At 65.7% G+C, this 57,671-nt stretch carries 39 protein-coding genes and 5 pseudogenes (1 of these 44 running past the window's edge); 19 read left to right on the forward strand and 25 right to left on the reverse strand.

The features are described 5' to 3' along the window. Positions 1 to 1,166: 1,166 nt before the first annotated feature. Genes ADT71_RS08920 through ADT71_RS08930 form a run of 3 tightly spaced genes read right to left on the reverse strand, consistent with a single transcriptional unit; the run spans position 1,167 to position 4,087 of the window. On the reverse strand, positions 1,167 to 1,850 hold the full coding sequence (locus ADT71_RS08920) for a PIG-L deacetylase family protein (RefSeq protein ID WP_054436306.1): 684 nt from the start codon (positions 1,848 to 1,850) through the stop codon (positions 1,167 to 1,169). A gap of 3 nt (positions 1,851 to 1,853) precedes the next feature. Beyond that, positions 1,854 to 2,759 carry a methionyl-tRNA formyltransferase gene (locus ADT71_RS08925; RefSeq protein WP_165913254.1) on the reverse strand — a complete coding sequence of 302 codons (906 nt, stop codon included), beginning with the start codon at positions 2,757 to 2,759 and terminating at the stop codon, positions 1,854 to 1,856. Between the two features lie 2 nt (positions 2,760 to 2,761). Next, on the reverse strand, positions 2,762 to 4,087 hold the full coding sequence (locus ADT71_RS08930) for a glycosyltransferase family 4 protein (protein ID WP_156336531.1): 1,326 nt from the start codon (positions 4,085 to 4,087) through the stop codon (positions 2,762 to 2,764). A gap of 370 nt (positions 4,088 to 4,457) precedes the next feature. Here ADT71_RS08930 and ADT71_RS08940 point away from each other — a divergent pair, with 370 nt between their 5' ends. Genes ADT71_RS08940 through ADT71_RS08950 form a run of 3 tightly spaced genes read left to right on the forward strand, consistent with a single transcriptional unit; the run spans position 4,458 to position 8,681 of the window. Next, positions 4,458 to 6,557 (forward strand): nucleoside-diphosphate sugar epimerase/dehydratase, encoded by a 2,100-nt coding sequence (locus ADT71_RS08940; protein ID WP_132469294.1) that lies wholly within the window; start codon positions 4,458 to 4,460, stop codon positions 6,555 to 6,557. 13 nt (positions 6,558 to 6,570) lie between these two features. Continuing rightward, the gene (locus ADT71_RS08945) at positions 6,571 to 7,836 is read left to right on the forward strand and encodes a DegT/DnrJ/EryC1/StrS aminotransferase family protein (protein ID WP_231635746.1); all 1,266 of its coding nucleotides are present in this window, start codon (positions 6,571 to 6,573) and stop codon (positions 7,834 to 7,836) included. Then, positions 7,833 to 8,681 carry a sulfotransferase gene (locus ADT71_RS08950; protein ID WP_054436311.1) on the forward strand — a complete coding sequence of 283 codons (849 nt, stop codon included), beginning with the start codon at positions 7,833 to 7,835 and terminating at the stop codon, positions 8,679 to 8,681. Before ADT71_RS08945 ends, ADT71_RS08950 begins: the two co-directional genes overlap by 4 nt. A 4-nt stretch (positions 8,682 to 8,685) precedes the next feature. Here ADT71_RS08950 and ADT71_RS08955 read toward each other — a convergent pair whose 3' ends face one another. The 4 genes and pseudogenes from ADT71_RS08955 to ADT71_RS08970 all read right to left on the reverse strand — a co-directional run bounded on the left by ADT71_RS08955 (position 8,686) and on the right by ADT71_RS08970 (position 15,789). Then, positions 8,686 to 8,982 carry a DUF1294 domain-containing protein gene (locus ADT71_RS08955; RefSeq protein ID WP_054436312.1) on the reverse strand — a complete coding sequence of 99 codons (297 nt, stop codon included), beginning with the start codon at positions 8,980 to 8,982 and terminating at the stop codon, positions 8,686 to 8,688. A gap of 13 nt (positions 8,983 to 8,995) precedes the next feature. Next, positions 8,996 to 9,876: pseudogene (locus ADT71_RS08960) on the reverse strand (transglutaminase domain-containing protein). Beyond that, positions 9,876 to 12,386: a circularly permuted type 2 ATP-grasp protein gene (locus ADT71_RS08965; protein WP_054436313.1), complete on the reverse strand. Its 2,511-nt coding sequence runs from the start codon at positions 12,384 to 12,386 to the stop codon at positions 9,876 to 9,878. The pseudogene ADT71_RS08960 and the gene ADT71_RS08965 overlap by 1 nt, the downstream one beginning before the upstream one ends. 4 nt (positions 12,387 to 12,390) lie before the next feature. Then, a complete protein-coding gene (locus tag ADT71_RS08970) occupies positions 12,391 to 15,789 on the reverse strand; it encodes a DUF2126 domain-containing protein (protein WP_054436314.1) in 3,399 nt (1,132 codons plus the stop codon). Positions 15,790 to 15,971: 182 nt separating this feature from the next. Between ADT71_RS08970 and ADT71_RS08975 the strand changes: the two are divergent. Next, positions 15,972 to 18,138: pseudogene (locus ADT71_RS08975) on the forward strand (RNA degradosome polyphosphate kinase). Positions 18,139 to 18,192: 54 nt separating this feature from the next. Further along, on the forward strand, positions 18,193 to 19,674 hold the full coding sequence (locus ADT71_RS08980; protein WP_054436315.1) for a Ppx/GppA family phosphatase: 1,482 nt from the start codon (positions 18,193 to 18,195) through the stop codon (positions 19,672 to 19,674). A gap of 111 nt (positions 19,675 to 19,785) precedes the next feature. On the opposite strand, the pseudogene ADT71_RS30215 reads toward ADT71_RS08980, so the two are convergent. Further along, positions 19,786 to 20,607 (reverse strand): annotated as a pseudogene (locus ADT71_RS30215) (LysR family transcriptional regulator); the annotation flags it as partial. A 91-nt stretch (positions 20,608 to 20,698) separates the two neighbouring features. Here ADT71_RS30215 and ADT71_RS08990 point away from each other — a divergent pair. Together ADT71_RS08990 and ADT71_RS08995 are read left to right on the forward strand one after the other, a co-directional pair. After that, entirely contained in the window at positions 20,699 to 21,118 is a 420-nt protein-coding gene (locus ADT71_RS08990) for a DoxX family protein (protein ID WP_054436317.1), read from the forward strand. Between the two features lie 14 nt (positions 21,119 to 21,132). Then, a complete protein-coding gene (locus ADT71_RS08995; RefSeq protein ID WP_054436318.1) occupies positions 21,133 to 21,921 on the forward strand; it encodes a class III extradiol ring-cleavage dioxygenase in 789 nt (262 codons plus the stop codon). Positions 21,922 to 21,961: 40 nt separating this feature from the next. Here the strand turns inward: ADT71_RS08995 and ADT71_RS09000 are convergent, their stop codons facing one another. The 6 genes from ADT71_RS09000 to ADT71_RS09025 form a co-directional block, all read right to left on the reverse strand. Beyond that, positions 21,962 to 22,945: a sensor domain-containing diguanylate cyclase gene (locus ADT71_RS09000; RefSeq protein WP_054436341.1), complete on the reverse strand. Its 984-nt coding sequence runs from the start codon at positions 22,943 to 22,945 to the stop codon at positions 21,962 to 21,964. Between the two features lie 267 nt (positions 22,946 to 23,212). Beyond that, complete coding sequence (locus ADT71_RS09005) at positions 23,213 to 23,713, reverse strand: murein L,D-transpeptidase family protein (RefSeq protein ID WP_054436319.1); 501 nt, start codon at positions 23,711 to 23,713, stop codon at positions 23,213 to 23,215. A gap of 4 nt (positions 23,714 to 23,717) precedes the next feature. After that, on the reverse strand, positions 23,718 to 25,007 hold the full coding sequence (locus ADT71_RS09010; protein ID WP_054436320.1) for an adenylosuccinate synthase: 1,290 nt from the start codon (positions 25,005 to 25,007) through the stop codon (positions 23,718 to 23,720). 143 nt (positions 25,008 to 25,150) lie between these two features. Then, positions 25,151 to 26,293: an ATP phosphoribosyltransferase regulatory subunit gene (locus ADT71_RS09015; protein WP_054436321.1), complete on the reverse strand. Its 1,143-nt coding sequence runs from the start codon at positions 26,291 to 26,293 to the stop codon at positions 25,151 to 25,153. A 141-nt stretch (positions 26,294 to 26,434) separates the two neighbouring features. Further along, a complete protein-coding gene (gene serA, locus ADT71_RS09020) occupies positions 26,435 to 28,021 on the reverse strand; it encodes a phosphoglycerate dehydrogenase (RefSeq protein ID WP_054436322.1) in 1,587 nt (528 codons plus the stop codon). Positions 28,022 to 28,126: 105 nt separating this feature from the next. After that, positions 28,127 to 29,263: a phosphoserine transaminase gene (locus tag ADT71_RS09025; RefSeq protein ID WP_054436323.1), complete on the reverse strand. Its 1,137-nt coding sequence runs from the start codon at positions 29,261 to 29,263 to the stop codon at positions 28,127 to 28,129. Positions 29,264 to 29,536: 273 nt separating this feature from the next. On the opposite strand from ADT71_RS09025, the gene ADT71_RS09030 reads away from it, so the two are divergent. Further along, a complete protein-coding gene (locus tag ADT71_RS09030) occupies positions 29,537 to 30,214 on the forward strand; it encodes an extensin family protein (protein WP_132469291.1) in 678 nt (225 codons plus the stop codon). Positions 30,215 to 30,309: 95 nt separating this feature from the next. On the opposite strand, the gene ADT71_RS09035 is transcribed toward ADT71_RS09030, so the two are convergent. Beyond that, a complete protein-coding gene (locus ADT71_RS09035; RefSeq protein WP_054436325.1) occupies positions 30,310 to 31,578 on the reverse strand; it encodes an amidohydrolase family protein in 1,269 nt (422 codons plus the stop codon). Between the two features lie 182 nt (positions 31,579 to 31,760). On the opposite strand from ADT71_RS09035, the gene ADT71_RS09040 reads away from it, so the two are divergent. Beyond that, positions 31,761 to 33,038, forward strand: a complete 1,278-nt coding sequence (locus ADT71_RS09040) for a cytochrome P450 (RefSeq protein WP_054436326.1) — start codon at positions 31,761 to 31,763, stop codon at positions 33,036 to 33,038. Between the two features lie 48 nt (positions 33,039 to 33,086). On the opposite strand, the gene ADT71_RS09045 is transcribed toward ADT71_RS09040, so the two are convergent. Next, positions 33,087 to 37,829 carry an NAD-glutamate dehydrogenase domain-containing protein gene (locus tag ADT71_RS09045; protein ID WP_054436327.1) on the reverse strand — a complete coding sequence of 1,581 codons (4,743 nt, stop codon included), beginning with the start codon at positions 37,827 to 37,829 and terminating at the stop codon, positions 33,087 to 33,089. Between the two features lie 296 nt (positions 37,830 to 38,125). Further along, complete coding sequence (locus ADT71_RS09050; protein ID WP_054436328.1) at positions 38,126 to 39,244, reverse strand: glycoside hydrolase family 68 protein; 1,119 nt, start codon at positions 39,242 to 39,244, stop codon at positions 38,126 to 38,128. Positions 39,245 to 39,471: 227 nt separating this feature from the next. On the opposite strand from ADT71_RS09050, the pseudogene ADT71_RS09055 reads away from it, so the two are divergent. The 6 genes and pseudogenes from ADT71_RS09055 (at position 39,472) to ADT71_RS09070 (ending at position 45,584) form a co-directional block, all read left to right on the forward strand. Then, a pseudogene (locus tag ADT71_RS09055) lies at positions 39,472 to 40,838 on the forward strand (MFS transporter). Between the two features lie 22 nt (positions 40,839 to 40,860). Then, positions 40,861 to 41,937 carry a LacI family DNA-binding transcriptional regulator gene (locus ADT71_RS09060; RefSeq protein WP_054436329.1) on the forward strand — a complete coding sequence of 359 codons (1,077 nt, stop codon included), beginning with the start codon at positions 40,861 to 40,863 and terminating at the stop codon, positions 41,935 to 41,937. A gap of 164 nt (positions 41,938 to 42,101) precedes the next feature. Continuing rightward, on the forward strand, positions 42,102 to 42,395 hold the full coding sequence (locus ADT71_RS34910) for an Hsp70 family protein (protein ID WP_255351621.1): 294 nt from the start codon (positions 42,102 to 42,104) through the stop codon (positions 42,393 to 42,395). Continuing rightward, on the forward strand, positions 42,374 to 42,829 hold the full coding sequence (locus ADT71_RS34915) for an Hsp70 family protein (protein ID WP_255351623.1): 456 nt from the start codon (positions 42,374 to 42,376) through the stop codon (positions 42,827 to 42,829). The genes ADT71_RS34910 and ADT71_RS34915 overlap by 22 nt, the downstream gene beginning before the upstream one ends. Next, complete coding sequence (locus ADT71_RS34920; protein WP_255351624.1) at positions 42,826 to 43,806, forward strand: Hsp70 family protein; 981 nt, start codon at positions 42,826 to 42,828, stop codon at positions 43,804 to 43,806. The genes ADT71_RS34915 and ADT71_RS34920 overlap by 4 nt, the downstream gene beginning before the upstream one ends. Further along, on the forward strand, positions 43,803 to 45,584 hold the full coding sequence (locus ADT71_RS09070) for a hypothetical protein (RefSeq protein ID WP_054436330.1): 1,782 nt from the start codon (positions 43,803 to 43,805) through the stop codon (positions 45,582 to 45,584). The genes ADT71_RS34920 and ADT71_RS09070 overlap by 4 nt, the downstream gene beginning before the upstream one ends. A 4-nt stretch (positions 45,585 to 45,588) precedes the next feature. On the opposite strand, the gene ADT71_RS09075 is transcribed toward ADT71_RS09070, so the two are convergent. The 6 genes and pseudogenes from ADT71_RS09075 to ADT71_RS09095 all read right to left on the reverse strand — a co-directional run bounded on the left by ADT71_RS09075 (position 45,589) and on the right by ADT71_RS09095 (position 52,878). After that, positions 45,589 to 46,797, reverse strand: coding sequence for an NAD(P)/FAD-dependent oxidoreductase (locus ADT71_RS09075; protein WP_054436331.1), 1,209 nt, complete (start codon positions 46,795 to 46,797; stop codon positions 45,589 to 45,591). After that, positions 46,794 to 48,415 (reverse strand): annotated as a pseudogene (locus tag ADT71_RS09080) (NAD(P)/FAD-dependent oxidoreductase). Before ADT71_RS09080 ends, ADT71_RS09075 begins: the two are co-directional and overlap by 4 nt. A gap of 212 nt (positions 48,416 to 48,627) precedes the next feature. Then, positions 48,628 to 49,581, reverse strand: coding sequence for an alpha/beta hydrolase (locus tag ADT71_RS09085; RefSeq protein ID WP_054436332.1), 954 nt, complete (start codon positions 49,579 to 49,581; stop codon positions 48,628 to 48,630). A gap of 46 nt (positions 49,582 to 49,627) precedes the next feature. Then, the gene (locus tag ADT71_RS34925) at positions 49,628 to 49,888 is read right to left on the reverse strand and encodes an amidohydrolase family protein (protein ID WP_255351622.1); all 261 of its coding nucleotides are present in this window, start codon (positions 49,886 to 49,888) and stop codon (positions 49,628 to 49,630) included. Beyond that, complete coding sequence (locus ADT71_RS09090) at positions 49,818 to 51,113, reverse strand: amidohydrolase (protein ID WP_197282969.1); 1,296 nt, start codon at positions 51,111 to 51,113, stop codon at positions 49,818 to 49,820. The genes ADT71_RS34925 and ADT71_RS09090 overlap by 71 nt, the downstream gene beginning before the upstream one ends. Positions 51,114 to 51,405: 292 nt before the next feature. Further along, on the reverse strand, positions 51,406 to 52,878 hold the full coding sequence (locus ADT71_RS09095; protein ID WP_054436333.1) for a PLP-dependent aminotransferase family protein: 1,473 nt from the start codon (positions 52,876 to 52,878) through the stop codon (positions 51,406 to 51,408). Positions 52,879 to 53,172: 294 nt separating this feature from the next. Between ADT71_RS09095 and ADT71_RS09100 the strand changes: the two genes are divergently transcribed. The 3 genes from ADT71_RS09100 (at position 53,173) to ADT71_RS09110 (ending at position 55,224) form a co-directional block, all read left to right on the forward strand. After that, positions 53,173 to 53,592: a group II truncated hemoglobin gene (locus ADT71_RS09100; RefSeq protein WP_054436334.1), complete on the forward strand. Its 420-nt coding sequence runs from the start codon at positions 53,173 to 53,175 to the stop codon at positions 53,590 to 53,592. Positions 53,593 to 53,681: 89 nt separating this feature from the next. Next, positions 53,682 to 54,356, forward strand: a complete 675-nt coding sequence (gene ligK / locus ADT71_RS09105; RefSeq protein ID WP_054436335.1) for a 4-carboxy-4-hydroxy-2-oxoadipate aldolase/oxaloacetate decarboxylase — start codon at positions 53,682 to 53,684, stop codon at positions 54,354 to 54,356. Continuing rightward, positions 54,349 to 55,224 carry an amidohydrolase family protein gene (locus tag ADT71_RS09110; RefSeq protein WP_054436336.1) on the forward strand — a complete coding sequence of 292 codons (876 nt, stop codon included), beginning with the start codon at positions 54,349 to 54,351 and terminating at the stop codon, positions 55,222 to 55,224. The genes ligK and ADT71_RS09110 overlap by 8 nt, the downstream gene beginning before the upstream one ends. A gap of 190 nt (positions 55,225 to 55,414) precedes the next feature. Here ADT71_RS09110 and fghA read toward each other — a convergent pair whose 3' ends face one another. After that, the gene (fghA, locus tag ADT71_RS09115; RefSeq protein ID WP_054436337.1) at positions 55,415 to 56,245 is read right to left on the reverse strand and encodes an S-formylglutathione hydrolase; all 831 of its coding nucleotides are present in this window, start codon (positions 56,243 to 56,245) and stop codon (positions 55,415 to 55,417) included. Beyond that, positions 56,245 to 57,357 (reverse strand): S-(hydroxymethyl)glutathione dehydrogenase/class III alcohol dehydrogenase, encoded by a 1,113-nt coding sequence (locus tag ADT71_RS09120; RefSeq protein ID WP_054436338.1) that lies wholly within the window; start codon positions 57,355 to 57,357, stop codon positions 56,245 to 56,247. The genes fghA and ADT71_RS09120 overlap by 1 nt, the downstream gene beginning before the upstream one ends. A gap of 109 nt (positions 57,358 to 57,466) precedes the next feature. Here ADT71_RS09120 and ADT71_RS09125 point away from each other — a divergent pair, with 109 nt between their 5' ends. Further along, positions 57,467 to 57,671, forward strand: the start of a protein-coding gene (locus tag ADT71_RS09125) for a LysR substrate-binding domain-containing protein (RefSeq protein WP_369818213.1). 650 nt of this gene lie beyond the right edge of the window; only the first 205 of its 855 coding nucleotides appear in the window; its start codon is at positions 57,467 to 57,469; the stop codon falls past the right edge of the window.

Raw genomic sequence — 57,671 nt, forward strand, 5'->3', positions numbered from 1 at the left:
ATCTGCTCGTCCGTAAGCCAATACAGGTCGCTCATGCTCAGTCTCCTTGGGGAGCCTGAATCACATCATCGCAGGCCTATCAATGGGTCCTGAGCCTAGGTACACCACCTTAGAACATATCCTCGTCTTTAAGTCGAGAGGCCGACAGGCGACCTTACCGCTCCGTAAGGATAAATCGTATATTCTTAAAAGAGGCGTATGTTCAGTATGATAACGCCCCTTTCGGAAAGTTCATTTGGCTAGGTAACACGCGAACCGTATAATTCTGGTACAGCCTACCCCGAAAGAGGTATAAAAGATATAAACTCACCCATTTCAATATGTTAACTTTGCGCGCTGTAAATTGCGCAACCGTCAATCGCCACAAAGGTGAATCACCTTCAAGTTCGATGGGCGCCATCATCCGGGATGGCAGCCGGAAATCGGCAGTTTCAGCACGGCGACTCGGGAATGTCCGGCCTTCTTCCCTCACGAATTTCGGTGCTTGCGCACATTCGGGCCATCCGCCGCAGAGCCACCGATCGATGCGTTTGCACGCACGCAAGGCCCGCCAGGGCCATGAACCTGCCCGCGGCAGCGCTCATCGCCCGAATCCCGTCGATGCCCTGCGGATCGAACAGGCCGTCACCTTACGGGCTGACCGATCGTCAGCTAACGAAGCGCGTCGGAGGTAGCGAAAATCGTTGGCGGGCCACGGTAAATCTCCGTCCCGAAGGCTTCTGGAGGCCCCCATCCCGCAAGCGGACGACAAAGCAGCCGCCCCGGCTACGCTGATTTTTCCAAGTAATGACCGTAATAGATACTCATTACATGACGACTGTCCAAAACGGGTACTTCCGAATACACCGGGATACCTGAAGCGCTGCCTGAAAAGTCCGGTTCTTGCGAAAACCGGGATTGCCGTCTGCATCCGCCCCCGGAAGGCCAGGCGGCGTGTGACAAGAAAACGCAGCCGTGACCGGGCCGTTACGACCCAGGCGGCGTGGACGAATTCGGCCTAGGTCGTAAACTCATAAATGGCACCATCGAGGTTTGAGGCAAAATGGCTCAGCGCAAGAAGGGAAGGCGCCGGAATATGTCCATATTTCAAGCCTTCCCGACGCTGCGCTGAGCCATTTTGATCAAATCCATCCGGGACACTCGCAGGCGTAATTAACAGGTCCTGCCTAGCGCTCGATCGCGCGCACGAGGATGAAGCCTTCCGCCGCTTCGCAGTAGACGGTCGAACCGCGCAGACGGGCCAGCGCCTCGATCGTGATGAGCGAACGCTCGTCGGGAAAGGGGCGGACCTGGCTTTCGAACATCGCAAAGGCATCGAGCTTGCGTTGCAGCGTGCCGGATATGTCGATGTGCACGTTGGGCACGAAAGGCGGCGTCATCGGCGCCGCGTACCAGTTGGTTTCGGACAGCGTCTCGTAGCAGAGCACCCGTGTCGGCACTTGCCGATCCCGCGGCCGCGCCGCCACCATCGAGGCGAGGAAGGCGAGCTGGTGATCCTGGTGGATGTCTCCCAGAAACGGCACGAAGAGCGTGTCGGGCTGCACGTCCCGCACGATCCGGCAGAATGCGGCGTTCAGTTCCGCGGCCGGAACGATGTCGAGCGAGGCGGCCGGGAAATCCAGCATATGCGTGCGGCTCACGCCGATATGAGCATGGGCGCTGCGCATTTCCGCCTGCACTCTCGCCACGCCGTCGGCAGCGAAGGCGGGCGGGCGGCCGCTGGTGATGACCGCCACCTGCACGTCCAGTCCTTCCTCGACCATCCGCGCCATGGTGCCGCCGCAGCCGAGGATTTCGTCATCGGGATGCGGCGCGATGACAAGGACTTTTCCATAGTGCTGCAAAGCCAAGCGCTATCCTTTCAACACGGCGTGAAGCGCAGGCGGCCTGCCCTCCGCCACTTCCCAGTCGACCAGTTCGATCAGGCCCTCGCCGGTCTGTACGGTCAGTACCCCGCCGCCGTTCGCCATGACCTGCCCGGGAAGGGCATGATGCCGCTCCCCGCCCGAAACCGGGCGCGATGACCAGACGGTGATCCTGCGCCCGCCAACATGGGTGAAGGCCCCCGGATAGGGCCGCCCCACCGCGCGGATTAGGCGGTCTATCGCCGAGGCCGGCTGGCGCCAGTCGATCAACCCGTCCGCCTGGGTGCGCTTCGTCGCCCATGTCGCATAGCGCTCGTCCTGAACCTGCCTCGGTTGCTCGCCCGCCGCCAGCACCGGCAGCACCGCGCGCAGCATCGAACGCAGTGCTGCCATGTGCTTGTCGTAAAGCCCCTGCGCGGTCTCGTCCCGCGCGAGATGGAAGTATTGCTGGGCAAGGATGTCGCCGTCGTCCGTGCCTTCGGCGATCCAGAACAGGCTGGAGGCGGAAATCGGCTCGTCGAGCAGGATCGTCCAGGGGATCGCCGCCCGACCGCGCAGACGGGGAAGCGGTGCGGGATGATAGCCGATGGCCCCCTTCGCCGCGATCGAGAGGAATTCCGGCCCGCAGATCTGCGACCAGCCGACCACGAAGACATAGTCCGGCGCCTCCGCGCGCACCATGTCCAGCACTTGCGGATCGTTGGTTCGCGCGATGGGAGCCAGCCGTACCCCGTGCCGCCCGGCCAGCACCGAAAGATCGACGATGTCGGAATGCCGCCCGTGAAGCTCGGGCGGCAGCGTGCCGATCATCGTCAGCTCCCATCCCGGTGCGGCGACCAGTTCCTCCACCAGCACTTCGGTGCTGCCTACTGCGCCGATTACGACTGCCTTCATCGTCATGACCTTGCGCCCCCGCTCGATCCCGGTCGAAAATTAGCTGGCGATCGCCCGTGAAGTCGCCGCATCGTGCATTCCGGCCGGGCTGCGCGGCAGATCGTCCAGCGGATCGGGCGCCTCGTGCAGCGTCGCGGGTTCGTTCCAGGGTTCGCGCAGGAGGTCCATCTCTCGAGCAACTGATGATTGACCTTGCGCACATCATAGATTTTCTCGACGAGATCGCGCGAACGCGCCGCCATTCCCGCCACCAGTTGCGGAGCATCGACGAAGCGCTGCATCGCCGCCCGCAGAGCGCCGGCGTCGCGCGGCTTCACCAGGAAGCCGTTCTCCCCCTCGATCACCGGCTCCCGGCAACCGGGCATGTCGGTGGTGATGATGGGGCGCCCCGTGGCCATCGCTTCGAGGATCGTGCGCGGCAGCCCCTCGCGATAGTAGGACGGCAGCACGAAGACGGAGCACCCGGCGAGATAGGGCCGCACGTCGCTGGTTCCGGGAATGAACTGCACCGGGAACTGCCGCGCGAGGCGGGCGCATTCCACTTCGTCGATCCCGGTCGGATTGTCCCGCTCGTAATGGCCGAGCACGCAGAATTCGACGTCCGGATGGTCCAGCTTGATCTGCCTTGCCGCCTCCGCGAACTCGTAGATGCCCTTGTCGCGCATGAGCCGCCCCACCAGCAGGAAGCGCAGCCGGTTGCGCGGCAGCGGTTCGAGGTGGAACCTTTCGAGGTCGATACCGGAGCCGGGAACCTGGACCACGTTCTGGCGCGGCGTGACGATACCCAGGTGGATCATGTCCTTGCGGTCGTCGGCGTTGAACACGAAGACGCCGCGTGAACGGCGCACGGCCTCGCGGTAGAGCCGCGCCACCGCCCAGCGCAGCGCCTTGCCGGCGCCGCTCCCTTCGCTGAACACATAGCCGAGTCCCGACATCAGCGCGAAGAAGCGCGGGACGCAGAGCATCCGCGCGGCGATGCCGCCGTAGATGATCGGCTTCTGCGTATAGGCCAGGACGAGATCGGGCTTCTCCGCGGTCATCAGCCGCAGGTAAGCCGAAAGGAGGCTCGCGTCCTTCACCGGATTGGTCCCCGTCCGGGCCATCGGCACGATTCGCAGGCCGACCCCCCAGGCCGAAAGGTCCGCCTCGACCGCCGGGTTCCGGTCAGGCGCCACCGCAATCACGTCATGCCCGTTCGCTTTCAGTTCGCGCAGCAGCGCTCCCCTGAAATTCGTGAGCGAATAGGCGAGACTGGACAGGACAAGTACCTTCATTGCGTAATCGAGCCCCAGGCTGACGGACGGTGCCGCTGCGGCGGGTCTGCGCAAGCCCCTCCCCGCGTGACCACCCGTCCTTGTCGACCGAATGATGGCCCCCGGGCCGCTGACCGCAAGCAACCTATCGGCTGATAGCCCATAGAGATGACTGGCGGCGATTAAGGGAGGGGCGGGAACCGGGACTGGCGCTCCATTGGAGGCATAGTTCTGCCCGACAGTCGAAATCGCCCCCTATTCGCAAGAGCCCCGGCAATTACGGCTGATGACTTCATGCACAAGTGCGCGGCCCGGGAATGGTCAATAGATCATGAACGACATGAGGCCCGACTGGGCAGTGGTACGTTTTCTCGCCGGGAAAAACCGCGCGTCACGCCAATACGGCCAAAACAAACGCGGCCGAACAAACGCGAAGGTCGAAACAATGAACCAAACCGCCGCGGGGGCCAACGCCTCGTCGATGTCCTCCGGTTCCGCGAACAAGTTCCTCCGCGTGCGCAAGTTCGGCTCGTCCGAAGCGCGGTCGCGATCGTCGATCACCCAGTTCAGCCTGCGGCGCGCCTTTCGCAACACGGTGCTGATGACGATCGATTTCGTGGTGGTGGCCCTGACCCTGGCCCTCGCGTTCGAACTCATCGGCAAGACCGGCTTTCCCAAGTCCGACGGCCATCTCGGCGCGATCCTGTCGTTCGGGCTCGTGGTGGTGGGGGTGTTCTACACGGCGGGTCTCTACCGGCGGAGCTGGCGCTATTTCAGCTTTGCCCACGCCATCCAGCTGGCGATGCTGACCGCACCGTCCTTCGCGCTGGCCTGGGTGGCGATCCTGCTGGTTCCCGGCGTCCGCGCCGAGCATGGCCAGCTTCTGCAGATCGCACTGGCACAGTGGCTGTTCGCGATGTCCGCGCTGTTCTTCGTGCGCGGCGCCCGGCGCGCCCTGCGCGAGAAGCTGACGCAGGGCGCCAAGGCGCTGCCCGCCTTTTCCGACGGCAAGAACCTGCGCGGCGCGCTGCTGGTCGGCTCTCCCGACTGGGTGCTCTCGATCATCGAGATGCTGAAGCGCGAATCGACGCCCAGCCTGTCGATCTGCGGCATCCTGCTGCCTTCGGTGAACGACACGCTGCTGCAGATCGCCAGCGTTCCCGTACTCGGCAGCCACGACGATCTTGCCCATGCCGTGGAGACGCTGGACCTTCAGGGACGGCGCCCATCGCTGGTGATCGCCTGCGACGACGGCACCGACCTTTCCAACCGCGAAATGGCGCGCCTCACCTCGCGCGCGCGCAATCTCGGCCTCGAACTCTCGCGCATTCGCGATGGCTGGAGCCATATCCTCCAGCGGAACCACGGCACATCGCCGGACGAGCTTTCGGTGAAGGACCTGCTTGGCCGCAGCGAATTCACGCTGGAGGGAGAGCAGATCACCAGCCAGATCACCGGCAAGTGCGTGCTCGTCACCGGCGCGGGCGGCACGATCGGCGGCGAACTGTGCTGGCAGCTCGCCAGCTTCCGCCCCTCGCGCCTCGTGCTGGTCGAGCATAGCGAATACCACCTCTACGCCATCGAGATGAAGCTGCGCGAGCAGTTCCCCGATCTCGATGTCCAGCCAGAGCTCTGCAACATCCGCGAGCGGGACGAAGTGCGCCGGGTGTTCGAGAAGCACAGGCCGGTGATCGTCTATCACGCCGCCGCGCTCAAGCATGTGCCCATCGTCGAGGCCAGTCCCTGCGCCGGGGTGCACACCAATATCCTCGGCACCCGGATCGTGGCCGATGCGGTCTGCGAATTCTCGGCCAAGGCGATGGTGCAGGTTTCCACGGACAAGGCGGTGAACCCGGTCGGCATGATGGGAGCGACCAAGCGCGTGGGCGAGCTTTACAGCCAGGCGCTGGACATGTGCGGGGTGGACGATGCCGATGCGCCGCGCTTCATGACCGTGCGGTTCGGCAACGTGCTGGGATCGAGCGGCTCGATCGTGCCGCTGTTCCACCGCCAGCTGCGCGAGGGGCGGCCGCTCACCGTGACGCACCCCGATATCGAACGCTTCTTCATGACCGTGCGCGAGGCGGTCCAGCTTATCCTGCAGAGCAGTTCCGCCGCGCTCAGCCAGAACTCCCAGCGCGGCACGATCTTCGTGCTCGACATGGGCAAGGCGGTGCGGATCGTGGACCTCGCCTACCGGATGATCCGGCTCTACGGGCTCCAGCCCGAGATCGACGTGCCGGTTGAATTCGTGGGCCTGCGCCCCGGCGAAAAGCTCTACGAGGAGCTGTTCGACATCTGCGAGGAGCAGCTTCCCTCCGGCATCAAGGGCATCTTCGAGGCGCAGTCCAAGCCGATTCCCCTGCCCTTCATCTCCCGCAGCATCGACCGCCTCGCCCGCGCGGTGGAGCTGGGCGACCATACCGAGGCGCGCCGCATCACGCATACCCTGGTCAAGGTGCCGAGCGGAAGCGCGGGGTTCGAGGTGATCGAGAATGAAAGCCTGTCCGCCCCGCGCGGCACCGGCGAACCGCTGAAGGCCTGAGGAGATGAAACCGGTGAACCTTGCGTCCACGCCCGCATTGGCTCCGATCGAGGAACCGTCAGGCGGCCGTGCCGGAAGCGCCGGGGCCGCTATCCGGCCACGGCCGGTGCACAGCCGCTGGCCCCGTCACGAACCCGACGAGATCGAGGCCGTGGCGCAAGTGCTGCGGTCCGGAAGGGTCAACGCCCTTGTCCATGGCACCGAAAATCGCGCGTTCGCAGCGGAATTCGGCCGCTTCGTCGGAATGCCGGAAGGCATGTGCATCGCCAACGGCACGCTCACTCTCGAAGTGGCCCTGCGCGCGCTGGGGATCGGGCCGCGCGACGAGGTGATCGTTCCCGCGCGCAGTTTCTTCGCCACGGCAAGCTGCGTTCTGGCCGTGGGCGCGATCCCCGTCTTCGCCGATGTCGATCCGGTAAGCCAGAACATCGATCCCCGTTCGGCCGCGCGGCTGGTGAATTCCGCCACGAAAGCGATGATCTGTGTCCACCTTGCGGGCTGGCCCTGCGACATGGACGCGCTTGCGGAGCTTTGCGACACGCATGGCCTGCACCTGATCGAGGACTGCGCGCAGGCCCACGGCGCAACCTGGCGCGGGCGTCCGGTCGGCTCCTTCGGGGCGGCGGCGTCCTTCTCGTTCTGCACGGACAAGATCATGTCCACCGGCGGCGAAGGCGGCCTCCTGCTGTTTCGCGATCACCCGACATGGCTGCGCGCCTGGGCCATCAAGGACCATGGCAAGAACTACCTCAAGACCGTGGACGGCGGCGGCACGCCGGGCGCCTTCCGCTACGTTCACGACACGCCGGGCTCGAACTACCGGATGACGGAGATGCAGGCCGCGCTGGGCCGCTGCCAGCTAGCCAAGCTGCCGCGCTGGCTCGAAGCGCGGCGGCGCAATGCGCAGGTCCTGCTCGATCTCCTGGCGCAAGTGCCCGGCATCCTCCTGCCTGCCGTGCCATCCGAAGCCGGCCATGCCTGGTACAAGTTCTATGTCCAACTGACGGACCCCGACGATATCGTGGAGGGACGCCGCCGTCTCGTGCTGGCAGGGCTGCTGGCGCGGGGAATCCCGGCGGGAAGCGGATCGTGCCCCGACATGAGCCGCGAGCACGCCCTTTCCGGCATCCCGATCCGCCGCGACGGCGGGCTGGGGAACGCGATCGGCCTGGGGAGGCGGACGCTGATGTTCCCCGTCGATCACACGCTGGACACGGCAGACATGGAGCGCATCGCCGAAGGGCTGCGCGAAACGATGATGGAGACGAAAGCGCAATGAAGGCTCCCAGCTGGCATCCCGATTTCATCGTCATCGGCGCGGTCAAGGCTGCCACGACCTGGATACAGGCACGCCTTCAGGAAAATCCGCAGATATTCATGCCCGACCCGGAACCCCATTACTTCAGTTCCGGATTCGATCACGGCGAGCAATGGTATCGCAGTTTCTTCAGAGACCGGCCCGAGACCGCGGAAGTGATCGGCGAGAAATCCGCGGACTATCTCGCCCATCCGCTCGCCGCACACCGCATTGCCCAGACGCTCCCCGAGGCGCGGCTGGTGCTGCAGCTTCGCAACCCGGTGGCCCGTGCCTATTCGGACTACAAGATGTTCTTCCGCCGGGGGCAGGCGAAAGGCCCGCCCGAAGATTACCTCCAGGGCGCCGAATCGCCTTATCCGCGGTTTCTGGAAGACGGCCTCTACGCCCGCCACTTGTCCCGCTGGTTCGACCTGTTCCCCCGCGAGCAGATCCTGATCTACCTTTACGAAGACGTGGCCGTTCACCCGCAGCGGATCGTCGAGGCGGTCTCGGCGCATATCGGCGTCGCCCCGGTGTTCCGGAAGGAAGCCGCGGCGGAACGCGAGAACAACAGCCAGGCCGCCATCCTGCCGCTGCCGCTCCGCAAGGCGCTGGCGCCGCTCAAGGACAGCGTGCGCCCACTGCGCGGCAAGCAGGTGTTCGAGAACGTGCGCTCCCTGCTGGCACGCGAGATAACCTATCCGCCGCTCAGCCCGGCCCTGCGCGAACGGCTCACCGATTACTACGCCCGCGACATCGAGACACTGGAGGCGATCTGCGGGCTCGACCTGTCGCGCTGGAAGGCCACGGCCCGGAACACCGCCTGACCGCTCAGAGCCCCGGCAGCAGACCGTTCACGGCAAGCAGTCCGGCGACCAGCGCCGCTACCTGCACGCCCACGATCAGGCGCAGGCGGTTCACGAATGGCTGCTTGCGTGTCTTGTGCCGCAGCATCCGCCGCGCGATCAGGGCCCCGGGGGAGCCACCGATCGCGGCATATGTGAGCAGCTTGGATTCCGGCACCCGGCGACCGCCACGGATCGCCCGCTCCTTGTCGAATGCGAAAGCCACGAAAGCAATGAAGTTCACGGCTCCGAAGTAGAGCCCCGCCAGATCAGCCTTGTCCATCCCCCCGCCCTTCTCAATTCAGCGGTGCCACGTCCACCGAGAAGAACATGTTCTGCTGTGACGAGCCCCTGAAAGTACCGTCCAGCGGTGCCACGTCCGAGTAATCGCGCCCCATGCCGATGAAGATATGGTCGGCATCGACCAGCATGTCGTTCGTGGGATCGAAGCCGACCCAGCCCAGTTCCTCGCCGCACCACAAGTTGACCCAGGCATGCATGGCGTCCGCCCGACCAGCCGGTCCCGGCCCGGCGGCGGCAAGGTGCGCAGGTAGCCGCTGACGTAAGCCGCCGGAATCCCGTGCGCGCGCGCGGCGATGATCATGATGTGGCTGAAGTCCTGGCAGACGCCGTGGCGGGCGTGAAAAGCCTCGATGGGGGGCGTATCGGCGGCGGTCGCCCCGGAATCGTAGGCGAACTGTCCATGGATCGCCGACATCAGCGCCCTGCCGGCTTCCATGACCGGCATCGCATCGTTGAGAAAGCCGCTGGCCCAGAGCGCGATGTCACGCTCCGGCGCGGCGATCGGCGAGGCGAAGATGTAGGACGCGGGGCCGCGCGCCGAGAGATCGGGCTTCTTCATCGCCCGCTCCCGCAAGTCGGCAAGCCCCGGCCCGCTCGATCCGGTGACGAAGAACGGCAGCGGCTCGCGCTCGACGATGAAGCGGCTTTCGATCCGAAGCTGGGCGATGGGCTTGCGCAGCGCGAAGCGCGCCTCGTTGATGTAGTAGCCACCTTCGCCGTCCACCACTTGCGCCGGCTGCGGATCGACGGTGAGCCGGTAGTCACTCACCACCTGCCCGGGCCAGGCGGCGGGGCGCAGGCGGATGTTGAACTGCGCAAGCTGCACCGGCGCTGCATATTTCAGCGTGGTAAGGTGGCTGACCGAATAGCGCATCACAGCAGGGCCGTCCGTTTCTCCGCCTCGTCCGCTTCGAACTGGAGGAAATAGCGCGACGAGATCGCATCCGAGAGGCCGAGCAACTGCCCCTCGATCCCGGCCAGCCACTGCGAACCGGTATCCTGCGCATTCGCCGCCTGGACCTGCCCCAGCAGCGCGCGGGCAAGGCGCATCGGCGGTTCGGGCAGATTATCGTCGCGGACGCTCGGCAAGGCGGCCAGATGCTCGACGATACCGGCGATCTGGAACACCAGCGCACGGGGATTGTCGGGATCAAGCAGGACGAGATCGCGCACCGGCCCGGCCATCGGCCCGGTCAGGTAGCGTGTCCGGTAAATGATCTGGCTGTCGCACAGGTCCAGCAGGACACCGAGAGCGCCGTCTTTCTCCCCGCCCTCTTCCAGCTCGCCAAGTCGGCGCACCATGCGGCAGATGCCCTGCGCCCGCTCGATGCGCTGGCCGATTTCCAGGAACCTCCAGGCCGCGGAGCGCACCATGTTTTCAGAAACGAGACCCGAAAGCGCGCTGTAATGCTCCGTCAGCATGCGCACCGCCGCGAGCAGCGTGGCCGGACGATGGATATCGACAGGCGGCATCGGACGACTGACGAGCCGCCAGAAATCACGCGCGAAACGCTCCCGCAGGGACAGGCCCACGGCCTGGCGGCGGCGCATCAGCGCCGTCACGCCGCCGGGGAGCTGCGCTTCGACAAGGGCGGCTGCACAGATCGCGGCGGCCGGCCGGGTGGCCGCCGAGCGCGGGATCACGGCGCCCTCCACCAGCAGTTCGACCAGCGCGTTGGACACGCCGATCCGGTCGCTCACGCCCCCTTCGACCTCCACCGAACCGTCGAGCAGGGCGCGCAGCACCCGCGTAACGTACTGCGCCCGTTCGTTGTAGCGGCCGAACCAGTAGAGGTTGTCCGCCGCCTGGCTGGCAAGGATGCCGCCCCCGCGCGAGATCGGCGGTTCGTCGATGACACGGGGAACCTGGGCCGCATCCGGCGGCCGGTCCTCGATCACCCAGACATCTGCCGAAAGATCGCCCTCGCCCATCAGCGATGTCGGCAGCGCCTTGCCCGAGGAGAGGCGCGCGAACCCGCCGTGCATCACCGTCCAGTCCCCTTTCGCGTCGCGGGCCACGAAAGCGCGGACGGTGAAGGGGCGCGGTGCCAGTTCGCCATTTATGATCGCCGGGGTGGTGGAGAGATGCACGATCTCCTGCCCGCAATAGTCCATCGGCCGCCGGGAAAGCGCCTCCAGCAGCGCGGCCCGTTCGGCGCCTTCCAGTTCGGCCCCGGCCACGGGTTCGCGCCGCGCCAGCCCTTCGACCGGCTGGCCGAAGGCGGGAACGAGCGCAAGCTGGTCAAGCCGGGACGCCACGATCGCGCTCTCGGTCGCCTGTCCGCACCACCATGTCGCCACGTTCGGCAGCAAGGGTTCCTCGCCCAGCAGCACCCGGCAGAGACGCGGCAGGAATGCGGCGAAAGCGGGGCTTTCCAGCACTTCGGTTCCCGGCCAGTTGACCATGCCGACACCGCCCCCTGCCCAGGCCTCGAACAGGTTGGCCACGCCGAGCTCGGACTTGGCATCGAAGGAAAGCGGATCGAGCGCGGTGGTATTGATCCAGCGCCAGATCGCATCGACCCGCTTGGGCCCCGCGATGGTGCCGACCCAGAGCCGGTCGTCCATCACCGAAAGGTCCCGGCCTTCCACCAGCGGAAAACCGAGATAGCGCGCCAGATGGGCCTGTTCGGCATATGTCTGGTTGAACCGCCCGGCGGTAAGCAGGGCGATGCGCGGCGAATCCCGGCCGCAGGCGGCGACCATGCCCTCCCGCATCTGGTCGAAGAACTCGACGATGCGGCGCACGTGGCTCTCGGCCAGAAGGTGCCCGCCGGTCCGGGTCATCGCGAGACGGTTCTCCAGCGCGTAGCCGATCCCGCTGGACATGCGCACGCGGTCCTGCAGGACCCGCCACTGGCCGCGCGGGCCGCGCGCGAGATCGGCGGAATAGACCTGGATATAGCGCCCGTCGCGCGGGGCACGGCCAAGCATCTTGCGCGCGAAGAACGGGCTCCCCGCGATAACGGCGGCCGGCAGGTGGCCGTCCTTCACCAGCTGCTGGGGTCCGTAGATGTCCGAGGCGAGACGCTCGAGCAGGTTCGCCCGCTGGACGAGGCCGCGCTCGATCCCCGCCCATTCGGACGCGCCGATCACCAGCGGCATGGCGTTGAGCGGCCAGTCCCGCTCCTCCTCGTCGCCAGTGACGCGGAAGGTCAGGCCGAGATCGGCGGCATGGCGCGTGACGGTGTCCTGCAGGACCGCGGGATCGCCCTCCGCCAGCGCCGTGAGGCCGGAAGCCACCGCGCGCCAGTGTGCCGCGACCGGCTCGGCCGCGTCGCCGAACAGGTCGCCGCCGGTCACCGCCACCGGATAGGCATCCAGCCAGCCCGTCGCGATTTCGGTCAAGCCGGCCGGCGGGCTGGAGGGCGGACTTGAGGACATGGCATCAGACTACGCGCGGCGGGCGGCGAAGGTCCAGCGAATACGGGAATTCGCCCGGTGCTTCTTCCGGCGGCACCGCCAGGGGCCCCGGAGAATGTCCGTGCGGCTGGAACCGCGCCTTGCGCCGGGCTTCGGCCTCGTAGCCGTTGATCGGCACATCGTCGTAATTGCGGCCTCCGGGATGCGCGACGTGATAGACGCAGCCTCCCAGCGACCGATTGTTCCACAAGTCGAAGATGTCGAACGTTAGCGGGGCATTGGACGCCAGCATGGGGTGCAGGCACTCGGCCGGCGCCCACGCCTTGTAGCGCACACCGCCCACCCCTTCGCCCGGCCCGGTCACGGTCAGCGGCACGCGCCGGCCGTTGCAGGAAATGACATGGCGGCCGGGTACCAGGCCCGTCGCCCTCACCTGCAACCGTTCGGTCGAACTGTCGACATAGCGCACCGTGCCGCCGATGGCCCCGGTTTCGCCAAGGACGTTCCAGGGTTCGAGCGCATGGCTGATTTCAAGGCTCACGCCCCCGCCTTCCACTTCGCCGTGGACCGGGAAACGGAACATGCGCTGCGCCTCGAACCAGGCCGGATCGAACCGGTATCCCGCCCGCGAAAGGTCGCCAAGCACGTCGAGGAAATCGGCCCAGACGAAGTGGCCCAGCATGAACCTGTCGTGGAGCTGCGTACCCCAGCGCACCAGCGATCCGCCCTGCGGTTCCTTCCAGAACCATGCCGCAAGCGCACGCAGCAGGAGCTGCTGCGCCAGGCTCATCTTCGCATCCGGCGGCATCTCGAAGCCGCGGAACTCGACAAGGCCGAGACGCCCGGTCGGCCCGTCGGGGCTGAACATCTTGTCGATGCAGATTTCGGTGCGGTGCGTGTTGCCGGTGACATCGACCAGCAGGTTGCGGAACAGGCGGTCCACCACCCAGGGCGGCGGAAGGTCGGCTTCCCCGGCTCCGGGAACCGGGCCCTGCACTTGCGCAAGCGCGATTTCGAGTTCGTAGAGCGCGTCATGCCGCGCCTCGTCGATACGGGGCGCCTGGCTGGTCGGGCCGATGAACAGGCCCGAGAACAGATAGCTGAGCGATGGGTGGCGCTGCCAGTAGGTCACGAAGCTCTTGAGCAGGTCCGGCCGGCGAATGAACGGGCTTTCGAGCAGGCTCGGCCCGCCCAGCACGATGTGATTGCCGCCGCCCGTGCCGATCGAGCGACCGTCCACCATGAACTTGTCGGCAGTCAGCCCCACTTCGCGCGCGCAGTCGTAAAGGGTTTCGGTGATTTCCACCGTCTCTCGCCACGATGCCGACGGGTGGATGTTCACTTCGATCACGCCGGGATCGGGGGTGATCTTCAGGACCTGCAGGCGCGGATCCGGCGGCGGCGGATAGCCTTCGATCCGGATCGGCATGCCGTGGGTCTCTGCCACCACCTCGACTGCGGCCACGAGTTCGAGATAGTCCTCCAGCCGCTCGGTCGGCGGAATGAACACCGCGAGATAATCTCCGCGCGGCTCCACGGTGATCGCGGTGCGCACCGCACCCTCGATGATCTGCTGCTCGACCACGTCCTGTGCGGCGTGGCCTCCTTCGGCCTGCTCCACCTGCTGCACGCGCAGACCATGGCGATCGGCGGCAGCTTCGCGCGTGTCATGGCCGCGTTCGACCACCTGCTCCCGGAAATCGGCGAGCGGTGAAAGCGGCTCGGCCGTATCGCGGGGGTGGATATAGGGATAGTCGGAAGGCGGCACATAGGGCAGCGATCCCAGCGGAAGCCGGTAGCCCAGGGCCGAATCGCCCGGCACGGCCGTCAGCACCTCCTTGCGTACCCGCCAGCGTTCGCTCTTCCAGCGCGGCACCGAAAGATCGGCCGCATTCCAGCGCTGCACCGGCAGGACATAGCCCACCGCCTTGTCGAGCCCGCGCCGGTAGGTCCGCACGAAACGACGGGCCAGTTCCTCGTCATCGACCTTGGGATCGAGCGGGGTGACGTTGAACGGAAGCTCCGCCTCCTTCTCCGCCCATTCCCCGGTATCCTCGTAGACCGGCTGGACGAAGCTCTGCTCCACGCCCAGCCCCCGCGCCGTCTCGCGCAGCAGCGTCTCGGCCACGGCGACATCGACGGTCGGCACGGGTTCCGCCTCTGCATCCCGGGCGCGTGGCTTCTCGTCCGCGATCAGCGAAGGGTCGCGCCAGATCGGCGTGCCGTCTTTGCGCCAGTAGATCGAGAATCCCCAACGCGGCAGGCTCTCGCCCGGATACCACTTGCCCTGCCCGTAATGCAGCAGCGATCCCGGCGCGAACTTCTCGCGCAGAAGGCGGATCAGCTTGTCCGCATAGGCCGCCTTGGTCGGGCCCACGGCATCGCCGTTCCATTCGCCCGCCTCGAAATCGGTATCGGCGATGAAGGTCGGCTCCCCGCCCATCGTCAGATTGGCGCCGGCAGCGTCAAGGTCCGCATCCACCCGGTCGCCCAGGTCGAGCAGGGCCTGCCAGCGCTCCTCGGTGAAGGGCTTGGTGATGCGTACCGCCTCGGCAATGCGGCTGACGCCCATCTCGAAGTGGAATTCGACTTCGGCCGGCTCCGCCATGCCCTCGATCGGCGTGGCGGACCTGTAGTGCGGCGCCGCGCAGAGCGGAATATGCCCCTCTCCCGCGAACATGCCGGAGGTGGCGTCAAGCGCGATCCAGCCCGCGCCGGGCACATAGGCTTCGGCCCAGGCGTGAAGGTCGGTCACGTCCTCCATCACGCCCTTGGGGCCGTCCTTCGGGATCACGTCGGCGACGAGCTGGATCGAATAGCCCGAGACGAAGCGCGCCGCAAAGCCGAGGCGGCGCAGCAACTGCACCAGGAGCCAGGCCGAATCCCGGCATGAACCGATACCGGCGCCCAGCGTTTCCTCGGGGGTCATGACCCCCGTTTCCATGCGGATCACGTAGCCGATGCGCTGCTGCAGCCTGTGATTGATATCGACGAGGAAATCGACCGTGCGCCCCGAGTACCCGGCGTGGGAGGCCACCAGCGATTCGAACAGCTCGCCCTGCTCCTCCACCTCGAAATAGGCGGCGAGGTCCGATTTCAGGGTTTCGGGATAAACGAAGGGATAATTCTCCGCCTCCGGCTCCACGAAGAAATCGAACGGATTGATGACCGCCAGTTCGGCCAGCAGATCCACTTCGATCGAAAAATGATCGACCGGATCGGGGAACACCACCCGCGCCTGCCAGTTGCCATGGGGGTCCTGCTGCCAGTTGAGGAAATGTTCCGGCGGACTGATCTTCAGCGAATAGTTGGGCACCGCCGTGCGGCTGTGCGGCGCCGGGCGAAGCCGGATCAGCTGGGGACCGAGGCGCACTCGCCGCGAATAGCGGTAGCGCGTGAGATGGTGGAGGGCCGCCTTTATCATCGAAAGCGACTGTGCTTGAAACAATGCTGCACTGCAACGATGTTCCAACGATTGACGCCCGCATGACGATGAAATTGCGTATAAGACAATATTGCCCGAGGATCGTCGTGATTGCCGCCAAACTGTCATCGTGGCATGCAAGGGCAATCGCCTAGGACGGAGCAGACGTGAAAACCAAGGATATGCTCGAAATTCGCGAAACACCCGAAGAACAGGAAACCTGCGAGATCGCGCAGCTTTCCACCCTGCCCGCCCGCTTCTTCAATCGCGAGCAGAGCTGGCTCGCGTTCAACGAACGCGTTCTCGCCGAAGCGACCAATCCGAACTATCCGCTGCTCGAACGACTCCGCTTCCTGTCCATCTCGGGCAGCAACATCGATGAATTCCTGATGGTGCGCGTCGCCGGGCTCGCCGGCCAGGTGCGCCGCCAGATCGAGGAAATCTCGATCGACGGCCTCACCCCGTCGCAGGCCATCGCCGCAACGCACGAGAAAGTGCTGCAGCTCGAACAGATCCAGCAGGAAACCTGGGCGGGCCTGAAGGTCCAGCTTGCCGAGGAAGGCATCCGCGTCATCGGTGACGAGCGTCTCGATGCCGAGCGCGAGGCATGGCAGCGCGAATATTTCCTCGAACATGTCATGCCGGTCATCACCCCGCAGGCGATCGACCCGGCGCACCCTTTCCCCTTCGTGGCCAACCAGGGCATCGGCGTGCTCTTCGCGCTGACCCGCCTTGCCGACGATGCGCCCGTCATGGAAATGGTGCTGATCCCCGCGCCGCTGCCGCGCTTCGTGCGCATTCCGGGCGAGGAAGCGGCCTGGATCTCGATCGAGGACCTGATCTGCCGCAATGCCGACCAGCTGTTCCCCGGCTTCGGGGTGAACGGCCACGGCGTGTTCCGCATCCTGCGCGACAGCGACATCGAGATCGAGGAAGATGCCGAGGATCTCGTGCGCTATTATCGCACCGCGATCCAGCGCCGCCGACGCGGGCTCGTGATCGTGCTCCAGTTGCAGGGCGCCTTCGATCCCTCGGCCGAGGAACTGCTGCGCAACCAGCTCGGCCTCGACAAGGCGCTCATCATGAAGACCGAGGGGCTGATCGGCTTCTCCGGCCTTTCCGTGATCTGCGACGAGGACCGCCCCGAGCTCAAGTTCGAACCCTATACCCCCCGCTATCCCGAGCGCATCCTCGAGCATGACGGCGACATCTTCGCCGCCATCCGCGAGAAGGACATCGTCGTACAGCACCCCTACGAAAGCTTCGAGGTGGTGATCGACTATCTGCGCCAGGCCGCCCGCGACCCCGACGTCGTGGCGATCAAGCAGACGCTCTACCGCGCGGGCAAGCAGTCCGCGATCATTTCCGCGCTCATCTATGCGGCCGAACAGGGCAAGTCGGTCACGGCCGTCGTCGAGTTGAAGGCCCGTTTCGACGAGGAGCAGAACCTGCTCTGGGCCAGCCAGCTCGAACGTGCGGGCGTCCAGGTGATCTACGGATTCGTGGACTGGAAGACGCACGCCAAGGTCTCGATGATCGTGCGCCGCGAAGGCGATGGCTATCGCACCTACTGCCACTTCGGCACGGGCAACTATCACCCGATCACCGCGCGCATCTATACCGACCTGTCCTATTTCACGCCGATCCCGCGATCGGCCGTGATGTGGGCAAGCTCTTCAACTTCATCACCGGCTATGTCGAGCCCAAGGTGACGGAGTGCCTGTCATCTCGCCGATCTCCCTGCGCTCGACCTTGTACGAATGCATCGACGGCGAGATCGAGAATGCCCGTGCCGGCAAGCCCGCCACGATCTGGGCCAAGCTCAACTCGCTTACCGACCCGGACCTGATCGACCGGCTCTACGCCGCCAGCGAGGCCGGCGTGGAGATCGACCTCGTGGTGCGCGGCATCTGCTGCCTGCGCCCCGGCATCACCGGCCTTTCCGAGAATATCACGGTGAAATCCGTGATCGGCCGGTTCCTCGAACATTGCCGCATCTGGGCCTTCGCCAATGGCGCCGAACTTCCCAATCGCCGCGCCAGGGTCTTCATCACTTCGGCCGACGCCATGAGTCGCAATCTCGACCGCCGCGTCGAGGTCATGGTGCCGATCACCAACAAGACGGTGCACGATCAGGTGCTCGATCAGGTCATGCTGGCCAATCTGCTCGATACCGAACAGTCTTGGATCCTGCATCCGGACGGCACCTCGGAACGGGTGGGCGAGAGCGACAACCCGTTCAATCTCCACCGTTATTTCATGACGAACCCGTCCCTCTCGGGCCGCGGCGCTTCACTCGCCAGTGGACGAAAGGTACCAAAGCTCTCGCTAAGACGCGGTAATATCTGACATAGGGAACGCAGGTCGCCCGGAACCCGGGCCTATGCGATACGTCTGAACGGAATGATCGGCATCAGCCACAGCAGCGAAAAGCGCGCCATCATCGACATCGGCTCGAACACGGTGCGCCTCGTCGTATACAACGGGCCGCCCCGTGCGCCGGTCGTCGTCCTGAACGAGAAAGTGAACGCCCGGCTCGGGCGCGATCTCGGGAAGACCAGGGCGATCTCCGAAAAGGCGATGAAGACCGCGCTCGTCGCGCTTGGCCGGTTTGCCGGGCTACTCCGCCTGCTGGATGTGAAGGATGTCGAATGCGTGGCGACCGCCGCGGCGCGGGACGCTTCGAACGGCAAGGAATTCCTTGACGCCGTGCGCCAGCTCGGGCTCGAACCCCGCCTGCTTTCGGGCGAGGAGGAAGCCCGCGCCAGCGCCACCGGCGTGATCGCGGCCTTCCCCGGCGCTCGCGGCATCGCGGCCGATCTCGGTGGCGGCAGCCTCGAACTGGTGGAGATCGCCGATGGCGTGAGCAACGGCGGCATCACTCTCCCGCTCGGCACCCTGCGCCTGCCGGACCTTCGCGCAGCCGGCGAGGCAGCGTTTTCCGAAACCGTGCAAAGCCGCCTCCAGAAGGCGGGATGGAACAAGGGCCGCGGACAGCCGCTCTATATCGTCGGCGGTTCCTGGCGTGCGCTGGCGCTTCAGGCCATGCGCGCGCTCGACTTCCCGGTGGACGATCCGCACGGCTTCGAGCTGGACGCGGCCGAAGCCCTGCGCCTCGCCCGCATCTTCGCGAAGGGCAAGCTGAACGACGTCGATCCGCGCATCTCCGGTTCACGCCTCGCCAGCCTGCCGGACGCCGCCGCGCTGATGGTCGAGGTTATTACCCGGCTGGAACCCTCCAAGCTGGTGTTTTCATCCTGGGGCCTGCGCGAGGGGCTTCTTCACGCCCAGCTTCCGGCCGAAATCCAGGCGCAGGACCCGATGCTAGCCAGCGTTGCCGGCTTCTCCGCCTCGGCCCGCGTCACCGCCGAGGATGCCATGGCCCTCGCCCGCTGGACCGCGCCGGTCTGCCGCGAAGAACCGCAGGATCGCCAGTTGCGACAGGCTTCCGGCCTACTCGCCCTCGCCGCCATGCGCACCGAACCGAACCTGCGCACCGAGGAAGCCATGACCTGGGCTCTGCGCAAACGCTGGATCGGCCTCGACATGCACGGGCGCGGGATGATGGCGATGACCGTCTTCGCCAATTCCGGCCAGACCGAAGTGCCCGAGCAGTTCACCCGGCTCGCCGTTCAGGAAGACCTTGACCGCGCAATCGGCTGGGGCCTTGCCGTGCGCCTCTGTCGCCGCCTGACCGGCTGCACCGCGCAGGGCCTCGCGCGCAGTTCAATCCGCAGCGAGGACGGAAAGCTGATCCTTACGCTCGGCGATTCCATGCGCCCGCTCTACAGCCCGGGCGTCGCCAAAGACCACAAGTCGCTGTCCGAATGGCTGGGGCTGGCGGCGACGGTCCATGATCCCGAGGGCAACGTCCTGATCGATTGACGGTGGAACGATCGCAACGGCTGCCGAACTACCAGTCCTGCGCCATGGCCGCAGTCTCTGCACAAGGAAATCGATCCACGCGCGGGTCTTGGCCGCAGGGCGCCGCGTCCGGTGCGTGACGGCGTGAACGGCGCCGAGATCCAGCAGCTCCGCTCCCAGGTCCAGTTCCACCAGTCGCCCATCGCCGATGGCGCGATCCACGAAGAAGCGCGGGCCGTAGACGAGGCCCATGCCCGCCACCGCCGCCTGGGCAAGAACCTGCCCGTTGTTCGCATGGAGCGAGCCGCGCACCGCCACCGCGCGGCTGCCGTCGCGGCCGAAGCCCCAGCGCGTGGTGCCGGTCTCGTTGCCCAGCGTGTAGCCGAGGCAGTCATGCCCTGCCAGATCGTCCAGCGAATGCGGCGTCCCGCGCCTTCCGAGATAGGCGGGCGAAGCACAGATCGCCATCCGCACGGGCGCGAGCTTGCGGGCGACGAGATTGCTGTCCGCCAGTCGGCCGATGCGCACGGCGACATCCCAACGCTCCTCCAGCAGGTCGACCACACGGTCGTTCAGCCCCAGTTCCACGGTGACGGCAGGATGGCGTTCGTGGAACGCGGTAACGAGATCGACGAGGTAGGCGCTGCCGAAAGCGGCCGGCCCCGAGACGCGCAGCAGCCCCTCCACCGCCGCGGACTGGGCCATGGCCTCCGCATCGGCATCCTCCAGTTCCGCCAGCACGCGCTCGGCCTTGTCGAGATAGGCAGCCCCCACTTCGGTAAGCGCAAGGCGGCGCGTCGTGCGGTTCGCCAGGGTCGCGCCGAGGCGCTGTTCCAGCGCATTGAGGTGCTTGGCCGCCATCGCCGGAGACATCGAGAGATCGCGCGCCGCTGCCGAAAGGCCGCCCAGACGGATCGCCTTGACGAAAACCTCGATGCCCTTCAGCCGGTCCATTCAACACCCTTGATACAAAGTCATTCAACAAACTGCATGATTATCACCAATCAGGAGAAGGTCTAGATCGGCTCTCGAAAGGAAGCCCCCCATGAACCAGCCTTCGACGATCCCCTCCCCCCAGACCGCACCTTACGGCGCCTTCGTCCTGCGCGTCACGCTCGGCACAGTGTTCCTCGCCCATTTCGCGCTTAAGCTGTTCGTCTTTACGCCCGCCGGAACCGCCGCGTTCTTTGGCAGTCTCGGCCTTCCCGGCGGCCTTGCCTATGTGACGATGGCGGCCGAACTTCTCGGCGGCCTTGCGCTGATCCTGGGCATCTATGCCCGCGTCGTTGCGCTGGCCTTGATCCCGCTGCTGCTCGGCACCATCGTGATGGTGCATGGAGCCAACGGCTTCTTCTTCGATTCCAAGGGTGGCGGCTGGGAATATCCCGCCTTCTGGTCGATCACCCTCTTCGTCCTCGCCCTGATCGGAGACGGTGCTCATGCACTGATCCCCACGCGGCGCTGAAAGGAACACGCACCATGACCCGCCAACCCAGCTTCTTCATTCCCCACGGCGGCGGCCCCTGCTTCTTCATGCCGGACCCGCAAGGCAACTGGGAAACGATGGCCGAGTTCCTGCGCGGCCTGCCCGCCCGCCTGCCCGAAGCGCCCAAGGCGATCCTCGTGGTGTCCGGGCACTGGGAAACGGACGGCTTCGCCTTCACCGGCGCCGAGCGACCCGCGCTGCTTTACGACTACTACGGCTTTCCGCAGCACACTTACGAGCTGCGCTTCGATGCCCCCGGCTCACCCTGGCTGGCAGCCCGCGCGAGCCTGCTCCTGCGCGAGGCCGGCTTCGCGGCAGCCGCCGATCCGCAGCGCGGGTACGACCACGGGGTGTTCGTTCCACTAAAGGTGGCGTGGCCCGCTGCGGATGTCCCTGTCGTGGAGATGTCGCTGGACCGTTCGCTCGATCCGGCAATGCACCTCGCCGCCGGGCAGGCCCTCGCCCCGCTGCGCGACGAAGGCGTGCTGATCCTGGGATCGGGCATGAGCTTCCACAACATGCGCGGCTACGGCAATCCGGCCTCGACCGCACCTTCGCTGGCATTCGACGAGTGGCTGACCGAGGCTGCCGAAGCCGGACCGGATGACCGGGCCAAGGCCCTGTCGCGCTGGGCGGATGCTCCCGGAGGGCGGTTCTCGCACCCGCGCGAGGAACACCTGCTGCCGCTGATGGTGGCTGCAGGTGCCGCACAGGGCGCCGGGGAAAAAGTCTACTCCGATATCGTGCTCAAGACGGCGATCTCGGCGTTCCGGTTCGATTGAGAAACATCGGGACAGGCAGGGGCCAGACCCCTGCCTGTCCTCAATGCAAGAGCTCGCAGCGGTTCCGTCCGCCCCGCTTCGCGGCGTAAAGCGGTCCATCTGCCGCCGCGAGCCAGTCCTCGACACTGGCGATCGCCGCATTCAGCGGGGCGATGCCGAAGCTGGCCGTGACACGGATCGTGCCGCCGCCCGGCAGCGTAATGTCACGGGCGGCAAGCGTCTCTCGAAACCGCTCCACCGCCGCAAGAGCATCGGACGGTTCGGTTTCCGGCAGGAGAACGGCAAACTCCTCGCCGCCGAGCCTGCCGAGGAAATCGACCGGCCGCGTCGAGCCAACCACCGTCGCCGCCATTTCGCGCAGGACCGCGTCTCCGGCCGGATGGCCATGCGTGTCGTTCACCCGCTTGAAGTGGTCGAGATCGATCAGCACGAGGCAGCACGGACGGCCGTAGCGCTGGAAGCGGGTCATCTCCTGCTTCGCCTTGTCCACGAAACCGCGCCGGGTCAGCGCCCCGGTAAGCTGGTCCCGCTCGGCGATGCGGCGCAGTTCCAGCTCGTTCATGACGATACGGGCGAAATTGGAGAGGATCGCCACTTCGGCTTCGTTGAAATCGCGCACCTTGTCGTCGATCGCGCAGAGCACGCCAACGTTGTAGCCCTCCGGCGTCAGCAGCGGAATACCGGCATAGCTGCGCACGCCGGGCTCGGTCGCCACGAAAGGATTGTCGGCAAAGCGCGCGTCGAGCCGGGCATCGGAGATCAGGAACGGTGCGGTCTGCTGGATCGCATGCGTGCAGAACGAGACGCTGCGCGGCGTTTCCGAAACGTCCAGCCCGCTGCGCGCCTTGAACCACTGGCGGTCGGCATCGACCAGCGTGACGGCGGCCATCGGCACGCGAAGCACGGCCCGCACCAGAGAGACGACATGCTCGAAAGCCTCCTCCGGCTCGCTGTCGAGCACGTCGAGGTTCTGCAGGGCGGCAAGGCGGCCCTGCTCGTCGTTCAGGATGGTTTGCGGGAGCATCGAGGAGGCGTTCCGACCGCGCCGCCCCGTCGCAAGGGCGGCAATGTTGAACCAGAGACCGGCTCCCGGCAGATAGTCCTGCCGTGCGAACCGGTCGCGAAAGGGCGCGCGAGCCTCACCTGGCCGAATCCCGGCAACGGCTCCCCGATTCCCCGTACACATCCATAGTGCAGGATTAAATTTCTTAAAACGCAAGACAGCCTCGACACGGCGTATCCCGGGCGAAATCGCGCGGACATCGCAGCCACAATGGCTGCATCGGCGCGATCAGGGCAGGATCTCTATCGCGGTTCCATCGCCGACCGATTCCCAGAGGAATTCGATCTCGTCATTGGAAACGGCGATGCACCCATCGGTCCAGTCGCCCGGCACCCGGCCTTGCGGCAGGGAGTTGGGCTGCCCGTGAATCATGATCATCCCGCCCGGCGAACGCCCGCGCGCCTGTGCATAGGCGCGGTCCTGCGGGCCGGGATAGGAGATGTGGAGCGAGAGGTGATAGGCGCTGGCAGGGTTGCCCCAGTCGATCTCGTAGCGCCCCTCGGGGGTTCGCTCGTCGCCCTCGAAGCGCTTGGGGCCGGTCGGCTCGTCGCCCAGCTGGATATGCTCGATCCTGTGAACGAGCCGGTCGCCGGACCAGAGTTCCATGAACCGCGCCGCCTTGCGCACGCGGATCAGGTCAATTTCGGGAAGCGGCGGCGCAGGCTCGGCGTCGGCGGCGCCGATACCGAGCAGTAGCAGGAGCGGCGCGAGTCTGGACCCGCGCCGCACCGGATCAGTCCTGGAAGGGATCGCGCACGAGGATGGTATCCTCGCGCTCGGGGCTGGTCGAAACCAGTGCCACCGGGGTTTCGATCAGTTCCTGCACGCGCTGGATGTACTTGATCGCCTGTGCGGGCAGATCGGCCCAGGAACGGGCGCCGGCGGTGGTGCCCTGCCAGCCGTCCATTTCCTCGTAGATCGGCTCGACATTGGCCTGATCGGCGGCGTGGCTCGGGAAATAGTCCAGAACCTTGCCGTGGAGGCGGTAGCCGGTGCAGATCTTCACCTTCTCGAAGCCGTCGAGAACGTCGAGCTTGGTGAGAGCGATGCCGGTCACGCCCGAGATCGCGCAGGACTGGCGGGTCAGCACCGCGTCGAACCAGCCGCAACGGCGCTTGCGGCCGGTGACGGTGCCGAATTCATGGCCGCGTTCGCCCAGGCGCTGGCCGGTCTCGTCTTCCAGCTCGGTCGGGAACGGACCCGAGCCGACGCGGGTGGTGTAGGCCTTCACGATACCGAGAACGAAGCCCGTCGCCGCAGGACCGAGGCCCGAACCCGAAGCCGCCGTGCCCGAAACCGTGTTCGAGCTGGTGACGAAGGGATAAGTGCCGTGATCGACATCGAGCAGCACGCCCTGCGCGCCTTCGAACAGGATGCGGGCACCGGCCTTGCGCACCTTGTTGAGGCGCTTCCACACCGGCTGCGAGAACTGCAGCACGAAGGGCGCGATCTCGCGCAGTTCGGCGAGCAGCGCTTCACGGTCCACCGGCGGCTGGCCGAAACCGGCGCGCAGCGCGTCGTGGTGGGCGCAGAGACGGTCGAGCTGCGGCTCAAGCGCATCGAGGTGCGCAAGATCGCAGACGCGGATGGCGCGGCGGCCGACCTTATCCTCGTAAGCCGGGCCGATGCCGCGTCCGGTGGTGCCGATCTTGCCCGAACCGGCAGCCGATTCGCGCAGACCGTCGAGATCGCGGTGAAGCGGCAGGATCAGCGGGCAATTGTCCGCGATCGCAAAGTTATCGGGATTGATCTCCACGCCCTGGCCGCGCAGCTTCTCGACTTCCGACTTGAGGTGCCAGGGGTCGAGGACGACGCCGTTGCCGATGATCGACAGGGTGCCGGTGACGATGCCCGAGGGCAGCAGCGAAAGCTTGTAGACCTGCTCGCCCACAACCAGCGTGTGGCCGGCGTTGTGGCCACCCTGGAAGCGGACCACGGCATCGGCGCGGCTTGCCAGCCAGTCGACGATCTTGCCCTTGCCCTCATCGCCCCACTGGGCACCGATCACGGTTACGTTAGCCATGGATATACTCCTCCACCCTGCCTCGGTGGATCCAATAACGCCCTTCGACAGGACTCGGCGATATGGATTGTCATTAGGGCGGAAGCGCCCCGGCTTTTCGTTGGCGCCCTAGGGGCAAGCCCCCCGGCTAGTCAAGAGCGCGCTCAGGCCAGCGGTATCGCTTCCGCGCCTTCCAACAAGTGCGAACAGCCCAGCGCGACCGGATCGTCGCTTTCGGAAAGCGCCGCCACGGTGGCCCAGCCCACCGCGCGCTGCTGCCCGGCGATGCGCAGATCGTGCCCCAGCGGCAGGAACAGCTTGCGCTGCACCGGCGGCTCGGTGGCCAGCAGGTCCACCAGCGGGTCCGGATAGAGCGAGAAGCCGGTCGCGGCTTCGGGGTGGTGCCCGGTCTGGCCGAGGATGCGATAGGTGCCGCCGCGCCCCAGGCTGCCGGAGATACCCTCGGCATAGATCGTGAAGCCGAACCACGACTGGTACTCGAAGCCATGACGCTCCGAAGGGTCGAGTGTGATGCGCGCCTTGTCGCCCAGGCGCGCCGCGATTTCGCGAAGCCCGGCGATCCGGCTGGCCAGCGCGCCGCCGCTGACACCCTCCGGGGCATCGAAGGCGGCCAGTCGCTCGATCGCGGTGGCGAAGGGGCCGACGGCGTAGAGCAGTGGCAGATAGGCTTCGCCGCCAACATCCACCAGCCCGCCTGCGTCCTTGGCGTCCAGCATCTGGCGCACGGCCTCTATCCGGCCCTCGGGCAGCGGCAGCGCTTCCGCCGACAGCGCGTCAACGAGGTCCGGCATCGTGAAGTCCACCGAAATCCCGGTCGCGCCCGCTGCGCGAAGGGATTCGATCGCCAGTTCCACGATCTCACCGGCGGCGGCAACAGAATCGGTGCCGATCAGCTCCGCGCCGAGCTGAAGACGTTCGCGGCGCGGGTCGAGCCCGTCGCCCTTGATGGTGCAGACCTGACCCGAATAGGACAGGCGCAGCGGGCGCGGCGCCTCGGCAAGGCCGGTGGCGGCGATGCGGGCGACTTGCGCGGTCATGTCCGAGCGCAGCGCGAGCATCCGCATCGACACCGGATCGACGAAACGGAACATGCGCCGCACCTGCACGCCGGCCATGCGGCTGGCGAGCGCCTTTTCGAATTCGATCAGCGGCGTCTCGACGCGTTCGTAGCCATGGCTGGTCAGCACGTCATGCGCGATGCGGCGCACTTGCTGGGAGGCCCAGGCCTGCTGCGGAAGACGGTCGCCCAGTCCTTCGGGCAAGAGATCGCGGTCGTTGTCCTGCATGATGGTCGGGGCCTTAGCGGGATGAGGAAGAATTGTCGATTGGTTGCTGAAAGCAGCCCGTTTAGGCACATTTTCGCAAAGGAAAAGGGGCCGGCACTTGCGCACCGGCCCCTTCCGTTGGGAGCTTGTAAATCCGCCCGATCAGACGAACTTGAGCGCCTTAACGGTCTTCACGCCCGGCAGCGAAGTGGCTGCCTTGAGCACGTCTTCCGACACGGCGCTGTCAACCGAGAGCAGCAGAACCGCCTCGCCACCGGTATCGCGGCGACCGAGGTTGAAGGTGCCGATGTTGATCGCGTTTTCGCCCAGCAGGGTGCCGATACGGCCGATGAAGCCCGGCGCGTCCTCGTTGACGATGTACATCATGTCACCGGCGAGTTCGGCTTCGACCTTGATGCCGAACATCTCGACCAGACGCGGCTCGCGGTTGTTGAACAGGGTTCCGGCCACCGAACGCTCGCCCGCTTCGGTCTTCACCGAGACGCGGATCAGCGTGTGGTAGTCGCCCTCGCGCTCGGTCTTCACTTCGCGCACTTCAAGGCCGCGCTCCTTGGCGAGGAACGGCGCGTTGACCATGTTCACCGTGTCCGACTGGACGCGCATGAAACCGGCCAGCACGGCGGCGGTGATCGGCTTCTGGTTCAGTTCGGCAGCCGCGCCTTCGACGTGGATCGAGATGCGGGGAACCGAATCGCGGGTCAGTTGGCCGACCATCGAGCCGAGCATTTCCGCCAGCTTCATGTAAGGCTTCAGCTTCGGCGCTTCCTCGGCCGAAAGCGAAGGCATGTTGAGCGCGTTGGTGACGCCGCCGTTGACCAGGAAGTCGGCCAACTGCTCGGCCACCTGAAGCGCCACGTTGACCTGCGCTTCGGTGGTCGATGCGCCAAGGTGCGGAGTGCAGATGAAGTTCGGCGTGCCGAACAGCGGCGAGTCCTTGGCGGGCTCGGTCTGGAACACGTCGAGCGCGGCACCGGCGACGTGGCCGTTGTCGAGCATGGTCTTGAGCGCGGCTTCGTCGATCAACCCGCCACGCGCGCAATTGACGATGCGCACGCCCTTCTTGGTCTTGGCCAGGTTCTCGGCCGAGAGGATGTTGCGGGTCTGATCGGTCAGCGGCGTGTGCAGCGTGATGAAGTCCGCCTTTTCGAGCAGGGTGTCGAGATCGGCCTTCTCCACGCCCATTTCCACGGCGCGTTCCGGGGTGAGGAACGGGTCGAAGGCGACGACCTTCATCTTCAGGCCCAGCGCGCGGCTGGCGACGATCGAGCCGATGTTGCCGGCGCCGATCAGGCCCAGCGTCTTGCCGGTGACTTCAACGCCCATGAAGCCGTTCTTCGGCCACAGGCCCGCTTGCGTCTGGGCGTTGGCTTCGGGGATCTGGCGGGCCAGCGCGAAGATCATGGCGATGGCGTGTTCGGCGGTGGTGATCGAGTTGCCGAACGGCGTGTTCATCACGACGACGCCCTGGGCCGAAGCGGCCGGGATATCGACGTTGTCGACGCCGATACCGGCGCGGCCGATCACCTTCAGGTTCTTCGCGGCGGCGAGGATTTCCTTGGTGACCTTGGTCGACGAACGGATGGCAAGGCCATCATAGTCGCCGATGCGGGCGATCAGCTGCTCGGGCGTTTCGCCGGTGATGACGTCTACGTCGCAGCCACGAATCTCGAAGATACGGGCGGCATTGGGGTCCATCTTGTCCGAAATGAGGACGCGGGGCTTGGTCATGGAATTTTTCCTTCACTCGTCATCCCAGCGCAGGCTGGGATCGCAGGCCGCAAGCGCGGCACTCGGTTGGAAGCGGTCCAGCTTTCGCTGGGACGACGTTGAAAATCAGGCGGCAGCCTTGACGGTGGCGTAGGCCCAGTCAAGCCACGGTCCCAGCGCCTCGATGTCGGCGGTGTCCACGGTCGCGCCGCACCAGATGCGCAGCCCCGCAGGGGCATCGCGGTATCCGGCGACGTCGTAAGCCGCGCCTTCCTTTTCGAGGACGGCGGCGAACTTCTTGATAAAGTCTGCATCCGCACCTTCGACCGTAAGGCAAACCGAAGTCTTCGAACGCGTGCCGGAATCAACCGCAAGGTGGCCCAGCCAGTCACGCTCGGCAACGATCTTGTCCAGCGCGTGGGCATTGGCGTTCGAACGGGCCTTCAGCCCTTCGAGACCGCCGAGACCCTTGGCCCATTCCAGAGCGAAGATGGCATCCTCGACGGCGAGCATCGAGGGGGTGTTGATGGTTTCGCCCTTGAACACGCCCTCTGCCAGCTTGCCCTTCGACACAAGGCGGAACACCTTGGGAAGCGGCCAGGCCGGGGTATAGTTCTCCAGACGCTCGACCGCGCGGGGGCCGAGGATCAGGACGCCGTGGCCGCCCTCACCGCCCAGAACCTTCTGCCAGGAGAAGGTGGCAACGTCGATCTTGGACCAGTCGATGTCGTAGGCGAAGACCGCCGAAGTGGCGTCCGCGAAGGACAGGCCTTCACGGTCTGCCGGGATCCAGTTGGCATCCGGAACGCGCACGCCCGAGGTGGTGCCGTTCCAGGTGAAGAGCACGTCGTCGGACCAGTCGATCTTGTCGAGGTCGGGCAGCTGGCCATAGTCGGCGCGGAACACGGTGGGTTCCAGCTTGAGCTGCTTGACGGCGTCGGTAACCCAGCCCTCACCGAAGCTTTCCCAGGCCAGCGCGGTCACGCCGCGGGCGCCGAGCATGGTCCACATGGCCATCTCGAAGGCGCCGGTATCGGAACCGGGGACAATACCGATGCGATGCGTGTCGGGCAGCTGCAGAACTTCGCGCATCAGATCGATGCAATACGCAAGGCGCGTCTTGCCGATCTTGGCGCGGTGCGAGCGGCCGAGAGCTTCGGTGTTCAGTTTTTCGGGGGCATATCCGGGCGGCTTGGCGCAAGGACCGGAAGAGAAGTGCGGACGCGCAGGTTTGCGCGCGGGAACGCTAATAATATCAGTCATTTCTGACTCTCCTTACAGAGAGCTCGCGCGGCGTTGGGACCGCGTGGCCCGGCGCCGCGTCTAAAGAGGCCGGGAAATTTGTCAAACGATTCTCCGGCCTCTTGCGCCAGATCGTTTCCCGATTGCGGGCTTTCGAGGCGGTTCGCTGCGCGGAAAAAGCCGGTTTCATGCATAGAGGTTATTCGGGGGAAAACTTCGAACCGCCCGATTCCCGCGCCCTTCCCGCACGGGTAAGCTCCGGTTCACCCAAGGCCCGGATGCTTGAGCCGGATGATGAAATCGCTGCACCGATTGCTGTTCGCCCTGCCCGTGATCGCCGTCCTCAGCGGCTGTATCGACCGGCCGGAACCGCCACGCGGACGCGGCTCGCGTCCAGCCGCCACGTCACGCCCGGAAACGCCGCCCACGCGCGAACTGCGCCAGTGCATGGCGACACTCGGCAACCAGAACGCGGTGTTCACTCAGGTGACGGACAAATACTACGGCAATGGCTGCGCCACACTCGGCACCGTCAAGCTGGCCGCGCTCAACACCGACAATGCCACGATCACCGTCACCAACCTCGGCCCGGTGACATGCGCCACGGCCACGCCCTTCGCCGCCTGGACGCGCTACGGCGTGGACAGGGCCGCGCAGCAGATCCTGGGAAGCCGCATCGTGCGGATCGAGACCTTCGGCAGCTACAGTTGCCGCAATGTCGCGGGCACCAACCGCCGCTCCGGCCATGCCATAGCCAATGCCATCGACGTTTCCGCCTTCGTGCTGGGTGACGGCCGCCGCATCAGCGTGCTGGAAGACTGGAACGGCGGAACCCCGGCCGAGCGCCGTTTCCTGCGCACGGTGCACGAAAGCGCCTGCAAGCGCTTCGGCACGACGCTGGGGCCGGACTACAACGAGGCTCACCGCAATCACTTCCACCTGGAAGCCGACGGCGCGAGCTTCTGCCGCTGAACGCGGCAATCCGCCCCGCGAAACGACTGGAAATGAAAAGGCCGGAGCGATTGCTCGCCCCGGCCTTTTTCCCTGAACCCGGTCTTGCCGGAACCTTAGAACGGCAGCTTGTAGAAGCGCACCGCGTTGTCCTGCAGGACCTTCTTCTTGGTGGCGAAGTCGTAGCCGCCCAGCACGTCCTTGATGTGCGCCTGCACGCCCGGATAGAGCGAGGTGGGGTGCGGGAAGTCGGTTTCGAACATCACGTTGCCCACGCCGATGGTTTCCAGCAGCAGCTTGGGCGCCACCTTTTCGAACCAGAAAGTGCACATGAAGTGATCGCGGAAGTAGTCCCAGGGCTGCTTCTTCAGTACGTTGCGCTTGCTGGGCAGCATTTCCTGGAACTGGTGCTCCAGCGCTTCCACCGCGAAGGGCACCCAGCCCATGCCGCTTTCGATCAGGCCGATCTTGAGGTTCGGGTGGCGATCGAGACGGCCAGAAACCATCCAGTTGCCCAGCGTTGCCGCATTGCCGATCGAGAACATCGTCGCCACCACCGACAGCGTCTGTTCGAACTGGAAACCTTCCCAGGTCAGCGTGTTCGGGTCGATCGCGGCGTTGAGGTGGAAGTTGAGCGAGATGCCTTCGGCGTCGATCATCTCCAGGAACGGCGTCCAGTATTCGTGGTTGAAGCTGGGCACGCCGACGCGTTCGGGGGTATCGGGCAGCACGAAGCCGCGCAGGCCCATGTCGATGCAGCGACGGGCTTCCTTCTCCATCTCCGCCTTGTTCCAGAACGGCAGGTGCGCCATCGGGAACAGGCGTTCGCCCGATTCACGCTGATAGTCGGCGTTGAAATCGTTGAACGTCTTCATGATGGTCACGGCCAGATCGTCATCGCCCAGCGTCATCAGCATGCCCGCCTGGGTGACGCCCGAGTTCTGGAAGCAAATCTGCGCATAGACGCCCATGTCATCCATCGCCTGAAGGCGCGGGGCGATTTCGTGACCGCCCGGATGTGCTTCTTCCAGCGTGGGGAAGGCAAGGCGGCCGAGCAGCTTGTTGTTGTCCTTGCGGATCACGTTGCCGCCCAGCGAACCGCAGTTGCGATCGCCAATGTACCAGCGATCCACCCCATCGGCATCACGCTTCACGAACGGCATCTTGCTCTTCAGGCCGATCGGCGCGCGGTCGGTGAACAGCGTCGGCGGTTCGCTGAGGTGGGTATCGGTATCGACGATCTTGATGCCTTCCAGCGAGGGATCAAGCCCGCCAGACTGGGTGGAATAGTCAACCTCGCGGATCACTCCGCCCTTGGTGTAGCCCTCAGCGGACCAGTACTTGCGTGCAGATTCCTGCATTTCCTTCGTGTCGCCATCGGCCATGGCCTTATCTCCCAAAAGATGTGTTGGAACCCATGTCGCAACCTGAGCGGCTGCAAGCAATCGAAGAGCCCAACGCCGAGACGATGAATGTCCTAGGAGCCGCTGCCGGGCCGCGCGCATCGGTCTCTGCGCCTTGCCGCGGGGAGGATGCCCGGGCATCCATGGCCTCGGGAGACGACACTATGCCACAGATGCACACGCTCGACGACATCCGAGTCGATTTCGATGCACCGGACAACGTTCCGAAGGATCGCATCGTGGACCTCGGCTTTGCCATGGGCGGCCAGCCCAACGACCTCCTGGACCCTTACGAGCCCTGCGAATGGCTATCCGGCCCTGAAATCCCGCGCCTGCTCTACAATCCGCCCGCCCGCCACGGCCTCGGCGCGATCAGCGGCAATCGCGCGGGCAGCTGGGTCGTCAGCCACTATGAGGATATCGAGCGCGTCTATACCGACAACGCGCACTTCTCAAACGCGGGCACGGCGGAATTCCAGCGGTTGATCGGAGAGACGTTCAAGTCGATCCCGCTGGCCATCGATCCGCCGGACCATTCCAAGTACCGGCTCTACCTGATGCCCTATTTCTCACCGGCGCGGATCACCCGCGAACTGGAACCCCGCATCCGCAAGGTCGTCACCGAGATGATCGACGCCGTGGCGGACAAGGGCGAAGTGGACATGGCCTGGGATTTCGCACGGGTCTATCCCGTGCGCATCTTCATGGGCCTGATGGGTTTTCCGGACGAGAAGTTCGAGCAGTTCCTGGACTGGGAGTGGGACATCCTTCACTCGGGCAACCTCGAAAAGATGCAAGCGGCGCTGCGCGGCGTGCTCGAATTCCTGCGCGCCTTCATCGCCGAGAAGGAAATCCATCCCGACGAGCATCTCGTCTCCTCGATCGTGCACGGAAAGATCGAGGGCCGCGCGCCGACCGAGGACGAGAAGATCGGCATGGTCTGGTTCCTGTGGCTGGGCGGGCTCGATACCGTGGCGGCCACGATCGCGCAGATGTTCCGCCGCCTCGCGCTCCAGCCCGAACTGCAAAAGCGCATCCGCGAGAATCCGGCGATCATCAACTCGGCGGTCGAGGAATTCCTGCGCACCCAGCCGATCCTCTCCTCGTCCCGTTCCGCCACGAAGGATTTCGAGTGGCACGGCGTGCAAATCCGCAAGGGCGACACGTTCGCCTGCCTCAATCCTTCCGGCAACTTCGATCCCGCGCGATTCGACGATCCGCGAACCTTCGATCCCGAACGCAAGGCGAACCGCCATTTCACCTTTGTCGGCGGGGTCCATATCTGTCTTGGCGCCCATCTCGCCCGGCGCGAGCTTCGGCTGCTGCTGGAGGAATGGTTCACGCGCATTCCCGAATTCCGGGTCAAGCCCGGCGCGGATACGGCGGTGTTTCCGGGGCTGCTCTCGATCCGCAACCTGCCGATCGTCTGGGACGCACCGTAACGGAAAAGGGCAGGAGGCTGACGCCTCCTGCCCCTGTTTTTCCGGTTCCTAGCGTCCGAGGAGGTTTCGCGCCTGGCTGGCGATCTGGGCCAGCATGGCCGGGCTCAGCGGCACGGTGTTCTCCGCACGCTGGACCATCGAGCGGAAAGTCTGGATCGCGGCGATATGCGCGCGGCCCCATTCCTCGGCCGCCGCCGCCGGGTCGGACTTGCCCGACTTCGTGCGCGCCAGACGCTTGAGGAAGTCGAGCCGCATCTGCTGGAAGTCCCGGGCGAGGCCGGCGACGAGCAGGCGTTCCCATGGGTCCGACGGGTTCATGATCGTGGCGCTGGCCTGCGCCCAGTCAAGCCCCAGTCCGGCGCCGATGCGGGTGAAGGCCCCCACCAGCCGGCGGGCGTCGATCCCGGTCTCGGCGGCGAGATCGGCGATGCCCACCGCTCCGTCGAGGTCGTAGAGATTGGAGACCAGCGCCGCCTCTTCTTCCGGAGCCCCGAGTTCGAGCAGGCCCGCACGCAGCTTCCTGGAATGCACGACGATGCGTTCGCCGAGCAGTTCATGCGTATCCACCGACAGCGCGGCGACCGGCGCACCGATGCGTTCGAGCAGTTCGGCCGGCGGAACCTGTCCGGCTCCGGCGCGCAGCAGGTCGGCCATGTGGCCGCGCACGACGCCCGCCGTGCGGTCGAACAGCGCGATACGCGCGTCTTCCGACATCGGCGCGACTTCGAGACGCTCCCACAGCACGTCGAGATCGAACAACTTCACCGCCAGTGCGAACGCTGCGGCAACCTGCGACAGGTCAGCGCCCTCTTCCTCGGCCAGTTCGAAGGGATGGACGATGCCGAGCCGGTTGACGATGCGATTGGCCAGCTTGGTAGCGATGATCTCACCGGCGAGGCGGTGGCCTTCGATGAACCGGGCGTACTTCGCCTGCATCGGCTGCGGGAACGCCGCGAGCAGCATCGGCTGGAGCGTGGCGTCGGTAGCGAGGTCGGAGGCCTCGATCGCGGCTTGCAGCACCAGCTTGCCGCTCGAGAGCAGCACCGCGAGTTCGGGACGGGTCAACCCGCGCCCATCCTGTGCGCGGCGGCCCAGCGCTTCGTTGTCGGCCAGCCCTTCGGTCTTGCGATCAAGGTTGCCGCCTTCCTCCAGCGTCTCGATCAGGCGGATGTGCGAAGGCATCGCGGTAGCCCCGCCGCGCTCGGCGATCGAGAGCGCCAGCGCCTGGAGACGGTTGTCCTCCAGCACCAGTTCGGCAACCTCGTCAGTCATCTCGCGCAGCAGTTCGACGCGCTCTTCCTCGGTGAGCCTGTCGGCCCGCTTGGCGGCGGCCAGCGCGATCTTGATGTTGACCTCGTTGTCCGAACAATCGACGCCCGCCGAGTTATCGATGAAGTCGGTGTTGATCCGCCCGCCGCGCGAGGCGAATTCGATGCGCGCGGCCTGGGTGACACCGAGGTTGGCGCCCTCCCCGATCACGCGCACGCGCAGTTCGTTGGCGCTGACGCGCAGCGCGTCGTTGGCCGGATCGCCCACGGTGGCGTTGTTCTCGCCCGAGGACTTCACGTAAGTGCCGATGCCGCCGAACCACAACAGGTCGACCGGCGCCCAGAGGATCGCCGAGATCAGCGATTCCGGGTCCAGTTCCGTCGCCTCGATACCAAGCGCCTCGCGCACCTCGTTCGTCAAGGTAATCGATTTAGACTTGCGCGAGAACACGCCGCCGCCCTGCGAAATCAGGGCCTTGTCGTAATCGTCCCAGCTTGAATGTGGCAGGTCGAACATGCGCTTGCGCTCGGCCCAGCTCTTTGCCGCATCCGGGTCGGGATCGAGGAAGATATGGCGGTGATCGAAGGCGGCCACCACCTTGAGCGACTTCGAGAGCAGCATGCCGTTGCCGAACACGTCGCCGGACATGTCGCCGCAGCCGATAACGCGGACCGGGTCGCTCTGCACGTCGACGCCCATTTCAAGGAAGTGGCGCTGCACCGAAAGCCACGCGCCGCGCGCGGTAATGCCCATGGCCTTGTGGTCATAACCGTTGGAGCCGCCGCTGGCGAAAGCGTCGTCGAGCCAGAAGTCGCGCGATTCGGCGATGCCGTTGGCCACGTCGGAGAACTTGGCCGTTCCCTTGTCGGCCGCGACCACGAAGTAGGGGTCCTCGCCGTCGAGGATCACCACCGCCTCGGGATGGACCACCTTGTCCGCCACGATATTGTCGGTGATCGACAGCAGGGTGCCGATGAACACCTCGTAGCTCGCCTGCCCTTCGGCCGCCCAGCCGGCGCGGTCGAGCGTAGGGTCAGGCAGCTGCTTGGGATAGAAGCCGCCCTTGGCGCCGGTCGGCACGATGACCGCGTTCTTCACGCGCTGCGCCTTCATCAGTCCGAGGATTTCGGTGCGGTAGTCGTCCCGGCGATCGGACCAGCGAAGCCCGCCGCGCGCGACCGGCCCGGCGCGCAGGTGAATGCCCTCGACCCGGCGCGAATAAACGAAGATCTCGCGCCACGGCAGCGGCTTGGGCAGCCCCGGAACCAGCGCGGAATCCAGCTTGAAGGCCAGCGCGACTTGCGCCGCGGGCGCGAATGCATTGGTGCGCAGCATGGCGATGACGACATCGCGGAAAGCGCGCAGCACGCGGTCGTCGTTGATGGCGCTGACATTGGCAAGGCCCGCACGGATCGCCTCCTGCGCCTGTGCCTTGGCCTGCGCGCGATCTCCCTTGAAGGCAGGATCGTGAATGCCGCGGAACAGATCGACGATACCCAGCGTGACCGCCGGTGCGCCAAGAAGCGCATCGACCACAGTGCCGATCCCGAAATGCATGCCTGCCTGCCGCAAGTAGCGATACCAGGCGCGCAGCCAGTCCGCCTCACGCTTGGACAGGCCGAGCCCGGGGACGAGACGGTTGAAAGGATCGTTCTCGGCAAGGTTATTGAGCACGCCGGCCAGGGCGTCCTCGATCATCGGCGCCAGCTTGAGCACTTCGCGCACTTCGCTACCGGACGGCAGCGCGAGCGTGAAATCATGGATCGTGCCGATCCGGCCCTTGTCGAGCGGAGTAGGCATCTCGGCGAGCACGCGGAAGCCGAAATTCTCCAGCGCGGGCACGGCATCGGACAGCGGCAAACTGCCTTCGGCCTGGTAGATCTTGAGGCGAAGCTGCGGCGCCTCGCCGCCATCGTGCTGATAAAGGCGCACCCCGCGGCTGCCGCGCAAGTCGGTGCCGGCATCGCCCACCACGAGACCGCGCATATGCGCAATGTCGAGCGCGGCTTCGGCCGGGCCATAATCGCTGCGATAGGCCATCGGGAAGGCATCGGCATAGCGCGTGGCGATTGCGGCGGCACGGCCCGGCTCGAGCGTCTGGGCAAGTGCGGCCTCGACCGCCTCGCCCCAGCCGCGCAGCATGACTTGCAAGCGGCGATCGAGTGCCTCTTCATCAAGCACCTGGGCGCCGTCGCGAATATCGACCGTATAGCGCAGCATGGCAAGGTTGCCCGCTTCGACGCTGAGCGACCAGTCCAGCGTCGGCGCTTGCGCGGCGTCCTCGATCATTGCCTGAATGCGCTTGCGCATCTGCGTGGAGAGCGTGTCGCGCGCGATCCAGACGAAGGCGAACAGGTGGCGCGAGAGCGGCGAAGTGGTAACGACCAGACGCGGACGCGGCCGGTCCACCAGCGCGGTCATCGTCGTCGCCAAGCGCTCGACGTCAGCCTCGCCGAAGCCGAGAACCAGATCGTGCGGCAGGCTGGTCATGGCATGGGCCAGCGCCTTGCCGGTATGTCCGCCCGGATCGAAGCCGAGCTTGGCGCCCAGACCTGCCAGCAGGCGGCGCAAGCGCGGAACCCGGTCAGGCGCTGCCGCGAGCGCGGCGCTCGTCCACATGCCCGCGTGAACCGAAAGCGCGATCAGCTTCCCGTCCTCGATCACCGGAACCAGGAACAGGTCGAACGGCACGCGGCGGTGCACGGTGGCGATGACATTGGCCTTGATGACCATCGGCGAACGCACCTCGCCCGCTGCGAGCTGGGCATCGAACACCGCAAAAGCGCGATCGTAGCTGGCATCCGACAGGAGATCGCGCGCGGCGCGCTTGCACACGCCGAGCAGGTCGGTATGCGTCCCGTCGCGGTAGCGGGTTACATGGCCGAGCTGGGTCAGCATACCGCCCGCGAACCAGCGCAGCAGTTCCGCGCCTTCGCTGTCGTCCACGCGGTCGGCATCGGCGTCCATCGCCTCGACCATGCGGGGCCAGTCCGCAACGGCAACACGCACATCGGCCAGCGTGGTTTCCAGCGCCGCCTGGAGATCCCGGCGCTGCCGCGCATCGATGCGGTCGGTCTCGATGTAGATCATCGATTCGCGGCGCGTACCAGCCGTTGCGGCATCGGGCAGCGCAGCCAGTTCACCCTGGGCATCGCGTTCGACAAACACGACGGGATGGGCTAGGCGATCGATGACGAGCCCTGCCTCGGCAACCGCTGCCGCCACTGAATCCACCAGGAACGGCATGTCGTCGTTGACGAGCGCGATGCGCAGATAACGCCGCTCCTCGTTCTCCGAAGCGATATCGATCACCGCCTTGCCGGGCTCACGGTGCGCAGCAAGCGCGAGCAGCACATGCGCCGCTTCTTCAACCCAGGCACTGCCATCGGGCGTGTCGCTCGCCACATCGCCGGGCAGCAGCGAATCGCGGATGCGCGCAGCCAGCGCCGGTTGCAGCGCGGAAGCCTTCCGTCCGGCTTTGGATCGGGTCTTGGGGGCGGCGGTCAGATCGTCTGCGCTCATTGCATTCTCCCGCAAATCAACGGCATGCGGCAACTGCGCGTTTCGCGGCGCGTCAGCTGCCCCACGACAAATATAGGGCCGGTCGTGCGATCCGGCATCCACCGCCAGCCCTTTTTTGGCAAGGGTAGCGGTGTAGCCTTTCCGGTGATGCGACCTTGCACCACAGCAGCCCGAAGCGACCGGCCGGTCTGTTCGGCGTTAGGCGGAGTTGTAACGCCATTTCCCTATCGCGCAATATTCGTTTAACCGCGCGAAATTGAATAATTTGCATCTGGAAGACGAACGCTCCGCCGGTATCACTCGACAGAGGCGTTCCGGCCACTCAGCCGCAGCTTGAGGAAAGGTGCGAATGTCCCGCCGAACCGTGCGCGCCCATGGGGCTTGGCAAGGGCGTTAGGATCGTCGAGCCCCCAGTAATCGACGAAGCTGGCTACGGTCAGGTCAGGGAGCACCCACCAGCTATAGGCTTGAAACGGCTCTCGCTCGGGATTGGCAAAGACGAGCCCGTGCCCGTTGAGCAGGTGCCACGGACCGCGGATATCCGACGCTACAGCACCGTAGAGCCCGGTCGGCGCCTCCACTCCCGGCGCGAATACGTGTGCTTGCGTGGACCAGAACAGGTAGCACCGGCCATCATGCACAACGACATGCGGGCGTTCGAGTTCGTTGTTCACGCCTGCAGCATCGATCGCAGGCGGCAACTTGCGATAGGTCCCGTCGTCGTCCTGACGAGCGAGGCCGATGACGCCGTTGTAAGCCTCCTCGCTGGCGGCGGAGGAGGCCGTGAACAGCAGGTATCGCCGCCCGTCGGGCGCGCGATAGGGTGCCGGATCGCGGAAAGCCTTGATCTGCCCGCTCCGCCCGGCGCCCTCGTGACGGCTCATGTAGAGGAGGTCCGCCGGTGCAACGATCTCCTCCGGTTCGGTCCAATCACTGAAAACCTGCCCCTCATCGGCCAGTCGTGCCCGGCTCGCGAACAGGCGCTGCCGAAACGAGGGCACGTGCTCCCCCCTCTCACCTGCCGCCGTGAAGCGCAGCACGACCTGGCCGGCATCCAACGTCGCCGAGCCCGACCATTCGCGGCTACCGGGCGTGAAACCTTCCCGGAAGGTCTGCCCGAGATGGCGGAAGCCTGCGGCAGTACGATGGAAATGATGGATGCGGGCATGGGCGTGACGCTGTTCGGGATCGTCGAATACGTCAGCGGCAAGCGCGAACCACAGTTCGCCGCCACGCCATGGAACCGGACGTCCGTCAACATCGGCGAGCGGCCAGGAATCCCACACGTCGAGCCCCGGCGTGTCCCGCGCGACCTTGCCGATGACAGGTGCGCGGTTGATCGTGTTGCCCGACAAACGGGAAAGATCGGCGGCCGACCAGCGCAGCGGCGAAATCGCGATCTCGGTGTCCGACATGAAACGGCAGTCCCCCCGCACGAATAGGCCCCGGATGCGCAATGGATTGCAAGACATCCCTCCCTTCACGTCAAGTACGCATAGAACCGTAGTGGATTCAACCGGGGTCGCCTTGGGACCGAAAATCCTGCATTCCTTTGTAATTCCGACCGCGGCCATTCCGAAATCGAACAGGCCGTGCGTCCGGTTACGCCGCAGATGGGCCGCGTCATTTCGGAGACCAGTCTATGCATCCTGCCCGAAGGCCGAAACTCTCGCTGCTGCGCATTTGCGAGATGAACGCCGGTTTCTTCGGGCTCCAGTTCAGCTTCGGCCTGCAGCAGGCAACATGAGCCCGATCTACCGCACGCTCGGCGCATCCGAGGCCAGCCTGCCACTGCTCTGGCTCGCCGGCCCTGCAACCGGGCTGCTGGTACAGCCGCTGATCGGCGCGATGAGCGACCGCACCCGATCGAGAATGGGGCGGCGAACGTCCTACTTCCTGATCGGTGCAGTGCTCTGCTCGCTCTGCCTTCTGGCGATGCCGCATTCTCCCGCGCTCTGGGCGGCGGCGGCCCTGCTCTGGCTGCTGGATGCCGGCAACAATGTAACGATGGAGCCCTACCGCGCCTACATTGCCGACCGTCTCTCGCCGGAACAACAGGCCACCGGATTCCTCACCCAAAGCGCCTTCACCGGGCTTGCCCAGACCCTTGCCTACCTCGCTCCCTCGCTTCTGGCCTTCATGATCGACCGCGAACTGCTCGGCCCTAACGGAATACCGGTCATCGTGCGGGCCGCCTTCACGATCGGGGCCGTGCTCTCCGTCTCGACGATCGTCTGGTCGATCCTGCGCGTTCCCGAACTGCCCCTCGCACCGCAAGAACATGCCGCCATCGCCGGAAAGAGCTTCAGGCCCCGCGCCCTGCTGCGCGAAGTGGTGCAAGCCCTGAACGAGATGCCCCGGCCGATGCGCAGGATGATCCCGGCGATGCTCTGCCAATGGTACGCAATGTTCGTCTATTGGCAGTACATTACCGAGGCGATCGCACGATCGCTGTTCGACACTGCCAGTCCGGCCACTCCCGCCTATCGCGCGGCGACGCTTGCCGCGCAGGAGTTGGGCGCGCTCTACAATACCGTCGCATTCCTGGGCGCGCTGGCACTGATACCGCTCGTTCGGCGTCTGGGAGCCCGGAAAGTGCATGTCGCCTGCCTCGCCGCGTCCGGGCTTGCCATGCTGTTGATCCCCGCCGCCCCCTCCATTGCCGTGCTCGCTTTCCTGATGCTGGGCGTAGGCCTCGGCTGGGCCGGCATGATGGCCAATCCCTACGTCATGCTTGCCGAAGCAATCCCGCATGACCGGGTCGGAGTGTACATGGGGATTTTCAATATTTTAATCGTGATTCCAATGTTGATCGAGACGCTGACGGTGCCATTGCTCTATAACCCCCTGCTGGCCTCCGATCCGCGCGCCGCGCTGATCCTGGCCGGGATCTTCATGCTGGCCGGTGCAGGTGCGACGTGGTTCGTCGGCCCTTCCCGCCTGCCACATGAAGGGACACGCGAACGATACTCCGATGCCCCGCTTCCGCCGCGGGATTCGAACTGTTAATGGCCGGAAAAAGGGAAGTTGGATGGCCGGCAAGGTAGAACCGACAATCACGGTAGAGGATGACACCGATCGCACGAGCGAAAGTGGCATCAGGTTGCAAGTGCGCACGCTCGCCGATCTGGCGCGCATCGCCGGCGTTTCAGCGGGCACGGTATCGCGGGCGTTGGCGGGGAAAGCGCTCGTCAATCCCGAAACCCGCGATCGCATCCAGGCGCTCGCCCGCCAGCACGGGTTCCAGCCGAACCAGATGGCCAGCAAGCTGCGTACCGGGCGAACCGGGGTGATCGGCGTCGTCATTCCGCTGAGCCACGAGAAACGCCAGCACATCTCCGATCCGTTCTTCCTGACCCTGCTCGGCCATCTTGCGGACGAACTGACCGAAAGCGGCTTCGACGTCATGCTCAGCCGCGCCATGCCCGACGGCACGTCGAACTGGCTGGACCGTCTCACCGGCTCCGGCATGGTGGACGGCCTTATCGTCATCGGCCAGTCCGACCAGTACCACCTCATCGAACGCGCCGCCCAGAGCTACCGGCCGATGGTGGTATGGGGCCATTACCGCAGCGGACAAACGCACTGCGCCGTCGGCACAGACAATGAAGCAGGCGGCCGCATCGCGGTGGAACACCTGCTCGCAAGCGGGGCCCGCAATCTCGCCTTCCTCGGTCAGACCGGCGGGATCGAGATCGCCACCCGCTTTCGCGGCGCGGCAGCGGCTGCCGAAGCGGCGGGCGCGCCCTTCGCCTATCTCCCCGTCGAATTGGCCGATGCATCGATGGGGCCGCAGATCGAGGAAGCCCTGTCCCGCGCCGATCTCGAGATAGACGGGATCGTCGCAGCCTCAGACCTTGTCGCCATGTCCGCGCTGCGCGCGCTGCACGACATGGGCCGGTCCGTTCCCGGGCAAGTCCGCATCGTCGGTTTCGACGACCTTCCTCTCGCCGCGCAAACAACGCCGCCCCTCACCACCATCCGTCAGGAGATAGCGGAGGGCGCCCGCGCGCTAGTGGAGAAACTCAAGGCGCGGATCGAGGGTGAAACCACCCTCAGCCTCGTCATGCCGCCCAAGCTGGTGATACGCCAGACAACGCGGGCCTGATACCCGCTCACGCCTCACTCTTTTTCCCCGCCACTTCATGCTTCCGGTAACGGATCTATGTCGCTAGTCAGCGTTGGGCCCGAACCGGAATCACGTTTCCGGCGGCAAGGTGCGACAATGAGGGGAAATTTTCAGGTGGCTCTGAAAGTGAGCGGCATGGCGCCATGCTGATCGGTATCGATCTGGGGACGACGAACAGTGCCGTTGCGATCTGGCGCGACGGCGAAGCCACGCTCGTCCCGAACGCCCTCGGCGAACTTCTCACATCCTCGGCTGTCTCCATCGAGAAAAGCGGGCAGGCATGGATCGGACGCTCCGCGCTGGATAGGCTTGCGAACCAGCCTCAGGATACCGCCAGCAGTTTCAAGCGCCTGATGGGCACGCCAGCACCGCGCGGCTGGGCGGGAAGGACTACGGGGCGGAGGACCTGTCCGCGCTGGTACTCGGCGCGCTGGTGAGCGATGTCGAGGCCCTCATGGGTCAACGCCCGACAGAGGCGGTGATCACCGTACCGGCCTACTTCAACGACCGCCAGCGCAAGGCCACGCGGCGCGCTGGCGAACTGGCCGGCCTCACCGTGCGCCGCCTGATCAACGAACCGACCGCCGCCGCGCTGGCCTTCGGCCTTCAGGACAAGGGCGACCGCGAACCGTTCCTGGTCTTCGATCTCGGCGGCGGCACGTTCGACGTCTCCATCGTCGAGATGTTCGACGGCATCGTCGAGGTCCGCGCTTCCGCGGGCGACAACCGTCTTGGCGGCGACGATTTCGACCTGGTGTTGGCCGCCCTGATGAAGCCGCGCATCGATCCGGAGCACCGGCTTGAATCGCTTTCGGCCGAACACGCGAAGCACTGCTCAAGCGCGCCGCCGAAGCCTGCCGCCGCACGCTGAGTTCCGCGAACGAAGCCGAATTCGCCGTGGTCGTCGGCGAGGAGCGCCTTGCCGCCACCGTGACCGAAGCCGAGTTCGAGGCGGCCTGTGAGCCGTTGCTGCGCCGCCTGCGTGAACCCGTGGTGCGCGCATTGCGTGACTGCGCGATCGATGCGGCCGAACTGTCCGAAGTGGTGCTGGTGGGAGGTGCCACGCGCATGCCGGTGGTGCGCCGCGCGATCACCCGCCTGTTCGGCCGGTTTCCCAACAGCTCGGTCCACCCCGACCATGCCGTGGCGCTGGGCGCTGCGATGCAGGCCGCGCTGGTAGGCCGCGATGCCGCGCTTGACGAAATCCGCATTACCGACGTCTGCCCCTTCACCCTCGGCGTGGAAGTGGCCGAGCAGGACGGTTACGGCGGCCTTCAGCGCGGGCTCTTCTCTCCGGTGATCGAGCGCAACACGCCGGTACCGGTCAGCCGCATGAACGTCTACTCCACCCTGGGAGACAACCAGAAGAAGCTGGAATTCGGCATCTATCAAGGCGAAGCGCGCGAGGTGAAGGGCAACGTCAAGCTGGGCGAGATCACGATCCCGGTCCCGGCGCGCCCGGCCGGAGAAGTCTCTGCGGAAGTGCGTTTTTCCTACGACAGTTCCGGCCTGCTCGAGATCGACGTCCACGTGCCGGCGAGCGGCATCGAACGCAATCTCGTCATCGTCGATGAAGAGGACCGGCCGGACCGCAGGGAACTGGAAAGCCGCCGCGCCGCGCTCGCGAAGCTCAAGTTCCATCCGCGCGAGGATGCAGGCAACGTGGCGCTGATGGCGCGCGCGGAACGCTGCTACGAAGACCACATCGGCGAGGTGCGGCAGGCAATCGGCCATTGGATAACCCAGTTCGCCGGTGCGCTCGACACGCAGGATCCGCGCCGCATTGCCGATGCCCGCACGATGCTGGCCGCCCGGCTCGATGAAATCGAGAGCGCGGGGCCATTATGAGCGACGGCGCGCCCTGGTCGATCCTGGGCATCGAGAAGACCTCCGATAGCGCAGCCATCCGCAAAGCCTATGCCGCGCGGCTGAAGGCGATGGATGTGGACAGGGATGTCACCGGCTTCGCTCAGTTGCGGCAAGCCCGGGACCTGGCCCTGCGCCTCGCCCGCAACATCGACCTCCCGCCGGTGGAAGAGGAAGCCGAAACCGCTGCGGAGCCGGAATTCGGCCCCTCGCCCGAGGCGCCGCCGCGCTGGACTTACGCCGCGCCGGAACTTCCGGGTGAATGGCAGACGGGCACCGATCTGGCCGCCCGGCCCGGCGAGCCAGACGATTCGACGATGCTTGGCCGCATGGCCTGGGCGGCGGCCGCCGCACGGGAAGGCGTGAGCGGCGCGGGCATTCCGCTCACCACGATCGATCCCTTCACCGCCCCGTTCCTCCCCGGCAATCACGCAGCCGACGATGCCCTTGGCCTGCGCCCCGGCGAAAGCCCGGCGGAACGGCTCGCGATCCTTCTCGATCCCGAGAGCGAGACCGCGGCAGAGCCCCTGACCGAGACCGAAGCCCGGCAGGCGACGCGGGCCCTGCGCAAGATACTCGACGATGCGGCGCAGTCCCACGTCACGCGCCAGCAGCAGATAGAAGACTGGCTGGCCGAAGTCCTGGCACGCGGCTGGCCGCGTTCCGCGCCGCTTCTGGAAGATGCCAATGCCGCTTTCGGCTGGGAGCGCGAATGGGCGGCCCATGACGCGCGCGCCGGCGTGGCTTTCCTTGGCGCAAGGCTGCGTGGCTACCGCTTCCAGCAGAACGTCCTCCAACCCGGCCATCGCTACAACAAGGCGTGGAACGAACTTGTCCGTCCCGGCAAGGCAAGCCCTTTCCGCATGCTCAGCGGCCCGAGCCAGGGGGATGTGGACGCGCTGCTGCGCGGGGTGCGCAAGAATTTCCCCGAGCTCGAATCGCATTTCGCTCCCGAACGCGTCGCCTCGTGGGAGGGCGGCAATCCGTTCATGACCGGGCTTCTGGTCGCCCTCGGCCTCATCGCCTTCGCCATCGTGCTCGCCGTCGCGCAGACTTCGAACTCCCCATCCTCGCGGCCGGACCGGGTCGCCACCGCAAGCCCGCTGGAAGCTCAGGGCGAGGAAGCGGAAACAGTCCCCGGAGACGGCGCCGTTACCCGGATCGTCCAGGCTTCGATCAGGGAAGCCTTTGGCGAGGATCGCGACATGAACTGGCTCCAGACGTTCCAACCGGAACTGGCGCAAGTCTTCACCGCCAATGCCCGCAACGGCGTGAAGACCGGCGAGGAAGAGCCGGTCCTGATCGACAAGGCCATCGCGATCGTTCGCGAACGCAGCTACCGGAACGGACGGGACCTTTCGGGCGACTTGTTCGAAAAGGCGATGCGGCTGCGCCTCGGCCAACTTCGCGCGGCGCGCGAACAGGGAGCATCCGCCTGTCGCCAACTGGGCAACTCCGGCTGGCTGGACTCATTGGAGGTTTCGCCCGAACTGCGTGGCAAGGAGCGCGACTATGCCGTGCAACTGGTAGAAAGCCATGCCCTCGGCGCGCCCAAGGCCAGCGACCAGCACAGCGCGATGGTCCCCGGCACGCTCATCGAAGACGTGATGAAAGCCACCAAACTCAGCCAGAGCGAGGTCGCCGAAGCGATGCAAGGCAAGAGCAGCGATGCCAACCGCTGCGCCGTCACCATCGCCCTGCTCGACAAGACGCTGGGCTGGCAGGGGAAGAACCGCAGGGATATCCTGATGACGCTCTGAAGCGTCAGACCGCCAACCCCGCTGCCCGCGCGCTGGCCCAGGCCCATTGGAAATTGTAGCCGCCAAGCCAGCCCGTCACGTCAGCAGCCTCGCCTATCACATACAGCCCCGGAACCTTGCGAGCCTCCATCGTCTTGGAGGAGATGCCGCCGGTATCGATTCCCCCGGCGGTAACTTCCGCCTTGGCGAAGCCTTCCGAACCTTCCGGCACGAACGGCCAGCGCGCCAGCTTCGCTTCGGCCGCCGCGAGCGCCTTGTCGGACATGGCGCCGAGTTCGCCGTTCAGGCCGAGCCTTTCGCACAGCACATCCACCAGCCGTTCCGGCAGTCCTTCGCCCAGAACCTTGCGGAGCGCCGTGCGCGGGCGATCGCGCTTGGCGTCCCTCAGCCAGCCTTCGCCCCGGTCCGGCAGGAACTGCGTCGTCACGGTCTGTCCGCGCTGCCAGTAGCTCGATATCTGGAGGATGGCCGGGCCGGAGAGCCCGCGGTGCGTAAACAGCGCCGCCTCGCGGAACGCGGCCTTGCCGCCCGCCTTGCCGTCTATGCGCGCGACGACCTCGGTCGACACGCCGGACAACTCGCGGAACAAGGCCTCGTCGCCCGAAAGCGTCAACGGCACCAGGGCGGGGCGCGGCTGGACAACCTTGAGCCCGAACTTGCGGGCCAGGTCATAGGCGATCCCGGTCGCGCCCATTTTCGGGATCGAAGGCCCCCCGGTCGCGATCACGAGCGCCGGGGCCGTCGCCATGCGCTCGCCGAAAGCGACGCGGTAGACCCCGTCGGCATGATCGATTTCACCAAGCGCATCGCCGCAGTTCACCGCAACGCCGCCCTTGGCGCATTCCTCCAGCAACATCGCCACGATCTGCCTGGCCGAACCGTCGCAGAACAGTTGACCCAGCGTCTTTTCGTGCCAGGCGATGCCATAGGCATCGACCAGCGCGATGAAATCGGCCGCAGTATAACGGCTGAGCGCGGATTTCGCGAAGTGAGGATTGCCCGAAAGGTAGCGGTCGGGCGCGGTGTGAACGTTGGTGAAGTTGCAGCGCCCGCCGCCCGAAATCAGGATCTTCTTGCCCGGCTGATCGGCATGGTCGAGCAACAGCACGCGCTTGCCGCGCTGTCCGGCCGTCGCCGCGCAGAACAGCCCGGCCGCGCCGGCGCCGAGAACGATGACATCGTATGGCACGATGCCCGCCGTGGAAGCCGTCATGCCGGCGCCAGTTCCAGCGCGAGCGCTTCGGCCACGCGGATGCCGTCAACCGCAGCCGAAAGGATGCCCCCGGCGTAGCCCGCCCCTTCGCCCGCAGGGTAAAGCCCCCGCGTATTGAGGCTCTGCAGGTCCTTGCCGCGCGTGATCCGAACCGTGATGACGTGCGCGTCTCCACGCCCGTCATCACCACGTCGGGGTGATCGTAACCCGGCACCTGTCGGCCGAACACCGGCAGCGCCTCGCGGATCGCATCCACCACGAAATCTGGCAGGCACTGCTTGAGTTCGGTCAGGTGGACACCGGGCTGATAGCTCGGAATCACTTCGCCGAACTCGCTCGAAGGCCGGTCGGCCAGGAAATCGCCCAGCTTCTGGCCGGGCGCCTTGTAGTTTTCACCGCCGGCCTTGTAGGCCAGTTCCTCGAACTTGCGCTGGAAGGCGATGCCCGCCAACGGATCGCCGGGGTAGTCCTTGTCCGGATCGATATCGACCACGAGGCCGGAATTGGCATTGAACTCGGCGCGCGAATACTGGCTCATGCCGTTGGTGACGACGCGGCCCGGCTCGCTTGCCGCCGCCACGACCCGCCCGCCCGGACACATGCAGAAACTGTAGACTGTGCGCCCGTTCGAAGCCTTGTGCGCAATCGAATAGGCGGCAGGACCAAGGATCTTGTTGCCCGCGTTGTCGCCATAACGCGCCGTGTCGATCCAGCTCTGCGGATGCTCGATGCGCACGCCGATCGCGAAAGGCTTGGCCTCGATATGGACGCCGCGGCCGTGCAGCACCTCGAAAGTATCACGCGCGGAATGGCCCACCGCCATGATGACGTGGGTGGCGGGCAGGAATTCTCCGTTGGAGAGATGCAGGCCGGTGATGCGGCGCTCGCCGTCCTCACCCTGCTCGACTTCGAAATCGTCGACGCGGGTGCCGAAACGGTATTCGCCGCCCAGCTGCTCGATCGTCTCGCGCATCGACATCACCATGGTGACGAGACGGAACGTGCCGATATGCGGGTGGGCCTCGGTAAGGATGTCGTCCGGCGCACCGGCCTTGACGAATTCGGTCAGCACCTTGCGGCCGAGGTGGCGACTGTCCTTGATGCGGCTGTAGAGCTTGCCGTCGGAAAACGTGCCCGCTCCGCCCTCGCCGAACTGCACGTTGCTCTCGGTATCGAGCACCGAGCGGCGCCAGAGCCCCCAGGTATCCTTCGTCCGCTCGCGCACGGCCTTGCCGCGCTCGACGATGATCGGCCTGAAGCCCATCTGCGCGAGAACAAGCGCGGCCAGCAGTCCGCAGGGACCGGCGCCGATCACCACCGGTCGCGGGCCATCGAAGCCTTCCGGCGCATGGGTGACGAACTTGTATGACGTATCCGGCGTCGGGCGCACGTGCTGGTCGCCATGATGCGCCGCCAGCACTTTGGCCTCGTCCTTCACCAGCACGTCCAGCGTGTAGACCAGCTTGATCGCGTTCTTGCGCCGCGCGTCATTACCGCGGCGCACCACCGTGACGCGCTCGAGAGCGCCGAGTTCGATCCCCAGCCGCGCGCAGACGGCGGCGTCGAGTTCCTCAGGGGCATGGTCGAGCGGCAGGGTAAGGTCGGACAAGCGTAACATTCGCGGGCCCTTATACCCGTTCGGTCCAGGACGCCACGGCTTTGCGGGACCGCCGGGGTGCCGTTATGGCAAACCCGCTTGAAGCGGAAAGAAAATCCCCAACGGCTCACAACGCGCCCTCGCCCCGGCGATGTGCCCGTAAACCGGAGCGCAGCAGTGAGGGAGAGTTCACCTTCCCGGGCGGTTCACCCCAAAAGCGCGCGCCTTGTCGATCACCTTTCGGCGAGAATTCCCGCAAGCCATTGCGAAGCCTCGCCAATCGCCCGATCGGCAAGACCCGAAACGGAAACGGCTTCGAGGAAGCTATGCGTGGCGCCCGGATAGACGCGCAGTTCGGTCGCCACGCCTGCTTTCGCGAGTCGCGCCGCCATCTCAAGGTTCTCGTCAAGCAGCACATCGCATTCGGCTACGCAGAGCCATGAAGGCGCAAGCCCCCCAAGCTCTGCATGAAGCGGCCGGGCGAGCGGATCGTCAACCGGCTCCTGGCCGAGATAGCTCGCCCAGAATTCGTCCATCTCCGGCCCAGTGAGCATGTAGCGATCGCCATCCCCATAACGGCGATAGCTTCCTGTCCAGGTGCCGTCCCAAGCGCCATAATTGAGCAGAAGGCCAAGCGGCATCACGGCCCCGACGGTCCTGCGGCGCAGGGCTGCGGCAACCGCGAGATTGGCGCCCGCACTGTCTCCGCCCAGTGCATAACGCGCCGGGTCCAGGCCGTGCGACGCCCCAGCACCGGCAAGCCAGTCAAGTACCTCCGTGATCGCCTCGATGGCGCAAGGGAAGCGCTGCTCCGGCGCCAGCGGATAATCGATGCCCAGCACCGCGCAGCCGGCTCGGCCTGCATATTCCCGCATCAGCCGGTCATGGGTGTCGATGCTGAACAGGGTCCATCCGCCGCCGTGAAGGTAGACGAGCACGGGCAGGTTCGCTTCGACGGAGGGCCGGTGAATGCGGATTCGCACGCCGGAGGCTCCGACATGGAACTCATCCGCGGCGGCCATCGCCGGACCGCCCGCTCGCCATGGCTGCCGCTGCCGTTCGGCAATCGCACGTCGCTCGGAGACCGAAATCCCCGGCCGCGAGCCGAGCGCCGCCGAGGCGGCGAACATCGCGGTCAGCCATGACCGGATTTCGGGATCGACATCATCATTGGGAAACCGTGCCATCGAATCCTGCGCAACCGAGACGGAAATCCGGGAAGATCGAAGCGTTTCAGCCGTAGACTTTCGTTCCGCCAAGGTGGGTCGAAACAACCTTGGCCTTGTCCAGATCGGCCGGATCGATTGCGGCCAGGTCGCGGTCCCAGATCACGAAGTCCGCCAGTCTCCCCGGCGAAAGCGTGCCGGTGTCTGCCTCCGATCGTCCGGCGAAAGCAGCGCCACGCGTATAGGCGAGCAGCGCGTCATGGATCTCGACCTTCTGTTCGGGATACCAGCCGTTCGGATTGGCCCCGTCGAGCGTCTGGCGCAGCACCGCCGCTTTGAGCCCGGTCAGCGGATCGATCGGCGCCACCGGCCAGTCGAACCGAACGAGACATGCGCGCCGCTCCTGATGAGCGATTCGAAAGCATATGTGGTCTTGAGCCGTTCCGGGCCGATGCGGCGCACCGCCCAGCGGCGTCGTCCACGGCATGGAACGGCTGGACCGAGGCGATCACTCCCTGTTCGGCGAAACGGCCGATGGATGCGGGGTTGAGATGCTGTGCATGTTCGATGCGCCCCCGCCGATCGCGCGGGCCATTTACCCTGGCCACCTCTGCCCAGAAATCGAGCACCATGTCATTGGCGCGGTCCCCGATGGCATGCGTGGCGATCTGGAGGCCCGCAGCATCCGCCGCCAGCATGAGCGATCGCATCTCGTCAGGATCGGTCACCGTGATGCCCCGCGTCTTGGGATCGTCGAGATAAGGCTCGTAGAACAGCGCCGTGCGCGAGCCGAGCGACCCGTCGAACACGACCTTGCAACCGCCCCAGCGCACGAATTCATCGCCGCGCCCCTCGGCCTTGATGATCGCGTCGAGCTTCTGCCAGTCCTTCAGCGGGGTCATCGCATAGAAGCGGAACGGCAGATTGCCCGAAACCCGGATCCGGCGCGCGGATTCGAAGGTGTTCCAGTCGATCCCGGTCTCGTGAACCTGCGTCACCCCCTTCGACAGGGCAAGCTGGATGCCCCGGCGGTTCGTTGCATCGATCTGCGCGTCGGTGGGGCGCGGAATGCGCTCGATCACCATGTCCTTGGCGGCGTCCTTGAACACGCCGGTAAGGCGGCCCTTGCCGTCTCGAACGATCACGCCGCCGGCCACATCGGGCGTATCCTCGCCGAGGTTCAGCATCCTGAGCGCCAACGAATTCAGCACGATCATATGCAGGTCGTAGCGGACCACGGCGACGGGCGTCTGCTGGCTCACCGTATCGAACCAGTCGCGGCTCGGCAGTTCGCCGCCCCAGGAATCGTTGTCCCAGTTGCCGCCGAGCAGCCATTCCCCCGCCGGCATCGCCTTGGCCGCGTCGGCAATCACTTTCACGAAAGCCTCGCGATTGTGCGCCTCTCGAAGAGAAGGCTGGCCGATCGTGGCCGAGCCCATGGTGAAGTGGACGTGGCAATCGGTAAAGCCGGGCGTGACGAACGCTCCGCCAAGATCGACGACCCGCGTCCGCTTGTCCGCGAGGCTCCGCGTGGCCTCTGCCCCCAACGCCACCACGCGCGAGCGACGAGGCCGATGGCGTCCGTGAATATCTCGCGCCCCTCGCCCGTCCAGATGCGGCCGTTGGTGTAGATCGTATCCACCGGAACGCCCCGCGCCCACGCCGCCTGCCTATAGAAAAGCCCGGCCGCTGCGGCGCCGGCGGTGCGGGTGATGAAGTTTCGGCGGTTTAGTGCTGTCATCTTGCGTCCCGTCGGGTGGTGGAAGTCTTCTTCCGAACATGAGCGGGCGCGCTGGAGCCCGAAACGGCCAATTACGAAAAAACCCGACGGGTCCAGTCCGCCTCCTACCGCGCAGCCTCCGCCAGCGCGGTGATCGCCCTTGTCGCTTCCGTATCGTTGAGACTGGCGAAGCCGAGCCGCAGCCCCCGCGGCGCGGTATCGCGCGCCATGAACGAGCGGTAGCTGGCGAAACGCAGGCCCTGCGCCCGTGCACGCTCCTCCATCCGGTCGAGATCGCCGCGGAACTTCACCCAGAAAGCGAGCCCTCCGTCCGGGACCGCGAAATCGACATGTTCGCCGAGATGCGCGTCAAGCAAGGCCGCGAAGGACTGGCGGCGTTCGGAATAGACACGCCACGCCTTGCGGGCATGGCGGCGCAGTTCACCGTTGCGGATGAGTTCGGCGGCGGTTTCCTCGGTAACGGTATTGCCCATGCCGTCGGTCAGCGAGACCCGGTGCGCCACGGCGTCGATCACCGCTTCGGGCGCAGCAAGGAAGCCGATGCGCAGCGCCGGCAGCAGCAGTTTCGACATCGACCCCAGATAAAGCACCTGCCCCGGCGCATAGCCCGCCATCGGCAACAGCGGCTGAGACTGGAAATGAAATTCGTGATCGTAATCGTCCTCGATGATCGCAACACCAAACTGTCTTGCGATTTCAAGCAATTGCAGCCGCCGTTCCGGGCGAAGCGCGATCGTGGTGGGGAACTGATGGTGCGGCGTCAGGAACACCGCACGCACCGAGTGGCGGCGGCACATCGCCTCGACCTCGCCCACGTCGATCCCCTCGTCGTCCAGCCCCACCGGGATCACCTTGCCGCCCAATGCGCGGATCGCGGCGACGGCGGGCTCATAGGTCAGTTCCTCCACGATCACCGCATCGCCCGGTTCGATCAGCACCTGAAGCGCCAGGAACAGACCGTTCTGGCTGCCCCTGGTGATGCAGATATTGGCCGGGGTCACGGGCAGTCCGCGCTGGCTGCGCAGCATCTCGGCGATCTGTTCCCGCAGCAGTTCGGAACCGCGCGGATCGCGGTATTGCAGGCGATTGGCGCGCGAGGCCCGGCTGATCGCCGAGCGATAGGCGCGGGCAAGCTGGTCTGCCGGGAAAATCCGCCCGTCCGGCGCGCCTTCGTCCAGCTTGATGCCCTTGCCGCCGGGCAGCGCCAGCGGCCGCTCGGGCGGTTCGGAAAAACGGTAATGCGTCTGCTCGAACCGCCGATCCGCCTCCTGCCCGCCCTCGGCAGCAGTCGCTTCCGGCGACTGGCTGCTGGGCAGCGAGCGCGAAACCACGGTGCCGCGCGTCCCCTCGGTGGAAAGCCAGCCCTGCGCGATCAAGTCCTCATAGGCGAGCACCACGGTCTTGCGATTGACGCCGAGCGCCCCCGCCAGTTCGCGGCTGCTCGGCAGGTATGTGCCCGAAGCGAGCCGCCCGGTTTCGATATCCCGGATGAGCGCGTGGATGATCTGCATATAGATCGGCGTTCCGCGCTCGGGATCGATACGTTCGCCGAGAGTGACCTGCCAGGGACGCAGCATGTTCGTTTTCGCCTTCCTCGTAAGGAGGTTCCTTCGCTAACATCCCATCCCGCGATGGACCATGGGAATTTTCCAATACAGGCATTTTTACGGACCACTGCGACATTACGGAGCCGTTACCCAAAATGCATGAGGATCTGGAAAAATCATTCAATCCATCGCTTAAGTCCTGAATTTCCTGCAAAATGCACCTGACAGAAAGCGACAGAGAAGGGGTAGAGCGCCGCAGAGGGCGCCAGAAGCGCCGCATTTCCCGCTTGCCTGCCGCGTCCGCCTGTCCAAAGGACAAGCGCCATGACCGAGACCACCCTTTACGACCGGATCGGCGGCGCGCCGACCATCGATGCCCTTGTCGACAGCTTCTATGCCCGCATGGACGAACTCGATGCAGCGCGCACCATCCGCGCCATGCATCCGCAAGACCTTGGCCCGCTGGGCCAGGTGCTGAAGGACTACCTTTCCGAATGGCTCGGCGGCCCGGCGCTGTTCTCTCCGGTGCGCGGCCATCCCCGCATGCGCCAGCGCCATATGCGCGTGCCGATCGATTCCGCCGCGCGCGATGCATGGCTGCTGTGTATGCGCGGGGCGCTGGCGCAGACGGTGGCCGACGAAGCAGCAAGAAGCGCCATCGACGATGCCATGGCCCGCCTTGCCGACTGGATGCGCAACGTCCCCGACGAACCCGCCGCCGAAACCACGATTAGCCAGAACTAATCGCCTCTCAGGGCAATCCCCTTCGCCTTTCCTGCGGCGCCGGGCCTAGAATGACGGCCTGAAATTACGATAATGCAGGAGAGCACGTGATGAGTGGTATCGTCGTCCAGAACATCGAGCGGGCCGACCCCGCCGTGATCGACGGCCTCGCCAAGTGCGGCGTCGCAACCGTCCACGAAGCCCAGGGTCGCACCGGCCTTCTCGCAGGCTACATGACGCCGATCTATCGCGGCGCCCGCATTGCCGGTTCGGCCGTGACCATCAGCGCGCCTCCGGGTGACAACTGGATGGTCCATGTCGCCATCGAGCAGCTCAAGGAAGGCGACGTGCTGCTCCTTGCCCCCACCAGCCCCTGCGAGGACGGCTATTTCGGCGACCTGCTGGCCACCAGTGCCATCGCGCGCGGCTGCCGCGGCCTGATCATCGACGCCGGCGTGCGCGATGTGCGCGATCTTACCGAGATGGAATTCCCGGTCTGGTCCAAGGCGATCCACGCACAGGGCACCGTCAAGAACACGCTCGGTTCGGTCAACGTGCCGGTGGTCTGCGCCAATGCCGCCGTGAATCCCGGCGACGTGATCGTGGCCGACGATGACGGCGTGGTGGTGGTGCCGCGTGAAAAGGCCGCCGAAGTGCTCGCCGCCGCACAGGCCCGCGAAGCCAACGAAGGCGAAAAGCGCGAGAAGCTGGCCGCAGGCGTGCTCGGCCTCGACATGTACAAGATGCGCGAGCGCCTCGAAAAGGAAGGCCTCAAGTATGTCTGAGCGGATCACCTCGTGGCACGCGGCCCCGAGCAAACCGCTCTACACGCCGCCCGCCGGCGCCATTGACGCGCATTGCCACGTCTTCGGCCCGATGGCGCAGTTCCCGTTCAGCGCCAAGGCCAAGTACCTTCCCGAGGACGCCGGGCCGGACAAGCTCTTCGCCCTGCGCGATCACCTCGGCTTCGCCCGCAACGTGATCGTGCAGGCAAGCTGCCACGGAACCGACAATGCCGCGACGCTGGATGCCATCGCCAGGTCGGACGGAAAGGCGCGCGGCGTGGCCGTGGTCGATCCGGCGATCTCGGACGCGGACCTCGCGAAGCTGCATGAAGGCGGCATTCGCGGCATCCGCTTCAACTTCCTGAAGCGCCTTGTGGACGATGCGCCGAAGGACAAGTTCCTCGAAGTCGCCGGTCGCCTGCCCGAAGGCTGGCACGTGGTGATCTACTTCGAGGCCGATATCCTCGAGGAAATGCGTGCCTTCATCGCCGCGATCCCGGTGCCGGTCGTGATCGACCACATGGGCCGCCCGGACGTGACGCAGGGGCCGGACGGCGCGGACATGAAGGCGTTCCGCACGCTGCTCGAAAGCCGGGACGACATCTGGTTCAAGGCCACCTGCCCCGACCGTCTCGACCCCACGAATGACCCGTGGGACAAGTTCGCCGAAGCAGTCGCGCCGCTGGTGGCGGACTATCCGGACCGCGTGATCTGGGGCACCGACTGGCCGCACCCGAACATGCAGGACAACATCCCGGACGACGGCCACCTCGTTGACATGATCCCCTGCATCGCGCCCACGGCGGAGCTTCAGCAGAAGCTCCTCGTGACCAATCCGATGCGGCTTTACTGGCCGGAAGAGCTTTAAGATAAAGGGAAAAGCAGGGGCCATCGCCCCTGCACCCCCGACTTTCTCGGCGCGCCCCGCACTCGCGGTTGGCGCGCCGATTGCGTCGGGAGACATAAAAAGCCTGCGACGCAGGGAGTGCACGAGGCATCTGCGCGCGCAAGGTCGACATTCCGAGGGTCCGGGGGATCATCCCCCGGGTCTTCCTCTTCTACTTCAACCTTTCCGCGTGCCAGCCGACATGCTCGGCCATGAACGTCGAGATGAAGTAGTAGGAGTGGTCGTAGCCCTCCTGCATCCGGATCGTCGCAGGCTGGCCCGCCCTGGCGCAAGCCTCTTCCAGCAGATGCGTCTTGAGCTGGCCTTCAAGGAAGCCGTCGGCCGTGCCCTGATCCACCAGCAGGTCCGGCAGGCGCGCGCCGTCCTCGATCAGTGCGCAGGCGTCGTATTCGCGCCATGCCGAGCGGTCCCCGCCGATATAGCCGGTCAGCGCCTTCTCGCCCCATGGGCAATTGAGCGGCGAGACAATCGGTGCAAAGGCGCTGACCGAGCGGAAGCGCGACGGATCGCGCAGCGCGATCGTCAGCGCGCCGTGGCCGCCCATCGAGTGGCCGGTAATGCCCTGCCGCGCCATGTCGGCGGGGAAGTGCTCGGCGATCACGGCGGGAAGCTCGGTCTCGATGTAGGAGCGCATGCGGAAGTTCGCGCTCCACGGTTCCTCCGTCGCATCGACGTAGAAGCCCGCGCCCTTGCCGAAGTCGTAGCCTTCGTCGTCCGGCACATCGTCGCCGCGCGGAGAGGTGTCCGGCGCGACGAGGATCACGCCATGCTCGGCGCAGGCGCGGCGGAACTCGCCCTTTTCGGTGACGTTGGCGTGGGTGCAGGTCAGCCCCGAGAGGAACCACAACACCGGCAGCTTCGTGCCCGGCGCATGATCCGGCACGAAGACCGAAAAGGTCATCGGTGTGCCGGTTTCGGCGGAGGCGTGGGTGTAGACACCCTGCACCCCGCCGAACGCCCGGTTGGTCGAAACCGTCTCCATCAGAAGACGACGACCGAACGGATCGACTTGCCCTCGTGCATCAGGTCGAACGCGGTATTGATCTCTTCCAGGCCCATGACGTGGGTGATCATCGGGTCGATCTCGATCTTGCCGGTCATGTACATGTCGACGATCTTGGGCACGTCGGTACGGCCCTTGGCTCCGCCGAACGCGGTGCCGCGCCAGTTGCGGCCGGTGACGAGCTGGAACGGGCGCGTCTCGATGGTCTTGCCCGCTTCGGCCACGCCGATCACGATGGAGGTGCCCCAGCCGCGGTGGCAGGCTTCCAGCGCGGTGCGCATCACTTCGGTGTTGCCGGTGGCGTCGAAGGTATAGTCCGCGCCGCCATCGGTCATCAGCACGATCTTGGCGACCACGTCCTCGCGGCTCATGCCTTTCGAGTTCAGGAAGTCGGTCATGCCGAAGCGGCGGCCCCATTCCTCGCGGTCGGGGTTGATGTCCACGCCGATGATCTTGTTCGCCCCGGCAAGGCGCGCGCCCTGGATCACGTTGAGGCCGATGCCGCCAAGGCCGAAGACCACCACGTTGTCGCCCACCTGCACTTTGGCGGTGTTGATGACCGCACCAACGCCCGTGGTGACGCCGCAACCGATGTAGCAAGAGGACTGGAACGGCGCGTCCTCACGGATCTTGGCGACGGCGATCTCGGGCAGCACGGTGAAGTTCGAGAAGGTCGAGCAGCCCATGTAGTGGTAGATCGGCTGGCCCTTGTAGGAAAAGCGCGTGGTGCCGTCCGGCATCAGGCCCTTCCCCTGCGTGGCGCGGATCGCGGTGCAGAGGTTGGTTTTCCCTGAGAGGCACGACTTACACTGGCGGCATTCCGGAGTGTAGAGCGGGATCACGTGATCGCCCGGCACCACCGAGGTCACGCCCGCGCCCACTTCGCGCACCACGCCCGCGCCTTCATGGCCGAGCACGCTGGGGAAGATGCCCTCGCTGTCGAAACCGTCCAGCGTGTAGGCATCGGTATGGCAGATGCCGGTCGCCATGATCTCGACCAGAACCTCGCCCGCCTTGGGGCCTTCAAGGTCGAGTTCGACGATTTCGAGCGGCTTCTTGGCCTCGAAGGCGACGGCGGCGCGGGTCTTCATGGGGTATGCTCCTGAAATTCTGAAGGCCTTTGTAGGACCGCGCCTTGCTGTGATAAAGCGGCCGTTCTGAAAAGGATTATCACCATACGGGGACAATGATGCTCGGCCAGTGGGATGGTATCGAGGAGTTCGTGATCGTGGCGCGCTCGGCAGCTTCACGCAGGCGGCCGAGGCCTACGGCGCTTCGGTTACGCACATGAGCCGGGCGCTGGCGCGGCTGGAGGCGCGCCTGCAGGTGCAGCTGCTCCACCGCACCACGCGCTCGCTACGGCTGACCGAGACGGGGCAGATATTCCTCGAAACCTGCCGCCGCC

It is taken from the genome of Novosphingobium sp. ST904, assembly GCF_001298105.1.
Classification (GTDB): domain Bacteria; phylum Pseudomonadota; class Alphaproteobacteria; order Sphingomonadales; family Sphingomonadaceae; genus Novosphingobium.

Coding starts and splice junctions, on each gene's coding strand:
- ADT71_RS08925 (WP_165913254.1), bottom strand. CDS start 2,759: ATGAAGGCAGTCGTAATCGGCGCAGTAGGCAGCACCGAAGTGCTGGTG.
- ADT71_RS08940 (WP_132469294.1), top strand. CDS start 4,458: ATGAACCAAACCGCCGCGGGGGCCAACGCCTCGTCGATGTCCTCCGGT.
- ADT71_RS08950 (WP_054436311.1), top strand. CDS start 7,833: ATGAAGGCTCCCAGCTGGCATCCCGATTTCATCGTCATCGGCGCGGTC.
- ADT71_RS08955 (WP_054436312.1), bottom strand. CDS start 8,982: ATGGACAAGGCTGATCTGGCGGGGCTCTACTTCGGAGCCGTGAACTTC.
- ADT71_RS08965 (WP_054436313.1), bottom strand. CDS start 12,386: ATGTCCTCAAGTCCGCCCTCCAGCCCGCCGGCCGGCTTGACCGAAATC.
- ADT71_RS08970 (WP_054436314.1), bottom strand. CDS start 15,789: ATGATAAAGGCGGCCCTCCACCATCTCACGCGCTACCGCTATTCGCGG.
- ADT71_RS08980 (WP_054436315.1), top strand. CDS start 18,193: ATGATCGGCATCAGCCACAGCAGCGAAAAGCGCGCCATCATCGACATC.
- ADT71_RS08990 (WP_054436317.1), top strand. CDS start 20,699: ATGAACCAGCCTTCGACGATCCCCTCCCCCCAGACCGCACCTTACGGC.
- ADT71_RS08995 (WP_054436318.1), top strand. CDS start 21,133: ATGACCCGCCAACCCAGCTTCTTCATTCCCCACGGCGGCGGCCCCTGC.
- ADT71_RS09000 (WP_054436341.1), bottom strand. CDS start 22,945: ATGCTCCCGCAAACCATCCTGAACGACGAGCAGGGCCGCCTTGCCGCC.
- ADT71_RS09010 (WP_054436320.1), bottom strand. CDS start 25,007: ATGGCTAACGTAACCGTGATCGGTGCCCAGTGGGGCGATGAGGGCAAG.
- ADT71_RS09015 (WP_054436321.1), bottom strand. CDS start 26,293: ATGCAGGACAACGACCGCGATCTCTTGCCCGAAGGACTGGGCGACCGT.
- serA (WP_054436322.1), bottom strand. CDS start 28,021: ATGACCAAGCCCCGCGTCCTCATTTCGGACAAGATGGACCCCAATGCC.
- ADT71_RS09025 (WP_054436323.1), bottom strand. CDS start 29,263: ATGACTGATATTATTAGCGTTCCCGCGCGCAAACCTGCGCGTCCGCAC.
- ADT71_RS09030 (WP_132469291.1), top strand. CDS start 29,537: ATGAAATCGCTGCACCGATTGCTGTTCGCCCTGCCCGTGATCGCCGTC.
- ADT71_RS09035 (WP_054436325.1), bottom strand. CDS start 31,578: ATGGCCGATGGCGACACGAAGGAAATGCAGGAATCTGCACGCAAGTAC.
- ADT71_RS09040 (WP_054436326.1), top strand. CDS start 31,761: ATGCCACAGATGCACACGCTCGACGACATCCGAGTCGATTTCGATGCA.
- ADT71_RS09045 (WP_054436327.1), bottom strand. CDS start 37,829: ATGAGCGCAGACGATCTGACCGCCGCCCCCAAGACCCGATCCAAAGCC.
- ADT71_RS09050 (WP_054436328.1), bottom strand. CDS start 39,244: ATGTCGGACACCGAGATCGCGATTTCGCCGCTGCGCTGGTCGGCCGCC.
- ADT71_RS09060 (WP_054436329.1), top strand. CDS start 40,861: ATGGCCGGCAAGGTAGAACCGACAATCACGGTAGAGGATGACACCGAT.
- ADT71_RS34910 (WP_255351621.1), top strand. CDS start 42,102: ATGCTGATCGGTATCGATCTGGGGACGACGAACAGTGCCGTTGCGATC.
- ADT71_RS09070 (WP_054436330.1), top strand. CDS start 43,803: ATGAGCGACGGCGCGCCCTGGTCGATCCTGGGCATCGAGAAGACCTCC.
- ADT71_RS09075 (WP_054436331.1), bottom strand. CDS start 46,797: ATGACGGCTTCCACGGCGGGCATCGTGCCATACGATGTCATCGTTCTC.
- ADT71_RS09085 (WP_054436332.1), bottom strand. CDS start 49,581: ATGGCACGGTTTCCCAATGATGATGTCGATCCCGAAATCCGGTCATGG.
- ADT71_RS09095 (WP_054436333.1), bottom strand. CDS start 52,878: ATGCTGCGTCCCTGGCAGGTCACTCTCGGCGAACGTATCGATCCCGAG.
- ADT71_RS09100 (WP_054436334.1), top strand. CDS start 53,173: ATGACCGAGACCACCCTTTACGACCGGATCGGCGGCGCGCCGACCATC.
- ligK (WP_054436335.1), top strand. CDS start 53,682: ATGAGTGGTATCGTCGTCCAGAACATCGAGCGGGCCGACCCCGCCGTG.
- ADT71_RS09110 (WP_054436336.1), top strand. CDS start 54,349: ATGTCTGAGCGGATCACCTCGTGGCACGCGGCCCCGAGCAAACCGCTC.
- fghA (WP_054436337.1), bottom strand. CDS start 56,245: ATGGAGACGGTTTCGACCAACCGGGCGTTCGGCGGGGTGCAGGGTGTC.
- ADT71_RS09120 (WP_054436338.1), bottom strand. CDS start 57,357: ATGAAGACCCGCGCCGCCGTCGCCTTCGAGGCCAAGAAGCCGCTCGAA.